Annotated in this window: 51 protein-coding genes (2 of these 51 cut by a window edge); 27 read left to right on the top strand and 24 right to left on the bottom strand. The window is 36.0% G+C overall.

What is annotated here, in order from left to right; genetic code table 11:
* Positions 1-982: the 3' portion of a DUF5686 and carboxypeptidase regulatory-like domain-containing protein gene (locus FT993_RS02805; RefSeq protein WP_147861023.1), read on the top strand. 1,493 nt of this gene lie to the left of the window's left edge; 982 of the gene's 2,475 nt are visible here — the last part of the coding sequence; its start codon lies beyond the left edge, outside the window; its stop codon occupies positions 980-982.
* Here the strand turns inward: FT993_RS02805 and FT993_RS02800 are convergent.
* Complete coding sequence (locus FT993_RS02800; RefSeq protein ID WP_147861022.1) at positions 979-1,620, bottom strand: protein-L-isoaspartate(D-aspartate) O-methyltransferase; 642 nt, start codon at positions 1,618-1,620, stop codon at positions 979-981. The genes FT993_RS02805 and FT993_RS02800 overlap by 4 nt on opposite strands.
* 242 nt (positions 1,621-1,862) lie before the next feature.
* Here FT993_RS02800 and FT993_RS02795 point away from each other — a divergent pair, with 242 nt between their 5' ends.
* Genes FT993_RS02795 through miaA form a run of 7 tightly spaced genes read left to right on the top strand, consistent with a single transcriptional unit; the run spans position 1,863 to position 8,817 of the window.
* Positions 1,863-2,831: a Gfo/Idh/MocA family protein gene (locus tag FT993_RS02795; protein ID WP_147861021.1), complete on the top strand. Its 969-nt coding sequence runs from the start codon at positions 1,863-1,865 to the stop codon at positions 2,829-2,831.
* An 11-nt stretch (positions 2,832-2,842) separates the two neighbouring features.
* On the top strand, positions 2,843-3,730 hold the full coding sequence (locus tag FT993_RS02790) for a 3-hydroxyacyl-CoA dehydrogenase family protein (RefSeq protein WP_147861020.1): 888 nt from the start codon (positions 2,843-2,845) through the stop codon (positions 3,728-3,730).
* A gap of 6 nt (positions 3,731-3,736) precedes the next feature.
* Positions 3,737-4,975, top strand: a complete 1,239-nt coding sequence (locus FT993_RS02785; RefSeq protein WP_147861019.1) for a DUF1015 domain-containing protein — start codon at positions 3,737-3,739, stop codon at positions 4,973-4,975.
* Between the two features lie 3 nt (positions 4,976-4,978).
* Entirely contained in the window at positions 4,979-5,638 is a 660-nt protein-coding gene (locus tag FT993_RS02780) for a YggS family pyridoxal phosphate-dependent enzyme (RefSeq protein ID WP_147861018.1), read from the top strand.
* A gap of 13 nt (positions 5,639-5,651) precedes the next feature.
* Positions 5,652-7,013, top strand: a complete 1,362-nt coding sequence (locus FT993_RS02775; RefSeq protein WP_147861017.1) for an exonuclease domain-containing protein — start codon at positions 5,652-5,654, stop codon at positions 7,011-7,013.
* A gap of 48 nt (positions 7,014-7,061) precedes the next feature.
* The gene (locus FT993_RS02770) at positions 7,062-7,916 is read left to right on the top strand and encodes an ion transporter (protein WP_147861016.1); all 855 of its coding nucleotides are present in this window, start codon (positions 7,062-7,064) and stop codon (positions 7,914-7,916) included.
* Positions 7,909-8,817 (top strand): tRNA (adenosine(37)-N6)-dimethylallyltransferase MiaA, encoded by a 909-nt coding sequence (gene miaA, locus FT993_RS02765; protein ID WP_147861015.1) that lies wholly within the window; start codon positions 7,909-7,911, stop codon positions 8,815-8,817. Before FT993_RS02770 ends, miaA begins: the two co-directional genes overlap by 8 nt.
* A 52-nt stretch (positions 8,818-8,869) precedes the next feature.
* Here miaA and FT993_RS02760 read toward each other — a convergent pair whose 3' ends face one another.
* The 16 genes from FT993_RS02760 to FT993_RS02685 form a co-directional block, all read right to left on the bottom strand.
* Positions 8,870-9,583, bottom strand: a complete 714-nt coding sequence (locus FT993_RS02760; protein WP_147861014.1) for a response regulator transcription factor — start codon at positions 9,581-9,583, stop codon at positions 8,870-8,872.
* A 3-nt stretch (positions 9,584-9,586) separates the two neighbouring features.
* A complete protein-coding gene (locus FT993_RS02755; protein ID WP_147861013.1) occupies positions 9,587-11,149 on the bottom strand; it encodes a sensor histidine kinase KdpD in 1,563 nt (520 codons plus the stop codon).
* 69 nt (positions 11,150-11,218) lie between these two features.
* Complete coding sequence (gene coaE / locus FT993_RS02750) at positions 11,219-11,809, bottom strand: dephospho-CoA kinase (protein ID WP_147861012.1); 591 nt, start codon at positions 11,807-11,809, stop codon at positions 11,219-11,221.
* Positions 11,806-12,762, bottom strand: a complete 957-nt coding sequence (locus FT993_RS02745) for a CdaR family protein (protein WP_147861011.1) — start codon at positions 12,760-12,762, stop codon at positions 11,806-11,808. Before FT993_RS02745 ends, coaE begins: the two co-directional genes overlap by 4 nt.
* Positions 12,759-13,763, bottom strand: coding sequence for a glycosyltransferase family 2 protein (locus FT993_RS02740; RefSeq protein ID WP_147861010.1), 1,005 nt, complete (start codon positions 13,761-13,763; stop codon positions 12,759-12,761). The genes FT993_RS02745 and FT993_RS02740 overlap by 4 nt, the downstream gene beginning before the upstream one ends.
* 100 nt (positions 13,764-13,863) lie before the next feature.
* Positions 13,864-15,939, bottom strand: a complete 2,076-nt coding sequence (locus FT993_RS02735; protein ID WP_147861009.1) for a fibronectin type III domain-containing protein — start codon at positions 15,937-15,939, stop codon at positions 13,864-13,866.
* Positions 15,940-16,127: 188 nt separating this feature from the next.
* Positions 16,128-20,576: a fibronectin type III domain-containing protein gene (locus FT993_RS02730; protein ID WP_147861008.1), complete on the bottom strand. Its 4,449-nt coding sequence runs from the start codon at positions 20,574-20,576 to the stop codon at positions 16,128-16,130.
* 160 nt (positions 20,577-20,736) lie between these two features.
* Positions 20,737-21,561 carry an enoyl-ACP reductase gene (locus tag FT993_RS02725; protein WP_147861007.1) on the bottom strand — a complete coding sequence of 275 codons (825 nt, stop codon included), beginning with the start codon at positions 21,559-21,561 and terminating at the stop codon, positions 20,737-20,739.
* 62 nt (positions 21,562-21,623) lie between these two features.
* A complete protein-coding gene (gene recN, locus FT993_RS02720) occupies positions 21,624-23,291 on the bottom strand; it encodes a DNA repair protein RecN (protein WP_147861006.1) in 1,668 nt (555 codons plus the stop codon).
* Between the two features lie 79 nt (positions 23,292-23,370).
* Positions 23,371-24,267 (bottom strand): DUF4835 family protein, encoded by an 897-nt coding sequence (locus tag FT993_RS02715; protein WP_147861005.1) that lies wholly within the window; start codon positions 24,265-24,267, stop codon positions 23,371-23,373.
* 17 nt (positions 24,268-24,284) lie between these two features.
* Complete coding sequence (coaBC, locus tag FT993_RS02710) at positions 24,285-25,490, bottom strand: bifunctional phosphopantothenoylcysteine decarboxylase/phosphopantothenate--cysteine ligase CoaBC (RefSeq protein WP_147861004.1); 1,206 nt, start codon at positions 25,488-25,490, stop codon at positions 24,285-24,287.
* A 10-nt stretch (positions 25,491-25,500) separates the two neighbouring features.
* On the bottom strand, positions 25,501-25,830 hold the full coding sequence (locus tag FT993_RS02705) for a DNA-directed RNA polymerase subunit omega (RefSeq protein ID WP_147861003.1): 330 nt from the start codon (positions 25,828-25,830) through the stop codon (positions 25,501-25,503).
* Positions 25,831-25,834: 4 nt separating this feature from the next.
* Positions 25,835-26,686: an outer membrane protein assembly factor BamD gene (locus FT993_RS02700; RefSeq protein ID WP_187240739.1), complete on the bottom strand. Its 852-nt coding sequence runs from the start codon at positions 26,684-26,686 to the stop codon at positions 25,835-25,837.
* 55 nt (positions 26,687-26,741) lie between these two features.
* Positions 26,742-27,626: a 4-hydroxy-tetrahydrodipicolinate synthase gene (dapA, locus tag FT993_RS02695; RefSeq protein WP_147861061.1), complete on the bottom strand. Its 885-nt coding sequence runs from the start codon at positions 27,624-27,626 to the stop codon at positions 26,742-26,744.
* Between the two features lie 5 nt (positions 27,627-27,631).
* The gene (locus tag FT993_RS02690; protein ID WP_147861002.1) at positions 27,632-28,126 is read right to left on the bottom strand and encodes a hypothetical protein; all 495 of its coding nucleotides are present in this window, start codon (positions 28,124-28,126) and stop codon (positions 27,632-27,634) included.
* 11 nt (positions 28,127-28,137) lie between these two features.
* Positions 28,138-30,012: a peptidase M61 gene (locus FT993_RS02685; protein ID WP_147861001.1), complete on the bottom strand. Its 1,875-nt coding sequence runs from the start codon at positions 30,010-30,012 to the stop codon at positions 28,138-28,140.
* 129 nt (positions 30,013-30,141) lie between these two features.
* On the opposite strand from FT993_RS02685, the gene FT993_RS02680 reads away from it, so the two are divergent.
* Entirely contained in the window at positions 30,142-30,903 is a 762-nt protein-coding gene (locus FT993_RS02680) for a 5'-nucleotidase C-terminal domain-containing protein (RefSeq protein ID WP_147861000.1), read from the top strand.
* Between the two features lie 3 nt (positions 30,904-30,906).
* The gene (locus tag FT993_RS02675; protein ID WP_147860999.1) at positions 30,907-31,824 is read left to right on the top strand and encodes a bifunctional UDP-sugar hydrolase/5'-nucleotidase; all 918 of its coding nucleotides are present in this window, start codon (positions 30,907-30,909) and stop codon (positions 31,822-31,824) included.
* 43 nt (positions 31,825-31,867) lie between these two features.
* Here the strand turns inward: FT993_RS02675 and ligA are convergent, their stop codons facing one another.
* The 4 genes from ligA to ruvX all read right to left on the bottom strand — a co-directional run bounded on the left by ligA (position 31,868) and on the right by ruvX (position 35,589).
* Complete coding sequence (ligA, locus tag FT993_RS02670) at positions 31,868-33,859, bottom strand: NAD-dependent DNA ligase LigA (protein ID WP_147860998.1); 1,992 nt, start codon at positions 33,857-33,859, stop codon at positions 31,868-31,870.
* Positions 33,860-34,004: 145 nt separating this feature from the next.
* A complete protein-coding gene (locus FT993_RS02665) occupies positions 34,005-34,424 on the bottom strand; it encodes a DUF5606 domain-containing protein (RefSeq protein ID WP_147860997.1) in 420 nt (139 codons plus the stop codon).
* Positions 34,425-34,483: 59 nt separating this feature from the next.
* Positions 34,484-35,074 (bottom strand): peptide deformylase, encoded by a 591-nt coding sequence (def, locus tag FT993_RS02660; RefSeq protein WP_147860996.1) that lies wholly within the window; start codon positions 35,072-35,074, stop codon positions 34,484-34,486.
* Positions 35,075-35,172: 98 nt separating this feature from the next.
* Positions 35,173-35,589: a Holliday junction resolvase RuvX gene (gene ruvX, locus FT993_RS02655; protein WP_147860995.1), complete on the bottom strand. Its 417-nt coding sequence runs from the start codon at positions 35,587-35,589 to the stop codon at positions 35,173-35,175.
* Positions 35,590-35,679: 90 nt separating this feature from the next.
* Between ruvX and FT993_RS02650 the strand changes: the two genes are divergently transcribed.
* Genes FT993_RS02650 through FT993_RS02640 form a run of 3 tightly spaced genes read left to right on the top strand, consistent with a single transcriptional unit; the run spans position 35,680 to position 38,471 of the window.
* Complete coding sequence (locus FT993_RS02650) at positions 35,680-36,495, top strand: 2,3,4,5-tetrahydropyridine-2,6-dicarboxylate N-succinyltransferase (RefSeq protein ID WP_147860994.1); 816 nt, start codon at positions 35,680-35,682, stop codon at positions 36,493-36,495.
* 1 nt (position 36,496) lies between these two features.
* A complete protein-coding gene (locus FT993_RS02645) occupies positions 36,497-37,567 on the top strand; it encodes a glycosyltransferase family 9 protein (protein WP_147860993.1) in 1,071 nt (356 codons plus the stop codon).
* A gap of 40 nt (positions 37,568-37,607) precedes the next feature.
* Positions 37,608-38,471 carry an ATP-grasp fold amidoligase family protein gene (locus tag FT993_RS02640; protein ID WP_147860992.1) on the top strand — a complete coding sequence of 288 codons (864 nt, stop codon included), beginning with the start codon at positions 37,608-37,610 and terminating at the stop codon, positions 38,469-38,471.
* On the opposite strand, the gene FT993_RS02635 is transcribed toward FT993_RS02640, so the two are convergent.
* A complete protein-coding gene (locus tag FT993_RS02635) occupies positions 38,468-39,298 on the bottom strand; it encodes a glycosyltransferase family 2 protein (RefSeq protein ID WP_147860991.1) in 831 nt (276 codons plus the stop codon). The two genes, FT993_RS02640 and FT993_RS02635, sit on opposite strands and share 4 nt — an antisense overlap.
* Before the next feature lie 210 nt (positions 39,299-39,508).
* Here FT993_RS02635 and FT993_RS02630 point away from each other — a divergent pair, with 210 nt between their 5' ends.
* Positions 39,509-40,267, top strand: coding sequence for a glycosyltransferase family 2 protein (locus FT993_RS02630; protein WP_147860990.1), 759 nt, complete (start codon positions 39,509-39,511; stop codon positions 40,265-40,267).
* Positions 40,268-40,274: 7 nt separating this feature from the next.
* Here FT993_RS02630 and FT993_RS02625 read toward each other — a convergent pair whose 3' ends face one another.
* Positions 40,275-41,033: a lipopolysaccharide kinase InaA family protein gene (locus FT993_RS02625; protein ID WP_147860989.1), complete on the bottom strand. Its 759-nt coding sequence runs from the start codon at positions 41,031-41,033 to the stop codon at positions 40,275-40,277.
* Between the two features lie 184 nt (positions 41,034-41,217).
* Between FT993_RS02625 and FT993_RS02620 the strand changes: the two genes are divergently transcribed.
* The 7 genes from FT993_RS02620 (at position 41,218) to FT993_RS02590 (ending at position 48,213) form a co-directional block, all read left to right on the top strand.
* Positions 41,218-42,264 carry a glycosyltransferase family 4 protein gene (locus FT993_RS02620; RefSeq protein ID WP_147860988.1) on the top strand — a complete coding sequence of 349 codons (1,047 nt, stop codon included), beginning with the start codon at positions 41,218-41,220 and terminating at the stop codon, positions 42,262-42,264.
* Complete coding sequence (locus FT993_RS02615; protein WP_147860987.1) at positions 42,243-43,205, top strand: glycosyltransferase family 2 protein; 963 nt, start codon at positions 42,243-42,245, stop codon at positions 43,203-43,205. The genes FT993_RS02620 and FT993_RS02615 overlap by 22 nt, the downstream gene beginning before the upstream one ends.
* Positions 43,206-43,453: 248 nt before the next feature.
* Positions 43,454-44,014 carry an L-threonylcarbamoyladenylate synthase gene (locus tag FT993_RS02610; protein WP_147860986.1) on the top strand — a complete coding sequence of 187 codons (561 nt, stop codon included), beginning with the start codon at positions 43,454-43,456 and terminating at the stop codon, positions 44,012-44,014.
* Positions 44,015-44,044: 30 nt separating this feature from the next.
* Positions 44,045-45,499, top strand: coding sequence for a CCA tRNA nucleotidyltransferase (locus FT993_RS02605; RefSeq protein WP_147860985.1), 1,455 nt, complete (start codon positions 44,045-44,047; stop codon positions 45,497-45,499).
* A gap of 14 nt (positions 45,500-45,513) precedes the next feature.
* Entirely contained in the window at positions 45,514-46,530 is a 1,017-nt protein-coding gene (locus FT993_RS02600; protein WP_147860984.1) for a COX15/CtaA family protein, read from the top strand.
* A gap of 39 nt (positions 46,531-46,569) precedes the next feature.
* Positions 46,570-47,103 (top strand): plasmid pRiA4b ORF-3 family protein, encoded by a 534-nt coding sequence (locus FT993_RS02595; RefSeq protein ID WP_147860983.1) that lies wholly within the window; start codon positions 46,570-46,572, stop codon positions 47,101-47,103.
* A gap of 51 nt (positions 47,104-47,154) precedes the next feature.
* The gene (locus FT993_RS02590) at positions 47,155-48,213 is read left to right on the top strand and encodes a nucleoid-associated protein (RefSeq protein ID WP_147860982.1); all 1,059 of its coding nucleotides are present in this window, start codon (positions 47,155-47,157) and stop codon (positions 48,211-48,213) included.
* A gap of 38 nt (positions 48,214-48,251) precedes the next feature.
* Here the strand turns inward: FT993_RS02590 and FT993_RS02585 are convergent, their stop codons facing one another.
* Positions 48,252-49,319 (bottom strand): hypothetical protein, encoded by a 1,068-nt coding sequence (locus FT993_RS02585; RefSeq protein ID WP_147860981.1) that lies wholly within the window; start codon positions 49,317-49,319, stop codon positions 48,252-48,254.
* A gap of 88 nt (positions 49,320-49,407) precedes the next feature.
* On the opposite strand from FT993_RS02585, the gene FT993_RS02580 reads away from it, so the two are divergent.
* From FT993_RS02580 to FT993_RS02555, 6 genes are all read left to right on the top strand, one after another.
* The gene (locus FT993_RS02580; RefSeq protein WP_147860980.1) at positions 49,408-50,316 is read left to right on the top strand and encodes an ABC transporter ATP-binding protein; all 909 of its coding nucleotides are present in this window, start codon (positions 49,408-49,410) and stop codon (positions 50,314-50,316) included.
* A 2-nt stretch (positions 50,317-50,318) separates the two neighbouring features.
* On the top strand, positions 50,319-51,152 hold the full coding sequence (locus tag FT993_RS02575) for an ABC transporter permease (RefSeq protein WP_147860979.1): 834 nt from the start codon (positions 50,319-50,321) through the stop codon (positions 51,150-51,152).
* Between the two features lie 13 nt (positions 51,153-51,165).
* Positions 51,166-53,244: a hypothetical protein gene (locus FT993_RS02570; protein WP_147860978.1), complete on the top strand. Its 2,079-nt coding sequence runs from the start codon at positions 51,166-51,168 to the stop codon at positions 53,242-53,244.
* 287 nt (positions 53,245-53,531) lie between these two features.
* Entirely contained in the window at positions 53,532-54,020 is a 489-nt protein-coding gene (locus tag FT993_RS02565; RefSeq protein WP_147860977.1) for a T9SS type B sorting domain-containing protein, read from the top strand.
* A 43-nt stretch (positions 54,021-54,063) separates the two neighbouring features.
* Positions 54,064-56,445, top strand: a complete 2,382-nt coding sequence (locus tag FT993_RS02560; protein ID WP_147860976.1) for a gliding motility-associated C-terminal domain-containing protein — start codon at positions 54,064-54,066, stop codon at positions 56,443-56,445.
* Between the two features lie 81 nt (positions 56,446-56,526).
* Positions 56,527-57,671, top strand: the 5' end (the start) of a protein-coding gene (locus FT993_RS02555) for a T9SS type B sorting domain-containing protein (RefSeq protein ID WP_147860975.1). 1,177 nt of this gene lie beyond the right edge of the window; the window shows 1,145 of its 2,322 coding nt (coding positions 1-1,145); it begins with the start codon at positions 56,527-56,529; its stop codon lies off the right edge, out of view.

Raw genomic sequence — 57,671 nt, 5'->3', positions numbered from 1 at the left:
TACCTACACCCAAAAGTTCAATAACTTTAGTAAGCCGTTTTTAAGTATTAGTCTTGGATCTGAAGCCAAAGAAATAAATAATAAGTCGAGTACCCCTTTACATTTATACGATTTGGCTTTAATCGGTTTCCAAAAAAATTACCTCAAGCTCTATGCAAATCAATTTGCGCGTATAAGCTATTCGAATGAATTGGCAAACGGACTCCGATTTTATTCCGCTTTAAGCTTCAACAAAAGGGATGTACTTAAAAATAGAGCTCATCATGGCTTTTTTAAATCAAGCTCACAATTTTACACGCCCAACAATCCGCTTGACGCTAGAGATCAACCAGCGTCGGATTTATTTACCCCACACCAGATGCTGCAGTACGAAGTAGGATTGCGGATTGACTTTGACCAATCTTACTACCTGTACCCCGATGGTAAGTATACGGTTAGCTCTTCTAAGTACCCTCGATTTTTCTTGTATTATAATCAAGGCTGGGCGACTGATTTGGATACTTATAATTTTTCTAAAATCAGTTTAAGAGTTAATCAAAACCTAAGCTGGCAACAAAGAGGAACTTTCTCTTATTTCGCTCGAGGCGGATTTTTTATCGGTGGAGATAAAACTAGCTTTATCGATTATCAACATTTTGATAGCACACCTACCCAACTACGCTTAAAACAAGGTTTAGACCGATTTTATTTGCTTGATTTGTATAGTCATAGCACAGCTAATACATTTGCCGAAGTGCATGTACAACATGATTTTAAGGGTTGGATTTTAGGGAAAATTCCGGGCATAAGGGCACTAAATTTAAATTTAGTCGCTACTGGAAAAGCTTTGTACACCCAAGAACATAATCCTTTTATAGAAGTTGGCTTAGGCCTAGACAATTTAGGTTGGGGTAAATACAGAATTTTACGCCTTGATTTTGTAAAGAACCTCCAATCAGGTAATCAAAATGATTTTGGTGTATTTGTGGGACTCTCGCTTTAATTTTTATCTTCTAACAGCGGTACAAATCTGAATTCACCAAACTCTTCGCGCTCAAACTCGGTTGCCGATTTTCGGGTAAAGAGCGTCATAATTTGCGGGTCATCGCCTACTGGAATGACCAACTTGCCCCCAATTTTCAACTGAGCCAATAAAGCTTTGGGAACATAGGGTGCTCCTGCCGTTACAATAGCTCGATCAAAAGGAGCATAAAGCGGTAAACCTTTATAGCCATCGCCAAAACAAAGGTATTTAGGGCGATAGCCTAATTTTTGCAAAAAAAGCTTGGTCTTTTTAAATAATTCTTGTTGGCGTTCGATGCTATAAACCCTTGCACCCAGTTCACAAAGAACCGCCGTTTGATAACCGCTTCCTGTACCAATTTCTAAGACTTGATGTCCTGCTTCTACCGCCAACAACTCCGTTTGAAAAGCTACGGTGTAAGGTTGCGAAATAGTTTGATCTGCCGCAATAGGAAAAGCCTTATCTTGGTAAGCGTGATCTTCAAAACTACTATCCATAAACAAATGACGGGGTATTTTGCCAACTGCCTCCAAAACACGTTGGTCTGCAATTCCTTTTTCTTTGAGAATTTCAACCAAATGTTGTCGCTTACCTTGATGTCTGAATGTATCTTTCAACGTGTTCAAATTTTTGCTAAAATTAGCTAATTTTTAAGGAATTTCAGCTGATTTACACAAAGAAATACACCGCATTTATACGCGTAGGCCGTAGGGTATTTATAACCAAATAACTAAAAATACGCTAAAATCGGTAAAATAGCTAATAACAATGGACGCGACTGACGAAAGAGATGAAAATCTAAAAAAAATTGATGCCACTTCTCTAAAAGAAATAGTATTTTTGTGCAAAACCACGATATATGCTAAAAATAGGAGTTATAGGCGCAGGCCATCTAGGTAAAATACATTTGCGCTTACTCAACCAATCCAAAAAATATGAGCTTGTAGGATTTTACGATAGCAATAGGGAGTATGCCCAAAAAGTAGCCGATGAATTTGGATATACCTTGTATGAAGAGATTGACGATCTTTTGCAGGATGTGGCTGTAATCGATATTGTAACCCCTACCCTTTCTCATTTTGATATTGCAAAAAAAGCAGTACTACTAAACAAGCATTTTTTTATAGAAAAACCAATTACTCATACCGTTGAAGAAGCAGATGAGTTGGTAGCATTGGCAGCAAAGCATAAGGTAAAGGGGCAGGTAGGACATGTAGAACGGTTTAATCCAGCCTTCAAAGCAGTACAAGATAAAATTGACCAACCAATGTTCATAGAAGCCCATCGATTGGCAGAATTTAATCCGCGTGGCACCGATGTTCCTGTTGTTCTTGATTTAATGATTCACGATATCGATGCTGTGTTAAGCGTAGTACCCTCTCCTGTAAAGAATATTAATGCTAGTGGTGTTTCGGTAATTAGTGAAACACCAGATATTTGCAACGCCCGTATAGAATTTGAAAACGGCTGTGTTGCCAACTTAACAGCAAGCCGTATTTCACTTAAGCAAATGCGCAAAGCCCGCTTCTTTCAAAGAGATGCTTATATCTCTGTAGATTTTCTAGAAAAGAAATGTGAGGTAGTTAGAATGAAAGATGCTCCCCAGCAACCAGGAGAATTTGATATGATTTTGCAAAATGCAGAAGGAGTTAAAAAGCAAATCTATTTTGATAATCCCGATGTAGATGAAAACAATGCTATTTTGGAAGAATTGGAAACCTTTGCTGAGGCGATTACCCAAGATCTCACTCCGAAGGTAACTTTAGAACAAGGTGCACGTGCCTTGCGCGTAGCCAAACAAATAATAAATAGTTTTTCAAAAAAATAAAAATTAGAATTATGAAGAATATTGCCGTAATAGGAGCCGGTACAATGGGTAACGGTATTGCCCATACTTTTGCTCAGTTTAATTACCAAGTACATTTAATTGATATAGCTCAAGAGAATTTAGATCGAGGAATGGCTACCATTACAAAAAATCTAGATCGTATGGTTGCTAAGGAAAAAATTAGCGAGCAAGATAAAGATCAAACTTTAGCCAATATCACCACTTTTACCGATTTAAAAGAGGGGGTACAACAAGTTGACTTAGTGGTTGAAGCTGCCACCGAAAACGAAGACTTAAAATTAAAAATATTCAAGCAATTGGATGAGTTTTGCGCTAAGGAAACTATTTTGGCATCCAATACCAGTTCAATTTCAATTACAAAAATTGCATCGGTAACTGCACGACCTGAGAAGGTAATCGGGATGCACTTTATGAACCCTGTACCCATTATGAAGTTGGTTGAAATTATTAAAGGTTATAGTACTTCGCAGGAAGTAACCCAACAAATAATGGATTTATCGGTGGCTTTAAAAAAGACACCTACAGAGGTGAATGATTATCCTGGTTTTGTAGCCAATCGTATCTTGATGCCCATGCTTAATGAAGCCATTGAAACACTTTATAATCAAGTGGGGGGCGTTAAAGAAATAGATACCGTGATGAAATTAGGTATGGCGCACCCTATGGGGCCACTACAATTAGCCGATTTTATTGGTTTAGACGTTTGTTTGAGTATTTTAGAAGTAATGTACGAAGGATTTAAAAATCCAAAATATGCTCCGTGCCCATTATTGGTGAATATGGTACAAGCTGGAAAACTAGGCGTTAAATCGGGCGAAGGGTTTTACGACTATAGCGAATCTAAAAAAGCCGAAGTTGTGGCTGCTCAATTCAAATAATTTATTATGCCAGAAGTTGTTCCTTTTCGGGCTGTGAGACCCACCCGTGACAAAGTTGGTTTAATTTCATCTAGACCTTACCATCACTATACACAGGCCGAAAGGGAAGCTCGGCTAGACAACAATCCGTTTTCATTTTTACATATTGTGAATCCGGGTTATAAATACCACAAAGAAGTTTCGGGACCAGATCGGTATGAATTGGTACGCAATCGCTATCAAGAATTTCGAGAAGACCATATTTTTATCAAAGATGAGCATCCATGTTTTTATATCTATGAACGCAAAGATGCAGATGGCCATGTTTTTACTGGTATTGTTGCCGCCACGGGACTTAATAGTTACAAAAGTAATTTGATTAAAAGGCACGAAGAAACCATAGCCTATCGCGAAGAAGATTTTAAAAAATACTTGCAAACTGTTGGTTTTAATGCAGAGCCAGTTTTATTAACGCATCCCGATAATGCAGATTTATCTGCAATCATCAATCATGCGAAAAGCATACGTCCAGAATACGAATTTACCACCACCTACAGAGACACCCATTATTTGTGGTTGATTGACGATGCTCAAGCCTGCCAACAAATCACTCAGATTTTTAAGTCTATGGATCATCTTTATATTGCCGATGGTCATCATCGCAGTGCCAGCGCATATCAACTTTGTGAAGAATTAAAAAAAGCTAATAAAGAGCATACTGGTAAAGAGCCCTATAATTTTTTTATGAGCTATATCATACCAGAGAGCAACCTTAAAATTTTAGAATTTAATCGGCTGGTAAAAGATTTAAATGGCTTAAGTAAAGAGGAATTTCTCATTCGGTTAGATAATTTTTTTAAAATAGAAAACCGCAAGAACACCTATTACAAGCCTCAAGAAAAACATTCCTTTAGCATGTACTTAGACGGTGATTTTTATAGTTTACATTTGCGAAAATTAAACTATAAGGCCGAAAATGCATTATCTCATCTCGATGCACAGGTATTGTACAAAACCGTATTAAATCCGATACTGGGCATTGGCGATGCTCGATCAGACAAACGTTTAGATTACGCTCATGGTAAAAAAGGCATGGCTTATGTTAAAGGCTTAGTAGATCGTGGAGAGTTTAGGGTAGGATTTGGTATGCTGCCAGCATCGGTTGCTGAAATGAAACAAATCGCCAATGAAGGTTTAACCATGCCCCCCAAATCAACTTACATAGAACCCAAATTACGCAGCGGCATCACCATATATGAATATTAAACTATGAGTAACATTTCAGCAAATTTAAATAAAGTTTTAAGTGAGTTACCTAAACACGTGCAACTTGTAGCTGTTTCTAAAACCAAAAGTGAGCAAGAAATTTTACAGGCCTACGAGGCTGGACAACGCATTTTTGGCGAAAATAAAATTCAAGAAATGACCGATAAGCAAGCCAATCTGCCTTCAGATATTCAATGGCATATGATTGGTCATGTGCAAACCAACAAGGTCAAATACATGGCGCCTTATGTGCAATTGATTCACGGGGTACATAAAATGAAATTGCTAAAAGAAATCAATAAAGAGGCCAAAAAAAACGAACGTGTTATCGATTGTTTACTTCAAATAAAAATTGCCGAAGAAGACACCAAATACGGAATGGATCTGGCTACGGCGGAAGAAATTCTCTCGGGTGATGTATACACCCAAATGAAAAATGTAAAAATTGTAGGTTTAATGGGTATGGCAACCTTTACGGAAGATACACAGCAAATTCATAAAGAATTCGAATATTTATCCCAAGCCTTTAATCAATTAAAATTACAACATCCCGAATTAAAAATACTCTCTATGGGAATGAGCGGAGATTATAAAATAGCACTTGAACATCAAAGTAATATGCTGCGAATAGGAAGCGCCATATTCGGTGCACGTAATTATTAAAACGCCTTATAACATGTATGCCATTGTAGACATAGAAACCACCGGAGGCAAATATAACGAAGAAGGCGTTACTGAGATTGCTATTTATAAGCATGACGGAGAACAAATCGTTGATCAATTCATCAGTTTGGTAAATCCAGAACGTCCCATCCAAGCTTTTGTAGTAGGACTTACCGGTATCAACAATGAAATGCTACGCCAGGCACCTAAATTTTATGAAGTAGCCAAAAGAATAATTGAAATTACCGAAGATTGCGTACTGGTAGCTCACAATGCAAAATTTGACTACCGCATTTTAAAACTAGAATACAAGCGTTTAGGCTATAGTTATGAACGCAACACCCTATGTAGTCTTGAATTGTCAAAAAAACTTATACCCGATTTACCCTCCTATAGCTTAGGAAAGCTAGTAAAAAGTCTAGGAATTCCTATCACCAATAGGCATAGGGCAAGTGGTGATGCTTTGGCAACTGTTAAATTGTTTGAACTGCTTTTACAAAAAGATGCTAATAAAGAAATAGTAAAAAAAGCGGTACGCAGCTTACCCAAGAATAGTTTAGATAAAAAATTAATACGATTAATCGAGGAAATGCCTGCTACTGTTGGCGTTTATTATATGCATAACACGGCTGGAGATATTATTTATGTGGGTAAAAGCAAAAATATAAGAAAACGTATAAACCAGCATTTTACCAATACGAGTCACAAGGCTAAGAAAATGCAGATTGAAGTGCAACGCATTAGCATTGAGACCACTGGTACAGAATTACTCGCTTTGATTAAAGAAAATGAAGCGATAAAAAAAATAAAGCCTAAATACAATCGCGCCCTAAAAAAAGATATATTCAATTACGCTATTGAAATCCGTGAAAACGAAATGGGTTACAAAACTATGCGAATCGCCGAGGCCAATTTGGTTGATCAGCCCCTTACTACCTTTACCAGTTTGCGACAAGCCAAGTCTTTTTTAGAACGCATGACAGAAGATTATAGTCTATGTGCCAAGTTTACTGGTTTGCATAAAACTTCGGGTAACTGTTTTAACTATACTATAAAAAAATGCAACGGGGCTTGTATTGGCGAAGAAACACCTGATAGTTACAACACCCGTGTTGCGGAACTGGAAGAAAAGTACAATTACAAAAATCAAAATATGATTATTGTAGATCGGGGTAGAAAACCCGATGAAAAAAGTATTTTATTGATTGAAGACGGTACTTATCTAGGTTATGCATTTATTACCCTCAATCATCAGTTTGAAGACATTAAACTATTGAAAAAACGCCTCACCTATGCACAAGAAAACCGGGATACTCGGCATATTATACAAAGTTATTTACGCCGTAAAAAAAATCTATTGGTAAAAAGTTTTTAATCCCTTATTTTATTAATAATTTAGACTGCTTAACCGGCTACTAGTATTTTGAAAAAAAATAAGCATACCGATATCACTTGGCGTGAAAAATTGCACGACATTATTTATGAAGCAGAGACCCCTGCAGGTAAGGCTTTTGATGTTGTTCTATTGATTTTTATTTTTTTGAGCGTAATTTTTGTGATGCTCGAAAGTGTACCTGGTCTTGAGCCATGGGTATATGAATATTTAATTTATGCCGAATGGATAATTACTATTTTATTTACCATTGAGTATATTTTGAGAATTATAAGTATTCGCCGACCTTCACGCTATATCTTCAGCTTTTATGGCATCATTGATTTTCTATCAACCATACCCTTATACCTATCGTTCTTTATTACCGGAAGCTCGGCACTCATTACCTTTAGAGCCTTAAGGCTTTTGCGCGTTTTTCGGGTACTCAAAATTTCGCGTTATATGGGGGAAGGCAATCGACTATTAGGCGCCTTGCGCAATAGCCGGGCCAAAATTTTTGTATTTTTATTTGCCGTGGTAGTCCTTTCAATCATCGCCGGTACTTTGATGTACATGATAGAGGGCGAAAAAGCCGGATTTACGAGTATTCCCGTTGGTGTTTATTGGACAATTGTAACCCTAACTACAGTAGGATTTGGAGATATTCACCCTATAACTTCGATGGGTAGATTTTTGGCATCTCTAATTATGATATTGGGTTATGGTATTATTGCGGTACCAACGGGTATAGTAAGCGCAGAATACAGTGCTAGAAGCAGAAATGACGAATCTTTTAATTCTTTATCTTGTTATAATTGTAACGAAAAAACGCATTTAGACCGGGCAAAATATTGCCATAGTTGCGGCTATTCTTTACGCAATGAAATAAGAAAAAATAATGAATAATCTAATTCATATTTTAGGGCCAACGGCTATAGGCAAAACCGCTTTGGCAATAAAAGTAGCCCAGCACTTTAATACAGAAATCATCTCGGCCGATTCCAGGCAATTTTATAAAGAAATGAATATAGGCACAGCCGTTCCGAGTCTGAGCGAATTAAAGGCTGCAAAACACCATTACATTCAGAATAAAAGCATACACCAAGAGTTCTCTGTTGGTGATTTTGAGAAAGAGGTCATTCCGTTAATAGATAAATTGTTTCAAGACAAAAACCCTTTAGTAATGGTAGGTGGTAGCGGCTTATATATAAAAGCTATCACCGATGGCTTAGATCAATTTCCCAATATTGACCCGCATATCCGTGAAAATTTAAATCAGCGTTATGCCGAAGAGGGTTTAGAAAAACTAGCTGAAGAACTAAGAGAATTGGACCCAAAGTATGCCGCAAAAGCCGACTTACAAAACAAGCAGCGTGTTATTCGAGCCTTGGAGATTTGTTTAGGCGCGCCACACAATTTTTCATTTTATAGAACTCAAAATAAGAAAGAAAGAAATTTTAAAAATATAAAAATAGGTTTAGAAGCCAATCGTGCTATTCTTTACGAGCGTATCGAAAAACGCGTAGATTTAATGCTAGAAATGGGATTGTTGAAAGAGGCTAAAAACCTATACGCACACCGTAACTTAAATGCCTTAAATACGGTAGGTTACAAGGAGCTGTTCGCCTATTTTGATGGAAAGTGTAGTTTAGATTTTGCAGTAGCCGAAATTAAAAAACATACACGAAGATTTGCCAAAAGGCAAATGACTTGGTTTAAAAAAGACCCCGAAATAAAGTGGTTTGATTATACACAAGATACCAAAACCATTATTCATTATATAGAGCAAAAAACACTTGCCAAATAGTTGCCCATTTGGCAAGTAATTTTTGGAAACTAGAAATATTTATTTTAGGGTGCTATTCTTCTTGACTTCTAATCACAAGTCTAAATCCTTCACCGTGAATATTTAAAATTTCAACGTTTTCATCCTTTTTAAGGTACTTACGCAGTTTTGCAATATAAACATCCATACTTCTAGAAGTAAAGTAATTGTCGTCTCTCCAAATTTTAGTAAGCGCTAATTCTCTAGGCATTAAATCATTTTCATGTAATGCCAATAACCTAAGTAGTTCATTTTCTTTAGGTGAAAGCTTTTGTGGCTCTTCTTCTCTAAAAGTTAAGAAACGTAATTTAGAATTTAAATGAAAATCGCCAATTTGAAATTCAAATTGTTTGCTATCGGCTACACTGTCAGTAGCTTTACGCTGCATAATAGCCTGAATTTTCATCAGTAGTACTTCGCTATCAAAAGGTTTATTTAAATAATCGTCTGCACCAACCTTATACCCTTTTAAAACATCCTCCTTCATAGCTTTTGCCGTTAAAAAGATAATGGGTACATCTTCATTTTTCTCTCTTATTTCTTTGGCTAAAGTAAAACCATCTTTATAAGGCATCATCACATCAAGAATACATAGATTAAAATCGTCTTTCTTAAATTTTTCAAAGCCTTCCATTCCGTTTTTAGCGTGTGTAACTTCATAGTCATTCATCGCTAAATAATCTTTTAGAACAATCCCAAAGTTCGGGTCATCTTCAACTAATAAAATCTTTTTGTTTTCAGTTTCCATATTTTATGATATTAAAGGTAATTTAATAATAAAAGTACTTCCCTTTCCCTTTTCACTGGTTAAAGTGACAGTACCATGATGGTCTTCTACTATTTTCTTGACATAGGCCAGACCAAGCCCGTGTCCTTTGACGTTATGAATATCGCCAGTATGCGCTCTAAAAAATTTTTCAAATACCTTTTTTTGCACAATGCGATTCATTCCTTGTCCTTGATCTCTTATTTTTAATACAATATAATTTTTTACATTTTCGGTGTACACATCGATTTTTGGTTCTTCGGTAGAATACTTAATAGCATTATCTAGGATATTTACTACAACATTGGTAAAATGTGTCTCATTGGCTAATATGGTTGATTTTAATGCACCAAAATGTGTTTGTATATATCCACCGCGATCTTCAATTATTAACTCAACGTGGGTAATCGCTTCTTCAATAATATCATGAAGCTTAAGGCGTTCTTTTTTTATGTTGAGCTCATTTTTCTCCAACTTAGAAATACGTAATACATTCTCTACTTGAGCATGCATACGCTTATTCTCCTCACGAATCATTCCTAAATAACGGTTTACCCGATCTTTATCTTGAGCAATCTTAGGATTTCTTAAAGAGTCTAATGCCAAATTTATAGTAGCAATTGGTGTCTTAAACTCGTGCGTCATATTATTTATAAAATCGGTCTTGATTTGTGAAATTTGCCTTTGCTTCACCAACTGTGAAATTGCACTGTAATATGCGATTATAATTATCAAGGTAAATACAATACTCAAAAAAGTCATTACTGCAATAGACGAAAGCACTTCCTTTTTCTTTTCGGTAAAGTTGATGTATAACCGATAACTATTATTGTTCATTTTAAACAATGGTGTACTGTAAGTGGCAGGAGAATCAAGATCAAAGTTGGCAGTTCGAACTTTTGTTGCTAGATCTTTGCTATAAATAGCGAATTCAAAGCCAGATTGAATTCGGCGCGCCGCTAACTCATTTTGAATTAATGTTTTCACCCTTTCGGTATCTACGCGTTTATGAATAGGCAAGTTGGCTGCTTTCTCTTTAATTGCCTCTACCAATAAATATTTCTCATTATCTTCTAGTCTTGATATTTTCTCAAAACGTTCCTCTGCACTAAGATTTTGATTGTCTCGAAGTTTATCATCATGTATTAGCCGCGTAATTTTTCTATTTACTAATTTTCTAAAAGCGATAGAATCTTTTTCTTCACTTAAAAAAGAAGAAGATAATTTGTAATCTTCTTGCAAGATGCTGTTGGTATAGAAAAAAGTTTCGTTGGTAAGCTCGTCTTGTTTAATCTGAAAAAGTTCGCTCAGCCTCGCAGTGGTAGGTTTTGTCGAATCGGCTACCCGTGTGTATTGAATGTAATATTTGTCTATTTCTTCACGTTCAATTCTATCGGCTACACGAAACAAGACTTGTCGCGCATTAAAAGAAAACTGCTCCTCATTTGTTTCAACCGTATTTTTAATCCAATACCCCTGAACAAAAATTATTCCGATAAGCGAAAGGCTCATGAGCAACACCAAAAAGACAAAAACTTTCTTTTTCATGTCTCCAAAAGTAAGGTTTTAACATTTACTTTTTTAATGGTTTAACCAAATGTTAACACAAGTCAGAACCTACTTACTTACTAGGCTTAGCAAGTATTTATGAATTTCTTGAACCCGAGTTTTTGTAGCCGATAAAACTTTATTTTCTATGACCAAATCGGCCAACAATTTTTTGCGCTCATCACTCCATTGTTTATTGATTCTATCAAGCACTGCTTGTCGATTGGTTTGGTCACGTTGCGTAACGCGTTTTATTCGCTCTTCGAGTGGTGCGGTAACCAAAATCGTATAATCTACTTGATCTTGCCTGTTTTGCTCGAATAAAATGGCGGCTTCATAAATGACATAATGGGCTTTTTGATTTGATATCCATTTCTTAAAATCCGCATGGACGGCAGGATGAATTATGGCATTTAATTTTTTGAGAAGTTTGGGGTCCGCAAATACAAGACTGCTCACGTAGGTAGTATTATACTTGCCATTGATGAACGCCTCTTCTCCTAGCAGCGCTATGATTTCTTTTTGTAAATGTTCATCTTGGTGTAAAAGGTCTTTTGCTTTTAAATCTGCGATATAAAGCGGAACTCCTAATTCTTGAAAAAATCTTGCTACAGTGGTTTTACCACTGCCAATACCACCGGTTAATCCTACTACCATCATTTTTTTATCACAAAATTTACTTTATTTAAACTCAGCCTTACGTGCGTGACTTGCTCTGGTTTTTGCTTTAGTTTGGCAATCATAAAATTATCGTTTTCCCCAATTTTTGCATAATCACAAATTACCTGAAAATCTTGTGTGTTAACCTGATCAAAATTACGCAAACTTACCTGATAAATTACTTCTATTTTTTTAGGAAAAATACTTAGCTCCCCTTTCTGAGGTTTATTAATAATTTCTATAGGAACCTCTACTCTACCCTCTGTAAATTTTTCGGCGAAAGCCTTGTAAGTTATAGTATCCTTGTACAATATTACTTCTTCATGTGGCTTATCTAATTGTACTGTACCTTGCGTTGTTTTATCTAAATTTTTTAAGTTAAGTTCTTGGGTATTTATATAATCAATATCTTTCAAAAGATGGCCGGGCCCACTTACTTTTACTTTTTCAGGAAAAACAACCAAAGGGTTGTAAGCTCCGTAACCTCTAGCATATTCTATTTTAATTCGTAGATTAATTGGTAATTCCCGAATGGTTTTAAGCGAAAAAGGTAGTTTTATGCTAGGGGTAAGGAATTCAACATTATCAATATCTAGTCCAAGTTCTTTAGCGATGTCTTTTTTGAAGTATCGGGTATTGTATAGCAAGTAGTTTTTTTCCTCGGGTAAATTTGAGGCATCTTGACGCAGACTAAGATTCTTAAAACCAATCCAAAACAACCTAAAACCCGTTGTTTGCACCCTAATTTCGACTGTTTTTTCTCGCTCATCAACCAATTTATCTTTAGGGAAATTTTCAAAAATAACCTTCAAGTTAAACTCTTGAGTATAGGTTTTTGAAAACTGAATAAGCAACCAAGTACAAAACGAAAATGAAGCGAAAATAGCAAAAGCTTTAAAGTTGCTTTTGTTTAATATACTATTTCTTTTATTCGAAAAACTAAATCCTTTCATGAGTTGAAAAATAAATTAGGGAAAAGTTGTTCTGGAGTTTTACTTTTGTTTTTTAAAAGAAAGCTTGCCTCTAAAAATCCTAAACCGTATCCGTAAAACTGTATAAATACTGCACATAAAACATAAGTCCCTACGCGCACACTCTTTTCAAGAAAACTCGCATGCAGAAATAAAATCAGTAAATAAAATCCCAACAACACTATTGGAACATATAGACCTGCTAGTGTCAAAATTAAACTTAATAATGATGCTGCTATAAAAAAACTAGGAAACCAAAAGGCTATATTTTTTGATTTGGGATGCCATTGGTTGAGAATAGGGCGCACCTTACCGAATTTATTCACTTGAGTATAAAATTTAGACCAACTTATTCGCCTTTTATGGTAAACAAAAGCTTCTTCAATAAAACCAATGCTAAAACCTTGTTTTTTTAAACGCAGTACTAAATCTGGGTCTTCTCCTGGATGTATGCGACCAAAGCCTCCGGTGTTTTCAAAAGCAATTTTAGATAAGCCCATATTAAAACTGCGCGGCTCATAAGCCTTTACGGATTTATTTTTACCTCGAATACCTCCAGTAGTTAACATAGAAGTCATAGTATAGTTTATGGCTTTTTGCAAAGGGGTAAAACTTGCTAGTGCGGCATCTGGACCCCCAAAACAATCAAGTGGATGAGATGCCAATTGCTTATCAACCGCTTGCAAATAATGAGTGGGCAGTATCACATCACTGTCTAAAATAATGAAATAAGACGATCTAGCTCGTGTCATGCCGTAATTTCTACTGTCTCCTGGCCCCGAGTTTTCTTTTTTAAAGTATTGTATGCTAAGTTGGTTTTTATACTTTGAAACCACATCTTCACTGCTTATGGTAGAGCCATCCTCTACAATAATAATCTCGTAACAAACTGCTTTTTTCATTGCCAGGAAGGATCGCAAGAGTTCTTCTATTTCTTGGGGACGGTTATACACCGGTATAATAAATGAATACTTTATTTCCATAAAAATCAATTTCAAGTAAAAACCCTACCAATAAAAGTTTAAAGGTAGGGTTTTTAGCGCTTATGGCTAAGTATTATTTTGAGTTATCTTATCTAAAACCTTATTGTATAACCAATTTTTTAATTTGGGTGGTTCCGTTTATTTCAATTTGAAACATATATACTCCCGTGTTTAAATGTCCTAAATTTATCTTTGCTTTTAAAGCTTGGACTGGCCTATCCAAAATAAGTTGACCTCTTAAATTATATAACTTCACCTTATCTATGGTATAAGTGGATTTCATAAAAACTATATCTTTCACAGGATTAGGATATATTTCTAAATTGACTGGTGTTTCATCTTTGGCACTTAAGACTTGTGTAGTAAAACTAGTAGGGCCAAATAAATCGCTTAAATCGTTGTTGCATACCGCAAAGACATATACATCATAAGTTGTATTGGGTTGCAAACCTTGAACACTTAAACCTTTTACACCGTCGTTGTCGAAGATTGAAATTCCATCTTGGGTTGGATCAAAGCCTTGAACACCATAAACCACTTGCCAAGCCGTGGCTGAACCGTTTTCTTGCCAATCTATAGCGGCCGAATTTTTAGTTACATTAGTTATTATAATATTTGAGGGGGCAGAACATGGACTATTGGTGGTTTGAAAGTTTACCGGTCCCATCCAAACACTTTCATCGTTTGTCCCGCAAAGCGCACGCACATATATATCATAACTAGTATTAGCTGTTAAGCCTGTAATCACTTCGTTAGGGGTGGCATCATTATCTGTAAAAAGTGATCCACTGCCCAATGTAAAACCAGCTAAACCGTATTGAATTTCCCAACTGGTAGCCGATCCATTTTCAACCCAATTAATTTGGCTTGCGTTGTCGGTAATAGCCGAAATGCTAATATTAGAAGGTGCAGGACATGAGGGCTCTGAGGTTATGCTCAGATCAAAAACCCCTTCTGGTATATCATTGGTTCCTGAATTACCTCCTATATTGATGTAATAAGTTATTCCGGCAAGACTATTGAATACGATTTGCTCTGTACTACCCACATCCGAAAAGTCGATACAGTTCAAATTAGTACAATTACCGGTATACAACCCAAGTGCGCCTGCCCAATTTCCTGATTCCTCAACATCGATTGTTATTTGATTTCCATCGCCTACAAAGGTATACCACACCCCATCATTCATTCCCGATGCACAAGCCGAAATAAAACCGTTATTATTTGTTGCTTGTGAAGCATCTTGGATGATGTTGTAAGGAAAACTATTTACCACAAAAGCTCCCGAACAAGGATCGTTTAATGGAGGACCATCAGTAGTAAACTGAAATTCATTACAGATTTGCGTTCCTATTTCATTAATTGGATTTATTCGAACATAGTAGGTAGTACTCTGAGCTAGGGTGCCCAAATTATAGGTGTTTACTCCATTTGGTAAAAGTGTTGGAACTAGCACATCACTTGCACCAGGTGCGGTACCTACGCTTAATTCATTAGAATGCGAACCTGTGGCATTATCCCATACTAAAATACCGTTATTTGATGCATTAACAGAACCATTGGCAGGCGATATCAAATTCACATCACAAGCTGGAAGACTGTTGTAATTTTGAACAGCCGAAATATTATCTAAATAAACGAAAAAGTCTCCTGACAGCCAATTGGAAGTGAACCGCAGTTGAAAATCTGCTCCGTGTGGTAATTCGTTTGCAGGTATGGTTTGGTTAATTGTTGTGCAAGAAACGCTGGTCACGTGATTGGTATCGTCGATAGTAATAACAGGATTCCAAGTTTGTCCTTGGTCGGTGGTGAATTCAACTTTTAAATTTCCCCAACCGGGAGGTGTAGCCGTATTGGGAGCGCCATTGGCTCTATAATTTACAATTTTGTAATCAAAATTAACTTGCATAGGCGTACCGCTAGAGATACCTAATACCATAGGAGAGTATAATTTACCCTGGACACTACCGGTTGAAGATGGGGTATCGTACCATAAATTATCTCTAACGCTATTTCCTGAACAGGCTCCTGTACTAGAAATAATGAAGGATCCATCATCATACCAACCGTTGGTATAATTAGAGCTTGAATCAAAATTTTGGCTCACATTAATCTGACCGAATAAGGGCGTGAGCAACCCGAAAAACAAGAAGAAGGTTAAATAAAGGTGCTTCATATTAATGGTATTTATTCAAAGTATAATTCTTCCAAATAAAACAGAACAAAAGGCAAAACTACTTATAATTTTAAATCTAGTTGGGATTTATTAAATTTTCAGATTAAAAGGTGCTTTATTCGTTAAATATACAAAAAAACCCCTTAAGGATTTCACCTTAAAGGGTTTATATAACAAATATCAGGTTTTTACTCTTTAATTATTCTAAAAGTTTTTAGACTATCATTAATTTTCACTTGCATTAAGTAAGCACCTGTTGGTAAATCACCTAAGTTAATTTCTGTGCTCAGTTGATTCGGATTCACCTCTATTACACGCTGACCAATCAAATTAAAGATTGTAGCATTTTGAATAGAATTGTTTGCTTTTAAGTTCAACACAGATTGAGTTGGGTTTGGATAATACTCAAATGCTTGGAAAACATTATCATAAACTCCCAAATTATCTGTTTTGAAGCTTACTGGACCTACTTGACTACTTGTATTTCCTGCGCATAACGCGGTAACATAAACATCATAATTCGTGTCTTTTGTTAATCCCGTTATGGTTTCACCTAAAGTGCCATCATTATCTAAGACAATTGTACCTGTACCTGGAGTGAAACCGCTAGTACCGTATTCAATTTCCCAAGTAGTCGCACTGCCATTTTCTGTCCAAGTGACATCAGCCGTAGTATTAGTAATATTAGCTACGCTTATGTTTGAAGGATCTACGCAAGGAGCTGCTAAAGTAGTGAAGTTTACTGGTCCTACCCAAGCGCTCTCATTGCCTACACTACAAATAGCACGTACATATACATCATAAGACGTACTTGCAGTTAATCCTGTTAAAGTTTCACCTAAAGTACCGTCGTTATCACTTACAAAGGTTCCACTACCTTGAGTGAATCCGGCTGCACCGTACTCGATCTCCCATTCGGTTTCTGTACCACCTGCTGTCCAAGAAACATCGGCAGTAGTGTCGCTCAAATTGCTTACCATTAGCGCAGAAGGATCTACACACGGAGGTGCTGTAACATTTATGGCAATATCATCTATAGCGATATCACTTTCAAAATCAATACCGCGAATAGCTCTAAACCTCACTTTGATGGCTCCTGAATAAGCTGATAAATCTACGGTTTTAAGTGCCCAAGGGTCTGTCTCTGCAGTTTGCTGCTGACCTATTATTGAATCTACTCCATTTACCCAAGCAGTTCCATCAAAAACATCAATATAAAGATCTCCCATATCGGCACCATACATAAAGTAATAGAATTCTAAACTGGCTATGTTATTTCCTATGTCTACTAAAGGCGTAATTAGCTCGGTTACATCTCCTGGGGTCCCACCTGTTGCCTCTGTATAGAAATAATTACTTCCACTGAAAGCTCCTGCAGGGCCCGTGTCTGAAGATGGAGTACTATCTAATCCATCAATATTCCAATCCCAAGAACTTGTGCTAGTCGTTTGCCAGCATAAATCACCATTAAAACTAGTGGTAGGGGTAAATGCTTCAACATCATCTAACCAAGGAGCGGTAACCGCAGTACAATTAGTGGTAAAATTTAATGGACCTATCCAAACACTGGTACCGTCTGTACCACAATCAGCCTGAACATAGAAATCATAAGCGGTATCATCCATTAGGTTGGTAGCCGAGTAGTTAGTAGAAACACTCGTTCCGGTTGGAACACCTGTTGGTGTAGTACCAGCCGTAACTATCTCTACATTATAACCACTAGCTGTTCCTGCTGGCTGTGACCAACTTAAATCAGCCATAGAATCGGTAACATAGTTTAATACAATATCAACAGGTTCTATACAAGGTGGATTAACTTCAATTGTAATATCATCTAAATAATAACTGTCAGAAGTTCCATTTTGCCCATGTTTAAAGGCTAAATATGAATCGGTTCCTGCAGGTATATAAACAGTGTAAACATTATAATTACCATCAGGATCTGTAACTGTTTGTATTGGAGTAAAGGTGGTTGCATCAGACACATCAGACATTGTTCCTACAATTAAATCTTGTCCTAAGGATGAATCCATACCAAATACTACACGGTTATTACCTGTACCTAAGCCCGTGATTTCTGGACTTACTAAAATATAGTCTCCTGTTGTGTCGCTAGAATTAAATATACGGAAAGAATGCGGTGCAGAGTTGTCACTGACTGTACTCACATATCCATAACCTGCTCCTGATGCAATAAAAGACCAACAGTCTGCATTAGTAGGGTTAGAAGATGAACCTACAGAGGCCGCGTCAAAATTCTCTACTACTGGAAGCGTAAACGCATCACAGGCTGTAGTGAAAGTAAATGGGCCTACCCAACTACTATTTCCGTCTGTACCACAATTGGCTTGCACGTAATAATCATAAGTAGTATTTGATGCAAGGTTAGTCGCCGTATACGGATTTGAAACTGCAGTTGCCGTTGGTGTTCCTGTTGGTGTTGTACCAGTAGTAACTATTTCTACATTCCAAGCTGTTTCGGTTCCTCCAGCGACCCAAGAAAGATCTGCTGTATTATTCGTAATGTTACTAGCATCTAAAGTTGAAGGATATAAACAAGCTGGCGCTTCTTCAACACTCACATCATCTAAGGCTAAATCGCCATAGTAATCGAGCGTTGAGCCTCCAGATTCTGCACGGAAACGTAAAGTAACCAAGTTACCTACTACCGCAGAACCTAATCCAATGATTTGCTCTTCCCAAGCAGCACTGCCGGTATTAATTAAACCGATTTGATTCCAATTGGTACCGTCAAATGCTTCTACATATAATTCATTTACGGGACTATAATCTGTAGTACATAAAAAAGTGTAGAATTTTAATGCTGGAACCGTCAAACCACTTACATCTATCACAGGCATTTCTAATACCACTTCAGTATCTGTTGAAGAGAAGTCAATAGAAGCATAGCTACCACTAGCACCTGAATGATCTGTTGGAGTGGCTGAACATCCAGTAGTATTCCACGTAAAACTAGAATCAAAATACCATCCGTCTCCTGCAATTGCGCTTTGGCTCCAACAAGCTGGTATACTTGTCGATGCAAATGACTCTGTATAAGGAGCCATTAAAGCTGCGCATAGAGTGGTGAAATTTTGTGGTCCTACCCAAGTACTCAAAGCTCCTGAGCCGCAATCTGCTTGCACGTATACATCATAACCTGTATTTGGCGTCAAGTTGGTAGCGGTATAAGGGTTGGTAACACCTATAGCGGTTGGCGTTCCTGTAGGCGCAGTACCTGCCGGTACAATTTCTATATTCCAAGCGGTTTCACTACCACCAGCAGTCCAAGAAAGCTCTGCTGAATTAGCCGTAATATTAGCAACACTAAAAGCAGTAGGTGCTAAACAGTTAGGTGTCACAACCACTTCTACATTATCTATATGAAAATCATAATCGGCTGTATCATTGATCGTACCTTCACTTGCCCAGAAAGCAAATTGAACCACACCGGTATAGGCCGCCAAATCAATATATTCTTTTATTCCTGCGTTAGGTGCAGTATTGTTGGCATCGTAAGTCTTTAGGTTCGTCCAAGTAGCTCCATTATCTGTAGTTATTAGAACTTGAACCTCATCATCGGTAGTGGCCATTCCTCCATCTTCATTTAGCCCTGAGTTAGCAAAGTCAGTTTCGGCAACATCATAAGTTAAAGAGTAACCGCCCGTAGGACCTAAATCAATTAATGGAGAGATTAACCACTCTTCTTTATTATCTGAGAAAAGATTTATCTGAGCTGCGGTTGAAGCGGCTAAATCATTCCTAAATTCATCAGATAGCCAAGAGCTTGAACCCAAGCCACTAGGACCGGTTGTAGGGTCTCCAGAACCTGCTACTGCCCAACAGTTTGGCGCAAAGGAAGTTCCGTTAAAATCTTCTAAATAAGGTACACTAGCAGTCACACAAGATGTGCTAAATGCAAACGGACCTTCCCAAGTACTTGTATCTGAACCACAAACCGCTTGAACATAAAATTCATAATCGGTACCAGAATTTAAGTTGGTCGCCGCATACGGATTGCTTACTCCTGTTGCGGTAGGTGTACCAGTGGGTGTTGTACCTGCGGTAACCAGCTCAATATTCCAGGCAGTTTCGCTACCAACGGCTGTCCAAGTTAGATCTGCCGAATTAGTTGTAATGTTATTTGCTGCTAAAGCAGTTGGTGCTACACAAGATTGAACAGTAAAACTGGTAACATCAAAATCTAGATCATTAGGTGTTCCCCATTGCCCCACAGCAATATATACGGTAGAATTAGCGGCAACTGCTGCTGTTACCGTATTACTAACATTGCCTGAGCTAGTTGTAGCTCTATCCAATTCACCCGAAAGGGTTGTGCCGGTGCAAGTATCATAAATGGTTACACCATTCCAAGCATTACGTGTAAATATGGTCATAGTAATTTGCTCTGCCGTGGCCCCTGCGGTATATTCAAATAGGTAGACATCATCATTTAAATAGTTATTAGTGGGCGTCGAGCCGGTAACCCAAGCTTCTGGGCCTCCCGTACCGGGAGTTGTAATGTTAGATGCGGTATAGCCAGCTGAAATGACCACACCAGATCCACATCCGAATTGTGCATAGCCATGCCAACTAAACAAGATAGTTAGTAAAGCTAAAAAGGTAATTTTTTTCATAAAAGTTATAATTTTGATTAAACCAAGTCTAAATATACTTACAATTTTGATAAAGAAACAACGAAATTCAATTAATTCTTAGACGAACCGATTAAGTGAAAAATTATAGGATAAAAAAACCGCCTCAATGGGCGGTTCTTTATTTGAAATAACTAAATTTTTATTTTTCTAAGCCCTTTTCAAAAGCTTCCATCACTTCTTGGCTTACACCCATATTTGAAAAACCTCCATCATGAAATAAGTTCTGTAGTGTAACCTTTCGGGTAAGGTCTGAAAACAAGGTTAAAGTATAATCTGCACACTCCTCTGCAGTCGCATTTCCTAACGGCGACATTTTATCCGCGTAAGCGATAAAACCGTCAAATCCTTTTACCCCTTGTCCCGCAGTAGTAGGTGTTGGTGATTGCGAAATGGTGTTAACGCGTACCTTAGCATTTACCCCGAAAAAATAACCAAAACTTCTTGCGATAGATTCTAAGTAGGCCTTGTTGTCTGCCATGTCATTATAATCTGGGAATACTCGTTGTGCTGCCATATAAGTAAGGGCTACAATACTTCCCCACTCATTCATAGCCTCTTTTTTATATAGTACCTGCATTGTTTTATGAAATGAAACCGCAGATACATCCCAGCCTTTGGTGGTAAAATCATAGTTCATATCTGTATAATGCTTTCCTTTTCTTACGTTTACAGACATCCCTATTGAGTGCAATACAAAATCTAGCTTACCTCCTAAAATCTCGGTGGCTTTTTCAACTAGGTTTTCTAAATCTTCAACCTTGGTGGCGTCGGCAGGAATAATTTCGGCACCTGTTTTTGCCGCTAAATCTTTAATTTTTCCCATACGCATTGCTATGGGTGCGTTGGTTAAGACAAATTTACCGCCTTCTTCAAAAACTCGTTCTGCGGTTTTCCAGGCTATAGAGTTTTCATCTAAAGCGCCAAAAATAATTCCTCTTTTTCCTTTAAGTAAGTTATAAGCCATGTTTGTTTATTTTATTGCTGTAAATATATTAAATCTTGTGTCAAATTAGTTATTCGTTTTTCTTATTGTTGGGCAGCATCTACGAGTAAGGCTTCTGCATGCGCCATAGCCGATTTAGACTCCCGATTTCCGCCAAGCATTTCGGCCAATTCTTCAATGCGCTCTGGATGCTTCAAATGCTTTATTAAAGTTTGGGTTTTTCCTGCTTGTGTTTCTTTTTGCACTTTTAAATGGTTACTCCCTTTGGCGGCCACTTGAGGTAGATGGGTAATGGCCACAACTTGCAGCTTTTGACTCATCTGGCGCATAACCTCTCCCATTTTTTTTGCAATATCTCCAGATATTCCGGTATCTATTTCATCAAAAATAAGGGTTGGTAATTGTTTGTATTTTGCTAATATACTTTTTACCGCCAAGGTAATCCGCGAAAGCTCACCCCCAGAAGCTGCCTTACTTATTTCATTTAATGACATACCTGCATTGGCACTAAACAACCATTGCATTTGGTCTTGACCCCAAGTATTAAAATCATCGGTAAGCTTAAGTTGAATCTCTAGCCTTGTGTCTGGCATACCTAAATTGGCCAAGGTATTTTTTACTGCTTGAATAAATGTAGGTATTACCTTGAGTCGGTTTTTATAGAGTTTTTGGGCTTTTTCTGCACATTTTTTTTGCTGTTGCTCAATCGCAAGTTTTAATTTTGCTACAGCTTCTTGTGCATTGGTGGTAAGTTGTACTTTATCCTCGAGTTCTCGCTGAATTTGCAATAAGTCATCTAAACTATCGGTTTGGTGCTTGCGTTGCAGGGCATATATTTTATCCAATTGATCGTTCACTAAAGCCAACGCCTCTGGGTTATGCTCAATGCGCTCTTGCTGATCTTCAACTTCACTACTTAAATCTTCTAGCTCGACCAAACAGCTTGTTAAACGCTCGTGCAATTCTGCGTATTTAGATCCAAAACCATTGAGTGCCCCTAATTTTTGTTTTATTTGCCTTAAAAGCGCCAACACTCCCGTATCTTCTTGACTGAATTGATGACTAGCAAAGCCTAAATTTTCTTGCAGCATCTCTATATTGCTTAGTGCGTTCTGCTGTTCTTCTAGCTCAACTTGAATTTGGGGGGTTATTTTTGCTTCCTGTAGCTCTTCTAACAAGAATAAATTGTAGTCATAGGTTTTTTGGGCTTCGGCTTGTTTTTCTTTTAATTGTGTATATTCTATTTGCCGATTTTTTAGTTCAGCTAAAGCTGATTTATATTCGATTAGGGTAGAATGGTTATCGGCTATAGCATCTAAGATAGCATATTGATAATTGGCATTGCCAATGGCCAAAGTTTGGTGCTGCGAATGTATATCTATTAATTGTTCTCCTAAACCAGCTAATTGCTGCAAACGCACTGGAGTGTCATTGATAAAGGCTCTAGATTTACCCGATGGTAATATCTCTCTGCGTATAATGGTTTGCGGCTCATAGTCAAGCTCTTCTGATTCAAAAAAAGAATTTAAGCCATAGTTTTGGATATTGAATATACCTTCTATTACGCACTTCTTTGTTGCATCGCGCATAGAAGACAAATCGGCCCGTTTACCGATTAACAAAGCCAAAGCACCAAGGATAATAGATTTTCCTGCGCCCGTCTCTCCTGTAATAATATTAAAGTGCTGGTCTAATGTTAATTGAACATCTTCAATTAATGCAAAATTCTTAATGGTAATACTGCTTAGCAAATTGAATTGGCTTTAAGATTTTATCGCAATGTAAAGATAAAAGAGTTTAATTAATGCTACCAATTTTAGGCAATAGAAATTATAATTTTAATTGCGCCCATTTTTTGTTATACAAAGGGGCAATTTTCTTAAGATTATCTATTAAATTGTTCATCGGCACACTAGGGCCACCGCTATAAATAGCGGTAATCTCATCGGCTTTAGCATCAAAAAACATACGTATGGGGGCCGAGTTGGGCCTTGTTCCACTCACTTGACGCAAGAGCTGTATGGCTTCTGCCACTTTTGTTTTACCTTTTTCTGCATCTTGATACATACTATCTAAGCCTTCTATATGGTAAACATAAAATGCCTTACGGTAATCTTGAAAAGCATTAGACAGCAAGTCATCGTTAAGTCTGTATTTAGACATAGCGCCATCTCCTGGAGACCAACCGGTAGTTCTTCCTTGTTGAGCTATGTTTACAACTTGCTTGGCTTGTTGGTGATATTCATCTCCGGCATTTAATTTAAATGTGTCGGCATCTAATCCAATTATGGTAAAAGCAAAGAAATTGAGATTTGCCGTTAAATTGCCCGAATAATTATTGGGCTCAAACCTTAACGGATCAAATTCTGTATATTGAAAATTAAAATCATCATCTTTATAATTCAACACCGGAGTAGTAAAGGTACTACCATAAACTGGTCTTGAAGATTGCACTTGAATAGTCGCCCTAAATTGATCGGCTTCAAACTCCTTTACCGTTATAAATATAGCACAATTTATACGTTTATCTTTCTTAAGATTTAGATTAGTAAATTGCGTTTTATTCATATAATCTTCTATCGAAGATTGTAAGGTTTTAAAGATGCTTAATTGCGTCTTACCTGTTTGCTCTGCATTTAAAGTAACACTGCAATTTAATTCTTGAGCTTGTAAGCTCCCACTAATCCCTATGATGAGAAATAAAAAAAAACGCTTTAAAAAAGCCATAATATAAAAGTTAGATGCTAGTTATTTAAACGTGATTGAATATAATTAAGTATATCTTTAGCCACCAAATCTTTGGTCTTTAACTCATAATCTAAAACTTGCTGGGGGTCAATAATCCTAATTTTATTGGTGGGTTGCTTAAACCCTGCACCCTTGTCGTTTAAGGAGTTTAATACAATTGCGTCTAAGTGCTTACGTTGTAATTTACCACGAGCATTTTTCAATTCATTTTCTGTTTCAAGTGCAAATCCCATAAGGAATTGTTGGCTTTTTGCTTCGCCCATTGCTTTTAAAATATCTTCTGTCTTTTCTAGCCTAATCTCTAGAAATTGATCTGATTTTTTAATTTTTTGATCGGCTTTTTGCACGGGTCTATAATCTGATACTGCTGCTGCAGCTATCGCTATGTCTACCTCATTATAATGCTCAAAAACTGCATCATACATTTCTTTGGTGCTTGTCACTTTGATGAGCGTAACATTGGGGGAGTCAATTTTTTGATTGGTAGGGCCGCTAACCATTACCACTTGTGCGCCAAGCTTGGCCGCCTCTTTAGCTAGAGCGAAACCCATTTTTCCGCTAGAATGGTTACCAATAAAGCGAACCGGATCTAATGCCTCATAAGTAGGCCCTGCGGTAATCAACACTTTTTTTTCTGACCACGGCTTTTGCTTTCGCTGATAGTTAAGAATATAATTAATAATATCCTGCGGCTCTGCCATTCTGCCTTCCCCACTTAGACCACTCGCTAATTCTCCTGTACCTACAGGAATTATTAAATTCCCGAAAGCGCTTAATTTATCTAAAGCATTTTGAGTACCCGGGTGTTTGTACATATCCAAATCCATTGCAGGAGCAATAAACACGGGACATTTTGCAGAGAGATAAGTAGCTAATAAAAAATTATCGGATTGGGCATGGGCCATTTTGGCCAAAGTATTAGCCGTAGCCGGTGCCACCAGCATAAAATCGGCCCAAAGTCCTAAGTCTACATGGTTATTCCATACCTCATCTTCCTCATCGGTAAAAGAGGTAATCACATCATGCTTTGAAAGCGTTGACAAGGTTAATGGTGTAACAAATTCTTTTGCTTTTGGCGTCATTATCACCTTAACCGATGCGCCTTCTTTTATGAGCAAACGAACCAAAAAGGGTATTTTGTATGCGGCGATTCCTGCCGTAATACCTAATACCACTTTTTGGTTCTGTAAAAAGCCTGCCATATCTTATCGATTAGGCTTGTTGATCTTCTTTGGTATTTCTAAAGTAAATCTTATCTTCTAACCATTCTTCAATTGCTAAAGAGTGTGGTTTAGGTAAACGCTCATAAAATTTAGAAACCTCTATTTGCTCTTTGTTCTCGAAGATTTCATCTAAACTATCGTTATACGTAGCAAACTCATCTAATTTTTCAATCAATTCCTTTTTTATCTCCGAATTGATTTGTGTAGCACGCTTGGCCACAATTGAAATAGCCTCATAAATGTTATCTGTAGGAGCATCTACTAGATTCTTATCAATAGTAGTAGTACTTACTGGCGCTTTAGAATTTTTAATATCCATAGGTTTATCCTAAATTATTTTCTGAATTGTTATTTAATCTCTCTTTTATTTCTTTAGCAATGGCATTTGCTTGCTCGACAAAATCCCCTTGAGGGAAGTATTTCAAGTAATCTTCATAATAAGTTTGTGCCGTAATTAAACGCTCTTCTACCAACTGGGCGTAACTGTTGATTGCTAAAATGTAGGCAGCATCTAATTTATAAAAATAAGCTTCATCTCTAAATTTAGAACCCGGATTATTTTCTATAAAATTATCAAAGGCTTCCATAGCCGCTTTATAGTCTTCGCGGTGATGATAAGATTTAGCAATTTCGTAAGCTTTTTTCTCTAGTTTTTCACGTAAAGCTGCATATTTCTCATTAGCATCTCCAATATGCTCTCCATCGGGAAATTTACTAATGTATTCTTGAAATTTATTCATCGCCTTTAAGGTTTCGGTCTGGTCAAGCGAATACCTTGGCGATTCGTTATAATAACTCAATGCACTTTTGTAAAAAGCCTCCTCGTATTTTTGACTATTAGGATAGGACTTAGTAAAACGCTCAAATTGATATGCCGAGTCAAAGTAAGCACCTAAAATATAATAGCTATTGGCGTGCACAAAAGATATGTGTTCTCCCTGGGGTTTACCTCTATATTGAGGCAATACCTGTTCAATAAGTCGTAAGGCTTTTTTATGTTTTGATTTTTTATTTTCAGCAAGTCCTTCTTCATAAAGTTGCATCGCCACTTCATACTTTTGTTTTACCTCATCGCTCTTTAACGCCTTTTGGTACTCACTACAAGAAGTAAGGCCAGTCATCAAACTTACTAGTAAAAATAAATAGTAAATGTTATGTTTTAAAATTTGTTGCATCCTGCAAAAGTACTGTTTTTTAGAATAGTAAAAAAATAATTGTTTCATTTCAGCTTTAAGCATTGGCTAGGCTATCCATAAATTCGTGAATGCGATATTTTAAATTAGCCGAAGCTTCAACCAGAGGTAGCCTTACCACCGCCGTAGATAAGCCTAATTTTTGAAACACAACCTTAATCCCTGCAGGATTTCCTTCTTCAAAAATCATATCTATAGCTGGAGCTAATTTATAATGCAATTCATAGGCTTCATCGACCTTACGATCAAGACCCAAGGCTACCATTCGTGAGAAATCTTCGGGAAAACCTTCACCAATAACCGAAATAACTCCCGCACCTCCCGCTAGAACCATAGGCAGTGTTATCATATCATCGCCCGAGATTACTAAAAAATCTTTAGGACAATTATCTATAAGTTGCATTGCTTGCACTAGATCACCTGCTGCTTCTTTAATTCCGATTATATTTTCAAAATCAGAAGCCAGTCGTGCTACCGTGTGCGGCAACATATTACTGGCGGTTCTACCCGGAACGTTATATAGTATTATGGGCATTTTAGTAGCTTGTGCAACTTGTTTGAAATGCTGATAAATACCTTCTTGGGTAGGCTTATTATAAAAAGGAGAAACCGATAACAAGGCATCAAAACCTGTAAGATTATCATTCTGCAATTGATCTACCACTTGTTGGGTATTGTTACCTCCTACACCTAAGACCAAGGGTAGTTCTCCGTTATTTTCATCGATTACAATTTGCTTGACCCGTTCTTTTTCTTCTAAGGTTAAGGTTGCGCTTTCTGCCGTAGTACCTAAAACCACCAAGTAGTCAATTCCATTTTCTATTTGGTATCTTACAATTTTGCGCAGGGCGATTTCATCTACTTCGCTTTCGGGTGTAAATGGTGTTACCAAAGCCACTCCTGTACCTACAAATTTTTGCATCATTGTTATTTTATAATTTTTAAATATTTAACTAACTCCTGTGTAAACAACTCGTGTTCATCTAATGAAACCAAAACTTCTAAATCATTCAATCGCTTTTCATCTAACTGAAAGCCAATCCGTAAAGTGGTTTTCACTCGACTACTGACAAACAATAACTCTTGCCTATCTTGATTAAAGTAATTGATTAATAAATCATATTTCTTTTCTAAAAACGGTTGTGCCGCAGATTGCGTCTTAAGCTTACCTAAGAAAGAAAACGATTTTCTGGTAAAAACACCCACATTTTCGGTTTTGATTTGTTCTGCGAATGACAAACAATTTATAGCGTCGTTGTTAAGCTTAAACTGTTTGACCAAGCTTTGCCTCAAACCTGCAATATTTACTTGATCTTTTTCATACAAAATCCCAATGTTATTTATAGCCGGTGGTTTTTGTACCCTTTTTTGAGCCAAGTTTTTATTGACCTCTTTTTGGATTGCTCTCTGTTTTAAACTCAATTATTCTTGTCTTATTGACCGTAAAGCCAAGCATTTCTTAATTCAACACGTGGATCTTCTAATGGTAGATCCATGTTTTTTAACTCTTTTTTAATCAAAACAGGTGTTATTACTTTAGTTTTTAAGTTAAGTAACGCCCCATCGCGCTCCACCTGCATTTCAATTTTATCGCCCTCCTTCCAGTTTCGACTAGTTAATATGAGATTCATAATATTATCTAGATTAAAATTTTGTCTATTTATAGATTTGATGATATCACCGCCTTGCAAGCCTGCATTTTTCAGGAAAGAGTTTAATGCAATACCTTCACGTACAAATATCTCTTTACTATCTGGTTTTGCATCTATAAACGGATCTGCTTGGTTTAAGAAAAAATCGGTTTTAATAGTATCTACCGATTGCTCTACCCCTACTTTGGCTAGAAATTTTTTGTAAGGTATAGCTGTATTTCCCGCTACATAAGTCGTTAAAAAGTCTCCTATTTCTGGATAGGTTAATTCTGTGATAACCTGAAACAAATTATCATCATCAAAAGGCTTATTTTTCCCATACTTATCGCTCAATGATTTCATTAAATGTAAAACACCCATTTTGCCATCGCTTAATTCACGCAAACGTATGTCTAAGCTCATCCCAATTAAGGCTCCTTTTAAGTATACATTATAATAGTTAGAAGCGTGTGGCTCTTCAAGTATATGCTTACTCATATGCGTAAAAGCCACCTGATCATCATAATTAGCTGCTGCATCAATTTTATCGGCAATTCTTTGATAAAAAGTAGGCTCGTTAATTAATTTCTGATCAATTTGAAAAAGATTGGCAAAATATTCGGTCACCCCTTCATACATCCACAAGTGCTGTGACATTTTAGGCTTAGCGTAATCAAAATAATGCACTTCTTTAGAGTGGATATTTAGGGGAGTTATGATATGAAAGAATTCATGTGCCACTACATCGGTCATACTTTTGTTCAAAAAATCTAATGGGATAGCCTCTGGCATTACTACCATGGTAGAAGTATGATGTTCTAGCGCTCCAAAACCTTGTGCAACTGTTTTCTCAAGATCAGACAAATAGAGAAGTATCACGTATTCGCCAGTATTGTCAATTTCACCTAAAAAGTTTTTTTGTGCCTTTAAAATTTTCTCAAGATTAGGTCTAAGGTCTTGTGCGTCATATTTTTTATTAGGTGAATAAACGTAAAGACGTACTTGCATTCCTCCTTCCAGATTAAATTCAGCTGCGCTAACATCGGTATACATAATAGGATTATCCATCACTTCAAAATATCGTGAAGCTTGATAAATGTCTTTCATTTGCATTTCGCCAACTACCTGACTAGAAAGCTTTTTAAGTGAAGTACCCCCGTTCAAATGTGCATCGCGTAAAATTGAAATCGTATAAGGAGTTTCTTTCAAATCGGTAAAGTACCCCACAAATCCGTGTAAGTTTAGCACGAAGTTTTCGTCATCAGCAATATTCGTTCCCGATGGAGAAAACACTCCTAGTTCATCCTCGGCATCATAAGTGTCATCTACAGTATAAGCTATATAATCTAGTTGCCGCGCGTTTTGAATTTCATAAGAATTCATTCCTATCGGTTTAACCGGAAGTAAATTTCCTTTATAATCATAAGCTTTAAATCCAGATAATAATCGGCCGTAATTATCTACAGAATAGGTACCTGGCACCGTTTGCGGTATATGATAACTAACGCTGTTTTGATTAAAAGCTTGGGGATCTATTTTTACTTCAACACGGTCGTTTTCAACATTAACCAAATCTATATGAACCTCTGTAAAAAAAGGCTGGTCTTTAGTGTTTTTTTGAACCCCGCACGACCAAATAAAAAAAGAAAGGCTTAAAAGAAAGATTATATTTTTCATAGTAATTGTATTCATATTATATAGACCAACTATTTTGGTAGTTGTTACATAGCGCTCAAAAATAATTATTTTTGTGACGAAAAAAACAAATAAGGCCAGCTTATATTTACCTTTGTAAAAAATCATTTTATGCATTACTTAAAACCAGGTCTTGTCTTACTAGCAGGACTATGCCTAGTGAGTTGTAAAGAAAAAACTTCTTTGGCAGTAAGTCATATAAAGGCTAAACAAATTGCGGTCGCAGCCGATATAGAAGAAGACCCTAAAATTACCGCCTTTATCAAACCTTATAAAGAGCATATTGACAAAGAAATGAACAGCGTTTTGTCTTTTACGCCAAAAACTTTATCTAAAAAGGATGGCCAATTGAATACAGCTATAGGAAATATGGAAGCCGATGCAGTTTTAGAGATGGCCAACCCTATATTTCAAGAAAGGGAACAAAAATCGATTGATGCAGTTCTTTTAAACCACGGCGGAATTCGTTCTATCATCAGTAAAGGCAATATTACCACTAAAACTGCTTTCAATATAATGCCCTTTGAGAACGAGTTGGTAATTATAGGGATCAAGGGTAAGCACCTGCATGCTATGTTTGATTACTTAGCTCAAAATAAAACCGCACACCCCTTAGCGGGAATGCAACTCATTTTAAATAAAAACGGATCTATAAAAAGTAAAAAGATTCAAGGTAAAAATTTAGAAGATGATCGCTTATATTATATAGCCACCAACGATTATTTAATGGAAGGCGGTGATCGCATGGATTTCTTTAAAAAGAAAGAAACGGCCACTTATATCAACTATAAGTTGAGAAATCTTTTCTTAGATTACTTTAAAAAACACGACACCATTAACCCGCATCGCGACCAGCGTTTTACACAAGAATAAATCATGAAAAGAAGAACATTTATACAAAAAACAGCTGCGGCAGGGGTTTTTACAAGTATCGCAGGTGCAGGCGTATTAGGCTCTGGATTAAAACCTTCTTTTAAGAAGCATATCACCATCTTGCATACCAATGATGTGCATAGCCATATAGAACCCTTTAGCCCACAAAACGCTAGAAATCCAAATGCTGGTGGAGTTGCTAAACGCTATACTTTAATTCAAAAAATTAGAAAAGAAAATCCTAATGTACTTTTATTAGATGCGGGCGATATGTTTCAAGGCACGCCTTATTTTAATTTTTATGGAGGAGAGCTTGAGTTTAAGCTTATGAGCAAAATGGGTTATGATGCTGCTACATTAGGAAATCACGACTTTGACAATGGTCTAGACGGTCTGTTGGCGCAAATACCAAATGCTAAATTTAGTTTTATAAATAGTAATTATGATTTCACCAATACTATTTTAGATGGCGGATACATAAAACCTTATGAAATTTTTATTAAAGACGGAGTTAAAATCGGGGTTTTTGGTGTAGGTATTGAATTGGAAGGATTAGTAAATAAAAAAATGTATAGAGAAACTCAATACAATGATCCTGTTATGGTTGCTCAAGACCTTAGTCACCAATTAAAAAATGAAGAGCAATGTGATTTAGTTATTTGCCTTTCGCATTTAGGTTACCGATATAAATCGGGTAAGATTGATGACTTAAAGCTTGCCAAACGAACCAAAGATATTGATTTGATTATTGGTGGGCATAGTCATACCTTTTTAGATAAACCTACTGTGGTTCGTAATGCCAAAAATAAAAATGTGCTTGTAAATCAAGTAGGTTGGGCAGGAATCAATTTAGGCAGAATAGATTTTTATTTAGACGACCAAAAAAAAATCAGTAGCGAAGGGGCAAGTATACTGGTTTAAATTATACCGCCAGCGCTTTGTTTAGCACTGGCGATTTATAAAATCAGATCATATTTAAAAAAGTTGATTCATCAATAATTTGAGTGTTCAGTTTTTCGGCTTTAGCCAATTTACTAGGTCCCATATTTTCACCAGCCACTAAGAAATCTGTATTTCCCGAGATTGAACCTGATACCTTTCCTCCATTTTCTTCGATTAACTTCTTAAGTTCGTTTCTCGAAACCTGTGTAAAAACGCCAGATATGACAAAGTTTTTACCCGATAAAACCGAAGAAGTTGGTGACAAGTCATTTTCTTCAATTGCCAACTGTAAACCATAGTCTTTTAAGCGTTTAATAAGTTCGCGATTTTGCTCGATTGCAAAAAAATCGGTTACACTTTCGGCTATTCGAATTCCTATTTCATTTACCGCCTGTAACTCCTCAAGGCTTGCTTTTTGCAAAGCATCTATATTAGGAAAAGCTTTGCATAGGGTTTTGGCAACTGTCTCCCCTACATACCGTATTCCCAATGCGAATAACACCCTAGGATAGGGAACTGTTTTTGATTTTTCAATACCTTTAATCAAATTTTCGGCAGATTTGTCTGCCATTCGCTCTAAAGGAAGTACCTGTTTTTTTTGAAGGGTGTATAAATCGGCATAATTTTTAATTAAACCTTCCCGAACCAAAAGTGCTACCGTTTCTCCGCCTAAACCTTCGATATCCATGGCTTTACGAGAAATAAAATGCTGGATTCGACCCACGATTTGAGGTGGACATCCTGCTGCATTCACACAATAATGCAGGGCCTCTCCCTCTTCTCTTTTTAAAACAGTGTCGCATTCAGGACAATTCGTAATATATTTTGTTGGTTTAGAATCCGTTTCTCTTTTAGAGAAATTAACCCCTACTATTTTCGGTATTATTTCTCCACCTTTTTCTACATAAACATAATCTTGTTCGCGAACATCTAATTTCTCAATTTGATCGGCATTATGTAAACTAGCACGCTTGACCACGGTTCCGGCCAATTGTACAGGCTCTAAATTTGCAACTGGTGTAATGGCTCCCGTACGACCAACTTGATAAGAAATTTGATTTAATTTAGTTTCAACTTGTTCTGCCTTAAATTTATAGGCTATGGCCCACCGCGGTGCTTTGGCTGTAAAGCCCAATTCATCTTGATGTTGCAAATTATTTACCTTGATTACTACCCCATCTGTTTCATAGGGTAAATCATGTCGATGCTCATCCCAGTAATTTATAAAATTTAAAACCTCATCGATACTATTCAATTGTTCTGCTTCCTCTGGCACCTTAAAACCCCATTCTCTCGCTCTTTTTAAAGATTCAAATTGAGTAGAAAGGCTCAGGTTTTGACCCACTATAGCATAAGCCAAACAGTCTAAAGGCCTTTTCGCCACTTCGGCGCTATCTTGCAGTTTTAGACTACCCGATGCTGTATTACGCGGATTAGCATATGGTTCTTCACCTACAGCAACACGTTCTGCATTCAACTTAGCAAAGCCTTCATACGGAAGCACAATTTCGGCACGAACATCAAATCGAGCCGGAAAATCGCCTTGTAATTGCAAAGGAACCGATCGAATGGTTTTTACATTTGCTGTAACCTCATCTCCCTGTTCTCCATCACCGCGGGTCACCGCTCGCAGCAACTGTCCGTTTTGATAGGTTAGGTTTATCGATGCGCCATCATACTTGAGTTCGCAGGTAAAACTAATTTCTCCTGGAATAATTTTTTTAACTCGCTTCTCCCAGTCTAGTAATTCTTCTTTGGAGTAAGAATTAGCCAGCGAATACATACGAGAATCATGCTTAACGGTTTTAAAATTTTTGGTAACTTGCCCTCCTACGCGTTGGGTTGGCGAGTTGTCAAGAGCCCATTCTGGGTATTTTCGTTCGAGAGCTTCTAGCTCTTTAAGCTTCATATCAAAGTCATAATCGCTAATGCTCGGTTTATCTAAAACGTAATATTGATAATTGTGTTGGTGCAACTCTTTTGTGAGTTGTTTTATTTTTTCTTTTGGTTCCATAAAGACTTATTACTCTCTAAAAGCGAATTTAATAAATATACAGCAGTAAACTAGTTTTGTTCTTAATAGTAAATGCTATTTATAAAATAAAAAAGTCTTTAGCTGCAGCTAAAGACTTTAATTTTACAAGGCTATTCAGCATCTATTATTCTGATACGGCCTCTTCTTCTTTGTCAGTATTAAAATCGGTTTTACCGGCTTTTATTAAAATATTGTACCATTGAATTACCTTTTTAATATCACTTGAATAAACACGATCTTCGTCAAATTCTGGTAAAATTTCTTGAAAGTAAGCCTCTAGTTTCGCTTTTGATTCTTTATGGCTAACACTGCTTTCTTTATGATCTTCTTTTTCGGCAATTTTTTGAAAAACTTCGGCTAATGGCACTTCTTCGGTATAGGTATAAATAGCAATTTCACTCAACATACTTACATTGTGGCGTACGCTTACAGAAAGTTTTTTTCCCGTATCTAAAGACTCCGCTACGAAGCCACCTCGTGTTTGCGCTTTTAATTCATATAAACCGGGTTTTCCCGAAATAGACAGCACTTTATCTAAACTCATATTCTATTTTTAGTTAATTAAAAAAACAAATATCTAATCTCTACCTTTATTTCACAAGTTTAACGAGCAATTTTTTGTTTTGGAAAGCGCATACGGTAGTCTACTTTAATTTTTCCTTTACTGATGTTTGCAAGTTTACCCTTTATCAATCTCTTTTTCAAACTAGACAATTTATCGGTAAACAAAATTCCTTCTATATGATCGTATTCGTGTTGAATTACTCGTGCAGCTAATCCTGAAAAAGTATCTTGATGTTTCACCCAGTTTTCATCGTAATAAGAGATGGTAATCTCTGGTTTTCTAAACACATCTTCACGCACATCTGGTATGCTTAAGCAGCCTTCATTAAAAGCCCATTCATCTCCTGTTTCAGATTCAATTTGAGCATTGATAAAAACTTTTTTTAAATCGCGTAATTGATCTCTATCTTCTTTGCTTAAATCTTCATCTTCTGCAAAGGGGGTAGGATCAATCACAAATAAACGAATAGGCAAACCAACTTGAGGTGCAGCCAGCCCCACACCATAAGCGTTATACATGGTTTCCCACATATTATCTATAAGCTCTTTTAACTTAGGATAATCTTCTTTAATAACTTTAGCTTTTTTCTTTAATACGGGATCTCCGTAGGCTACGATTGGTAAAATCATAAATTCTGTATTTCTTGAGAGTGCAAAGGTAAGTAAAGCACCTTAAACTTTGTAGCAATTTGTTATAATCCCGGTTTGAAAATAATAAAAGCTACGAACTAATTACTTTTTGAATACAAATAATTTTGTAAAATAATGGTTGCACTAATCTCATCTATAAGCGCCTTGTTTCTTCTTTTTTTCTTTTTCATCCCCCCTTGAATCATACTTTGAACAGCCATTTTGCTTGTAAATCGCTCATCTTCTCGATGCACCTTGAGCGTTGGACATTCTTTTTGCAGCACTTTTAAAAAAGCCTGTATAGGTGCCTCGCTCTGGCTAGGAGAGCCATCTCTTTGCTTAGGTTCACCCACCACCAGCAACTCCACCTTTTCTTTAGCAATATAATCTTTAATAAAAGTTAATAAGTGTTTAGTTTCTACAGTGGTGAGACCAGAAGCAATGAGTTGCATCTCGTCGGTTACGGCAACTCCAGTTCTTTTGGTACCAAAATCAATGGCTAAAATTCGAGGCATAAAAGGTTTGATTTTTTGCAAATTTAATACTTCTTTAAAAATAGATTTCTATTTTGGCCAGATACTGTATATTTACACCAAATTATTTTTATGGAAAGGCTACAAAAAAGCATTGAAGAGGCTTGGAACGATAGAAGTTTATTACAAAATACCGATACGGTACAAGCTATACGAAAAGTAATACAATTAATAGATGAAGGTTCTTTGCGTTGCGCAGAACCTACTACAGCTGGCTGGCAGGTGAATGAATGGGTAAAAAAGGCTGTTGTACTTTATTTCCCGATTCAAAAAATGGAAACCATGGAAGCTGGTATATTTGAATACCACGATAAAATGCCACTAAAAACGGGCTACAAGGAAAAAGGAATTCGTGTTGTGCCTAATGCTGTAGCAAGGCATGGCGCTTATATATCTAAAGGCGTTATTATGATGCCTAGTTATGTTAATATAGGTGCTTATGTAGACGAAGGCACGATGGTAGACACTTGGGCAACGGTAGGCAGCTGTGCGCAAATAGGTAAAAATGTTCATTTATCTGGAGGAGTTGGAATTGGTGGTGTTCTAGAACCCTTGCAAGCCGCGCCTGTAATTATTGAAGACAATGCTTTTTTAGGATCTAGAAGTATTGTTGTAGAGGGAGTACGCGTAGAGCAAGAAGCCGTTCTAGGTGCAAATGTGGTTTTAACAGCATCGACCAAAATTATAGATGTTACGGGCGACACACCAAAGGAAATGAAGGGAATTGTACCCGCTCGCTCTGTAGTCATACCCGGTAGTTATACCAAGACGTTTCCTGCGGGGGAATTTCAAGTTCCTTGTGCTTTGATTATTGGAAAGAGAAAAGAAAGCACCAATAAGAAAACCTCGCTAAACGACGCATTACGAACGTATGACGTAGCCGTATAGTATGAAAATTTTAATAATTCAGCAGAAGATGATTGGAGACGTATTAACCTCGTCTATTTTATTCGAAGCGATTAGGAAACAAAATCCTTCTGCTGAGTTACATTACCTTATCTATTCGCACACCTTACCGGTAGTATTAAACAATCCGTACATCGATAAAATAATCGAATTTACCCCTCAAGTTGAAAAAAGTAAAAGAAAATTTTACAGCTTTTTAAAAAACATTCGTAAAGAAAATTACGACGTAGTAATTGACGTTTACAGTAAAAACGCGAGCGCCCTAATCAGCTTCTTTTCACGAGCCAAAATTAGAATCGGCAAATCAAAGTCATACCTCAATTGGGCCTACACACACCCTATTGACTCTCAAAAAAATAGAAACAAAGGGATTCCTCTAGCCCAAGAAAACCGATTAAGAATGCTGGAACCTTTATTCAAAGATATTGATTTTGATGTGGACCCTAAGATTTACTTGAATGAAGAAGAAAGAAATCAGTTAAAAGAACAACTAGCCAAGAAAAATATCAGTTTAGATAATAAATTTCCTGTAATGGTAAATATCCTGGGTAGTTCTCCCGATAAAACTTACCCCCTGCCCTATTTGGCTCAGCTTTTAAATACGCTTAAAGCGGAATTTAATGAAATTACTTTCTTGTTTAATTATATTCCACATCAAAGCAAATTTGTAGATGAATTAAAATCACATTGCAACGCTCAAACCTTAAATGCGATAAAAGATTTTTATGCTCCTAGTTTAAGAGAGTTTATTGTTCTTACCTCTTTTTGTAAGGCTATGATTGGTAATGAAGGTGGCGCAATTCACATGGCCAAAGCAGTAAACATACCTAGTTTTGCTATCTTCTCTCCTTGGATTAGGAAAGAAACTTGGGGTAACAATGATTCAGATAAAAAACACATGAACGTTCATTTAAAGGATTTTAAGCCCGAATTGTTTAAGGAAAAAAATAGAAAGTTTTTAAAGAAAAACCAGCAAGAATATTATTCAAAATTCGAACCCTACTTATTGGAAAAAAAATTAGTTCAATTTATTCAAAAATCGATCAAAGTTTAATATGGGAGCAAAAAAATTACTCTATGGTATTTTAAAAAAAATGAAATTTCTCCCTCCCGAGATCTATATGCCCATTTACTATGAATACTACTTGGGTAAGAAATTAGATTTGAAAAATCCTGTGGAGTTTAATCAAAAAATACAGTGGCTGAAAACCTATTACCACCCAGATATCCTTACCAAATTGGTTGATAAGTATGCGGTAAGAGAATATGTAAAAGAAAAAGTGGGCGAACAATACTTGAATGATTTAATCGCAGTTTATGACAAAGCCTCCAAAGTCAATTTTGACGAGTTACCTAATAAATTTGTAATTAAAGGCGTGCACGGCTTTCACTTTAACCTCATCGTTAAAGACAAAACAAAGCTGAACCGAAATAAAGCAAGGTTTTTAATGAATAAATGGATGCATAAAAACCAATACTATCGTGGCGGACTTGAATGGGCTTATAAAAATGTTCCTCCCAGGTTAATTGCAGAAAAGTACTTAGAAGAAATGGACAAAGATGTAATCTTAGATTATAAATTCTTTTGTTTCAACGGAGAGCCTAAATTTGTTCAAATAGACTTTGAACGCGGGGTAAACGATCAACGTGCTTTTTATGACTTAGATTGGAAAAAATTAGACTTGCATAAAAAGTCAGTTAAAATTTATGAAGGTGAGTTGGAAAAACCGAATAATTTTGAAGAAATGATTCAGGTGGCGAGAACATTAGCAGATAAATTTCCTTTTGTAAGGGTGGATCTATATTCTATTAAAAACAAAACTATTTTTGGAGAAATGACATTTTATCCTGCCGATGGAAGAAGTGACTTTTACCCTGCTCATTACAATAAAATTTTAGGAGATATGATAAAACTACCAATATTACCTAAAAACAAGAAAGAAATAAAAGAGGTTTAATTGGTTTTCTTTTGAATACCAAAAGCTGTCCACTTTGACTTTTTATTTTTAGTAGCCGCTCTGATGGCAAGATTTTTATTTATAGACTCGGGTGTTTTATAACCGCGCGGATGATCAAGATGCACACAAATGGCAGAATAACGAATTTGTTTAGATTTTATGCCGTAATTAAATAGGCGCTCGCCAAGCTCACGATCTTGTCCTCCGTATTGCATGCGTTCATCAAAACCATTTACCGCCAATATATCTGCTTTCCAACCGCTGGCATTATGACCATTCCAACTGGCATTGGTTGGTGTAATAAAATTTAGAATTGCAATTAGCTTATTGTTAGCACGCAACTTAGTGTTTTTAAAAGATGCTTTAAGTCCGCGAGCTTTTAACCATGCCACATCAAAACAACGTTGTTTAAAAATATCTTCTTTAGTTATTAACTCAGATATAGTCAAGGGCAACATAAAATAACCGCCAGATAAAAAATATCCTTTTTCCCTGTACGCTAAGTGCTGGCTTACGAAATCTTGTCTTGGAATGCAGTCACCATCAGACATTAAAATGTAATCGCTGTCACAAGCCAGAATCGCTTTGTTTAAAATTTTAGATTTTTGAAATCCTTCATCTTCTTGCCAAATATGTTTAATCTTGAAAGGCAAATTGGGTTGCAATTGCTTGATCAAGTCAAATGTTGGTTGTTTAGAGCCGTCATCGGCTAACACTAATTCAAAATTATCAAAATTTTGACAAGCATAACCCCAAAGCACTTTTTCAAGCCACTTTTCAGAATTATAAGTACTTATAATAACCGATATTTGAGGTTTTGAGAACACGTATGCTAACTAAATCTTTTATAAACGAGTCAAAAATAAACATTTCACTTAGAAAATTACAGTGATTTATAAAAAACCCTAAAAAAACGCAACCTTTTTTTATTTGCTACATCTAGAAGTAGAACCGGTAGAATATTTTTTTGCTAAATGCTACCTTAGGCTTTAAATAAATTCTATTTTTGCCCCTTAGTATAAAAGTCAGTTTCTTTTTTGGAAAAATTAACAGCCATAATACCTACTGGAAATGAACTTCACAATATTGAAGAAGTCATTCAATCGGTTCATTTTGCCGATGAAATTTTGGTGGTTGACAGTTTTAGCACGGATGGGACCTACGAAAAAGCAAAAAATTTAGCTAGCCGTGTTATCCGAAGAGAATATAAATACTCTGCTTCACAGAAGAATTGGGCTATCCCTCAAGCAGAACACCAGTGGATACTATTGGTTGACGCAGATGAACGTGTAACCCCGCAATTAGAGAAAGAAATAAAGGCAATTCTCGCTACCCCACCACAAGACGGTACGGTTGGCTATTGGATTGGTAGGAAAAATCACTTTATGGGTGAACCCGTAAACCATAGTGGTTGGAGAAATGATAAGGTTATTCGCCTATTTAAACGAGATTTTTGCCAATACGAGGACAAAAAAGTTCACGCCGAAATTATAGCTAATGGCAAATTAGGAAAACTAAAAAATAAATTTTATCACAACACCTATATTTCATTAGACCAATACTTAGAGAAGATGAATAGGTATGCTTGGTGGCAGGCAAAAGATTATGATAAAACTACAGGCAAACTTACCGTCTACCATTTTGTCATTAAGCCCTTATGGAGTTTTTTTAAACATTATTTTTTGCAATGCGGTTTTAGAGATGGTGTAGTAGGATTTATCATTGCCTACATAAAAAGTTATACCGTAGTAATGCGTTACGCCAAAGTATGGTTATTACGCAAAAACCGAAGGTGATCCTCGGTTACTTCCAAAACTTAATTTTCTTTTTTAATCTTTTTTTTCGCTTAAACTTTTCTTGAAATTCTTGTGTTGCTGACCACATCTTTTCAAAAACCACATCAAAAGGTACTTGCATACATTTCGCATATTCGTCACTCATTATCTCTACCATTTTTTTATGTGTGGTCAACCTTGCAAAATTTTTAATGCGTTCGTCAAGGTTCAAAGATTTAAATAGCATCCTGTTAAGATCTACCAAATAAAAATTAGGTTCACCATTTTCAAGTTTAATCAGGGTGTTACCCGGCGAATGATCGAGAAATAGTATATTATTCTCGTGTAGCTCAAAAGTAAATCTGGTAAAAGCTCTTAAAATTTTCTCATAATTAGGAATAGTAAAATCTTTTGTGAAATCTCGATAAGTATAGTCTGCCTCAATATGCTCACATACATAATAACTTTTACCAAAACAAAGCAAGCTTTTGGCTTCTAAATAAGCTAATGGCTGAGGTGTCCCAAGGCCGTTTTTTTGCAGATGTTGTGCATATTCAAAAGACCGTTGTGCCTTACTTTTTCTAAAAAATCGGTAAACTACCTTGTTTACTAGATTCGGAATTTTGAAGGCCTTTACGTTAACAGTAATTCCATACTCGGTCTCAAAACACTTAATTTTATTTCGATCTTGATTACCTAACTCAGTACCCTTTAAATCAAAATTCTCTATACAAGAGTAAATAATTTCTTCGGGTAAAGGCAAAGATGGTGCAAAATAAGCTTTCATTTATTTAACTTTGAATGTAAAAAAGATTTATGATTTAAAAGGTAACGCTAAAAAAATCTAACTTTATCTAGACAAACAATTCTGAGTGTAAAATAATAAAATTCAAGTAAGCTTTTCGCTTAAATTCATATAAATAATTATCATACTAATTTAAAATAGTAAGTTTGCAACATAGTTTTTCTTTATGAACACCAAAACCATTTATGTTTTACATAAAAACGGAGCTGACAATCACTATATTGGCTTAAAACAACTTCTTCAAGAAAATGATATAGAAATTAAATTCAGAGAATTTTCTATTATGGGGAAGTTATTTAAAAGCTTGATAAAAGGCAAGCCTAAGCTTTTTAAAAAACAAATTATAAACCTAATCTTTGTCGCAAAATTACTGGTTAGCAAAAATAAAAAAATAGTCCTAGGCATTGCGCCTTTTGATGATAAATTAAGTCGATTATTACCTTTGCTCAAAAAACATAACGTTTATTACCATACTTCTTGGACCTGCTGGGATAAAACTTTTAATCCCAAGCAACCCAAAAACAAAAAAACATATCATGCGTGGAGCTGGTTTTTAAAACATAAAACGAAACATATTTTTTGTGTAACCCAAACAGCTAAAAACAGTTTATTAGCTAATTACCAAATAAAACCTGAGAAGATAAGCGTTGTTTACCACGCGGTAAACGAGGCTTTCTTTACGGATTTTAAAACCGAAAAAAAACAAAATTCTTTTGTTTATGTGGGGCGTCTGGTACAGGAGAAAGGAATAGTAGAGGTTTTAGATTTTTTTAAAAAAAATACTGCTGTACAATTAACTATAATAGGACGTGGAAAGTTAGAGAGCCTGGTTAGAGAAGCTGCTGAATCTACGGAAAATATATCTTATGTAGGAAGCGTAAGCGATAAAGCTAAACTGGCGCAAATTTTAAGCAATCAAAAATATCTTATATTAAATTCTAAAAAAACGAATAAATGGGAGGAACTTTTTGGTATGGTTATTATTGAAGCCATGGCGCAGGGTCTAATCCCAATAAGCAGTAATCATTCGGGCCCATCAGAAATCATCAAAAAAGAAATTGGTTTCGTCTATCCCGAAGGGAAATTAGAATCTACGTTGTTGAGTGTGATCAAAGAAAACCCAAATTCTAAAAAATCAGCTTTAGCTAAAAAAGAAGCTCATTTATTTAATTTACAAAACATCTCAAAAAAATGGAAACCAATCTTAGCATAGAGCCAATTGATGTTAGTTGTATTATTATAAATTACAACACTACTACTTTCACCATAGATTGCGTAAAATCCATTTTAAATACAGAGCAATCTTCGCTTAATTATGAAATCATTATAGTTGATAATGCGTCCTCTTTAGCGGAATACAAACTGCTAAAAAAAGAAGTAGCTTCTATAAATAATGATAAAATAAAGCTATTTCGAAGTAAGAAAAATACTGGTTTTGGAGGTGGAAATATGCTTGGGGTTCAAATGGCTTCTCCCTGCCAATATTACGCTTTTATAAATAACGACACCTTGCACCTTTCTAAAGACACCTTGCAAGAATTAAAGGCTTTTATGGATGAAAATCCGAGTATTGGTATTTGTTCGCCCCAAATGCTAGATCAAAATAAAAATTTTAGAGTTACAATAGATCACTTTTCATCATTAGGAAGAGAAATTTTAAGACGACCTTTATTGGAAGCACTTTTCCCAAAACGTTATTTGAACCGAAAGATTTTTTACGACAAACCTACCCGTGTAGATTATGTTCAAGGATCTTATATGTTTACTCGCGCACAAGAATTTAACGCCATTGGTGGATTTGATGACAACATGTTTCTTTACTACGAAGAATCTGATATCTCACTTCGGCTATTAAAACAGCAAAAATTAAGCACATTCCTGTACCCTGCCTTATCTTATATTCATTACAAAAATGCAAGTACCAAAAAAGGGATTCTTATAAAAATAGAACAAAAAATTTCTTTATTATATTACACGCGTAAGCATCACGGATATTGGCAACATAAAATTTTACTCCTTTATTACATCCTTCGGTATTTCTTCACTAGTATAGTAAAAACAAGGTATTGGAAGCTTTTCTTAATCCTCTTACAAGGCGCACCTTTATCTAAATCTTTAAAACAAAAGCAAAAAATTATAAACTTCGAACAATAAAAACTCAAGGTTAAGAGATTGCTGTGTAACTTTTAACTGGCTAATTTACCTTTTGCAAAGCAGAAGTTAATTTATTGGATACTGAGTAAATTTTAGAAATCAATTCGGGTAAACAGCGTTTTAAAACCAGGCTTAAAATACTTTAAAAAAAAGCTTAAAAACACTAGGCTATTAATGTGTTTTAAACGTTTGTCGCAAAATAAATAGTAACTTTGCCAAAAGGGTTTTTGACTACTTAATATAAAAATATGATTGAAGAAATTAACAAGGTTTTAGGGGTTTTAAAAAAGGGCGGAATTATATTATATCCCACCGATACAGTTTGGGGAATAGGTTGTGATGCCACCAATGCAGACGCAATAGATAAAATTTATGCCCTGAAACGCAGGCAAGAAAGCAAAGCTTTAATCTGCTTAGTTTCAGATTTTAAAATGTTAAATCAATATGTAGAGGAGGTACCAGAAGTGGCTTATGATATTTTAAAATATGCTGCTAAACCTACAACCATCATTTACGATCAACCCATACGTGTAGCTGAAAACATGGTGGCCGAAGATAATACTTTAGGTATTAGAGTTTGCAAGGAGGCATTTTGTAATAAATTGATTCGAAAACTAAAAAGACCTTTAGTTTCCACCTCGGCAAACCTGAGTGGTCAACCCAGTCCAAAATCTTTTCAGCAAATAAGTCCAGAAATTTTAGAGGGAGTCGACTATGTCGTAAATTTGCACCAACATAAAAAAAACAGTTCGCCTTCGGCTATTATTAAATTAAGCCAAGACGGAAAAGTGAAAATAATTAGAAAATAATTAGAAAATAATGCATTATTTTCCCAACCTATGAATGCAAAACTAGATACCGTGACGCAATACCCCGAAGCACTTACTCACCCTATATTTTCCTACATCCAAGAGGCAGCAGAACGCTTGAAAGTAGAAACATTTGCTATTGGCGGATTTGTTAGAGATTTCTTTTTAGAACGCCAAGAAGCTAAAGATATAGATATTGTTTGTGTGGGAAGTGGTATAGATTTAGCACTAGAAGTCTCAAAGCTATTGCCTCATAATCCAAAAGTACAGGTTTTTAAAAATTATGGTACCGCCATGTTGCGTGCTTACGATTTAGAAATTGAATTTGTAGGAGCCCGTAAAGAATCTTATGCTCAAGACAGCAGAAACCCATCGGTTTCAAAGGGCAGTTTAGAAGACGACCAAAATAGACGTGATTTTACAATTAATGCTTTGGCATTGCAATTAAATAAAAATAATTTTGGAGCGCTTTTAGATCCATTCAATGGTATAGAAGACTTAAAGAAAAAAATAATACGTACGCCTTTAAATCCAGATATTACCTATAGCGATGACCCGTTGCGTATGCTAAGAGCCATACGTTTTGCTACGCAGTTAAATTTCAAGATTGAAGATTCTTCTTTAGAAGCTATAACTAAAAATCACACTCGTATAAAAATTATAAGCAAAGAAAGAATTGTTGATGAACTGCATAAAATTTTGAGCGCAGAAAAACCTTCAATAGGTTTTACATTATTGCACCAAACTAAATTACTACAACTCATACTCCCAGAATTAACCGATTTACAGGGAATAGATGAAAAAGAAGGGCAGACTCATAAAGACAATTTTTGGCATACCCTTGAGGTGGTAGATAATATTGCCCCGCACACCCAAAATATTTGGCTACGCTGGTCGGCTTTACTTCACGATATCGGCAAAGCCCCAACCAAGAAATTTCATAAAAGAAACGGTTGGACATTTCACGGTCACGAATTTGTAGGAGCAAAAATGGTTTTTCAATTGTTCAAAAGGTTAAAAATGCCTTTAAACGACAAAATGAAATACGTACAAAAACTTGTTCTTATGTCTTCGCGGCCAATAGCTATTGTTGACCAAGCGGTAACCGACTCTGCAGTGAGAAGACTGGTATTTGATGCAGGTGAAGACTTAGAAGATTTAATGACCTTGTGCGAAGCAGATATCACCACCAAAAACCCAAAACGGTTTAAAAAGTACCACAACAATTTCAAAATTGTTCGACAAAAAATCATAGAAGTTGAAGAACGCGATCACGTTCGCAATTTTCAACCGCCAATATCTGGTGAAGAAATCATGCAAACATTTGATTTAAAGCCTTCCCGTGAAATCGGAATTATAAAAGGCGCTATAAAAGAAGCTATTCTTGATGGAGAAATACCCAACGAGTATGAAGCTGCTCGAGATTTCATGATAAAAAAGGGCGAAAAGTTGGGTTTAAAAAGAGTATCAAATCAAAACGAATAATCGGTTATTTAAAAATGAAAAAAAAAGATAATAAAAGAATAGTTTACTGGCTTTTAACCGGGTGCTTATTATTATTTATAATGGTTATGGTAGGCGGAATTACACGTCTTACCGATTCGGGACTATCTATGTCTAATTACAAATTGATTGGAGGCACAATTCCACCAATCACCGATGCAGAATGGCAAGAAGCATTTGAATTTTACAAGCAATTCCCAGAATACAAAGCCTACAATACCCATTTTGAATTAGCCGATTTTAAGGCCATTTATTTTTGGGAATGGTTTCATCGAGTTTTAGGCAGGCTAATAGGTTTAGTGTTCATTATCCCCTTTCTTTATTTTCTTATTACTAAACAACTCAGTAAAAAAACCATTCAAAAATGCTTAGGCTTATTGGCACTAGGTGCATTTCAAGGCTTTTTAGGCTGGTATATGGTAAAAAGCGGTTTGGTAGATCAACCCGATGTAAGTCATTTTAGACTGGCCGCACATTTAACTACTGCTTTTATAACCTTTGCTTTAACCCTTTGGGTTGCTTTAGACTTAATTTATCCGCAAAGAAGAAAGCCGAATAAACCCATCAAAAAATGGCTGATTATAGGATTCGTCATTTTACTCATTCAAATTATTTATGGTGGTTTTGTGGCTGGATTAAAAGCTGGACTGCTGCACAACCATTGGCCAATGATGAATGAGGGCCAATTTATGCACCATACCGTTTATCTTTTGGAGCCTTTCTATAAGAACCTTATTGAAAACCCAAGTGGAATACAATTTATACACAGAACGCTGGCCTATGCATTGGTGTTAGTTATTCTATTAATTTGGTATAAAACCAGAAAAATGAATTTAGAAGCACAACAAAATATAGCCATTAACACCTTACTTGTGTTGGTTGTTTTTCAATTTATTTTAGGGGTGCTTACCATAATTTATAAGGTGCCACTGGTCTTAGGCTTAGCTCACCAGTTGGGAGCCTTCTTACTTATTTCAGGTATGACATTCGCCTTACATAGATTTAGTAAATAAATAAAAAAGCCTATCTTTGCAAGCCAAAAAATTCACCCTATGGTATATAAATTTAGAATAGTTCTTGACACGTTTGATGATGTATTTAGAGATTTAGAAATAAAAGCCTCCGATAACCTGGAAGATTTACACAATACTATTGTGCAAGCCTTTGGCTTTGATGGCAGCGAGATGGCAAGCTTTTATTTAAGCGATGAAGACTGGACGCAGGGGGAAGAAATTGTGCTATTTGATATGAGCGAAGGCACAAATGAAGTGCGAATGATGAATGAAACGCGACTAGATAGCATCTTATCTCAAAAGCAAACCAAACTCATTTATGTATACGACTTTTTTAGTATGTGGACTTTCTATGTTGAGTTAGCCGATATCACCCAAGAAGACGAAGAGATAGATTATCCTAATTTATTATTTGCGCAAGGGCAACTACCAGACAGCCCACCAGAGAAGCAATTTGAAGCTGACCCAGATCCTAACCAAAAAGAAGAAGACGCTGATTTATTCGATGAATTTGATGACTTTGATAATCTAGACAACTTAGATGATATTGACTATAACCAGTATTGGAATTAACGTTAATTTTTTTTCGCTAAAGCGGAAAACCACTAAACTAAAATATAGTAAATGATAAATTTATATAGCGCTCAAATCGAAAGTCTATCGATACACCGAGTAGGAAATAAAAGCAGAAACGAAAATCTATTTCTTTCACAAAACCCTTTTCAGCTCAACGATGAACTCAATGCGTTGTTAAAAGAATATTTTCTTAAATCTTTTAGAGAAAAAGAAGAGACTTATTATCAATTTACCCATGATGTAGATTTAGAATATCACGATTTATTTAAAGCGGTTAGTCAAATATTTGACAATCCTAGCAAAGCGCACGAGCAATCACAAAAAATAGCCCAGTTATTGTTTAATGAAGGTAAACATCCGCACATTAAAAGTGGTGAGTTATACGTAGTTCATTTTGAAAATTTGATGCTGGACCATGAAAAACTTGATGGCGTAGGTATTTTTAAATCTGAGTTGAAACATGATTTTTTACAATTTGATGAAAATCAAGGAAACTTAGAAGCTATTTTACAACAGGGGGTTAATTTGAATAAATTAGATAAAGGCGCCTTAATTTTTAATAAAAACAAAGAAGAAGGCTATAAAATTTTAAGTATAGATTCAAATAGGTATGATACAAAGTATTGGTTAGAGCAATTTTTACTGGTAGATGTATTTGCAGATGAAAACTTTAATACCAAAAGCTATCTAAAGTTTTGTCAAGATTTTGCTAAGGATGTAGTTTTACCAGCCGAAGACAAACAACAAGAAGTTTTGTTTATGAATCGAGCGGTAAATCATTTTGCAAAAAATGAAAACTTTAAAGAAGACCAGTTTTTAAACGAGGTGCTTGAAAACCCAGAGTTGATACCTGAATTTCAACATTATAAAACAGAAAAAGCACCTAAATATAAAATCGAAGATTTAACCGAATTTCCTGTTTCAAATACAGCTGTAAGTGCGGCTAGAAAGAAAATAAAAAGTGTAATTAATCTAGACACTAATGTACAAATTAAGCTAGATTTTATAAACCCAGAAAGCGCCGAGAAGTTTATTGAAAAAGGCTGGGACGAAGAACGGCAGATGTATTACTACTTAGTTTATTTTAACAAAGAGGATAAAAAATAAGAACACAAAAAAACCAACTTTTCAGTTGGTTTTTTTATTCAAAATTCTTCGAATTCTTTACTGCTTATATCTTGGTAGTTTCTTTTTACAAAGTTAAGAGCTGTTTTTAAAATGTGCCCCATAGATTTGGCCCTTTTAAAACTAATATCGTTTGAAAAATTCATCAACTCTCTTCTTAGCTGTTTTACATTTTCTCGTGTAGAAATTTCATCGGCAATCATACAACGTATCAATTGTTTGTACCTTTTTTGCGTAATTATTAATCTTTTAGCCACTTGGCTACGTTCTTCTTTTTGATACTGCTCTATAGATGATTCTTGTAAATAATCTGCTACGAGCTTTACCATGGCATAATTTTCTTTAAAGAATTGTGGCCGATAAACCTTTAATTTGCCTTCAAAACATTGCTGATCAAAATCTATGGCTCGAATTTGATAAGCCACATGATCAAAATCATGGGTAGGAATTACTACATAGTTATAAGAACGCATATCGCCCAAAAGTCTTATGGTACAGCGCTCATTAAATTTTACAAATTGTTTGGCTATGTACGTTTTATCACGATCATCGCAGGTAGGAAGCATATCATTAATGAAAACATCTCCTGGTATTCCGCTTATATGCTCTTCGATTAAAGTATCTCTATACACTAGGAAACCAATACGATGCGGAGATAACAAGTGTTCAAACTCTAAACCATATATTCGCGAAGCATCTGCTTTCTTCACGTAAAAGTAGGTAACACTATCGTTTAAAATATTACGCACCTTAACTCTAAAAGGTTTTGAATTACCAAAGGTGCAATAATCAATGGCGTCTATATTTAGAAATTTAAAAGAATCATCACTACCATCAGAATATAAGATGGTATAAATCCGCTTTAAGCTGGTATCAATATCACTACGCTCGTGGTCTGGGTAATAACAGCGTACCCAAAGGGTGTCTTCGTCTTTCTCATCATACACCACTATACTTCCCGAAAAGCGCAACAAATCTTCATAAAACACAGGAATCTTTGTACTTCTATTATATTTTACCAAATAGGCCTTTAGCCTTTCATTAATAGGAAATGCTGGTTTTCTTTTAGACATTAAACGATCTGACATGCTTATTTTTTTATCAAAAATACTAATCTTCGCAGTATAAATACGGTAACATTTATGTAAGTTTATCGTTTTATAAAAAAACAAAATATTGAATACAATACTTACTCTTGAGAATATAACCAAAAATTATGGTAAAATTACAGCGGTAAATCAGCTTTCTTTTACCATTGAAAAAGGCCACGTTTACGGAATCTTAGGACCTAACGGAAGCGGTAAATCAACCACTTTGGGTATTGTGCTCAATGTAGTAAACGCTACTAGTGGTTCGTTTAAATGGTTTAATGGTGAAGAAAGCACACATCAGGCGCTTAAAAAGGTAGGTGCGATTATCGAAAGGCCCAATTTTTATCCGTACATGACCGCATACCAAAACCTCGCTTTGGTTTGTAAAATAAAAAATGTATCCACATCGGCTATAAATGATAAATTAAAATTGGTAGGCTTACTCGATCGAAAAAACACAAAATTTAGTGCCTTTTCTTTAGGGATGAAACAAAGGCTGGCCATTGCTTCTGCACTTCTCAACGACCCCGAAATTTTGATTCTAGATGAACCTACTAATGGTTTAGACCCACAAGGAATTCATCAAATTAGAGAAATCATTAAGACCATCGCAAAAATGGGCACTACCATACTTTTAGCTTCTCACCTTTTAGATGAAGTAGAAAAGGTATGCGACCACGTGGTAATTTTACGAAAAGGGCAAAAACTATATGCCGGCCCTGTACACGAACTCACAGCCAATCACGGTTATGTAGAGCTTAATGCTAAAAACACCCAGCAACTAATGGAGGTTCTAGAAGCCAACAAACTATTTGAGCGTGTAAGTAAACAAGATGAAGATGAATTTATTACCGCCTTTTTATCTGAGCCCGCTAAAGCTGAAGAAATAAATGAGCTATTAATTAAAAAGGGCATCATACTTTCTCACCTCGTTAAACGAAAAGAAAGCCTCGAACAACAGTTTTTACAACTTACCAGTCAAAAAAACACCTAAGCATGAAAAGACTTTTACAAATTGAATTTCAAAAATTAAAACACAGCCGTTCTGCACGTGTTTTAAGTATAATATATTTCGCTTTATTTACACTCATTGCTCTATTTGCATCGATCCGCTTTAAGTTTGGAGGTATAGATTTTCAGCTGGCCGACCAAGGAATTTTCAACTTCCCTTACATTTGGCATTTCAACACTTATTTTGCTGCTTTTTTAAAGATTTTTCTAGCCATTGTTATTGTATCAATGATGTCTAATGAGTACAGCAACCGCACCCTCAAACAAAACCTTATTGACGGTTTAAGCAAAAAGGAATTTATCCTTTCTAAATTCTATACCGTAGTAGTTTTTTCATTAGTTTCTACCCTATTTATTTTTATTGTATCGCTTATTCTTGGAATTATATTTTCAGATTACGACGAGTTGAGCATCATTTTTTCTGATCTCGAGTACCTCTTAGCTTATTTTATAAAGTTGATTGGTTTCTTTAGCTTCTGCATGTTTTTAGGTATTTTTGTAAAGAAATCGGCTTTTGCCTTAGGTTTTCTTTTTGTTTGGTGGATTTTTGAAAATCTACTTTACGGTCTTATTCGTTGGGAGATAGGAAATGAAGAAGTAGCAAGAAATATTACCCAATTTTTCCCTCTAGAATCTATAAGCAATCTGGTTAAACAGCCCATTTCTAAATTAAATGTTATACAAAGTACCGCTAACCAATTGAACACTGATCTTCAATTTGATTCGAATGTTTACCTTTATCAGATTCTAATCGTTTTAGTTTGGATTCTCATTTTTGTATGGGGAAGCTATGCTTTATTAAAACGCCGAGACCTTTAAAAATACAGACTTAATGAATTTTCGCCTTGCACTAGTTGTATCAATTCTACTTATTTTTAACAACTTAAATATACAAGCCCAAGGGCAAGCTAACAATTGGTATTTTGGATACAACGCAGGTATAAACTTTGATAATGGCACTCCTACAGCCATAACCAATGGTCAAATTAATACCTCTGAAGGCTGCTCTAGTATTTCAGACGCTTCGGGAAATCTTCTGTTTTACTCAGACGGTAGAACAGTTTGGAACCGAAACCACCAAATTATGGGCAATGCCGATTATTATGGTAATTCTGGGCTTCATGGCGATCCTAGTAGTACAAGCAGTGCACTTATTGTACCTCATCCAGGAGATAAAGATTTGTATTTTATTTTCACGGTTGATGAACCACACCACCAAAATGCTTTCGCTTACCCCAATCAAGGTCCGGCCAATAGCAACGGGATTCCACAAGCCAATTACAGCGACACTAACACTGCTGTACCCGTAGCCGATGATGGTTTCAACAATGGCTTTAACTACTCCGTCGTCGATATGACGCTAAACAACGGATTAGGAGATGTAGTAACTGGTCAAAAAAATATACATTTAATAACCTATGATCAAAATGATCCTGAAGAATTAAAATATAAATGTTCTGAGAAGATTACGGCGGTTAAAGGGGCAGATTGTAGCAGTATTTGGGTGATTACACATTTTGTTAATAGCTTTTATGCCTTTAAAATAGATCAAAATGGAATAAACACCACCCCAGTAATCTCAACTATAGGTCCTAATATACCATTAAACGCCTACAGAAGAGCCGCATTGGGTTATATTAAAGCCTCTCCCGATGGTTTAAAAATTTTAACTGCGCATCATACCAAAACCTTTGATCCAACTAGTGGTGATGATTTGCCAAATGGCGGGGTATATTTATCAGATTTTAATCCTACCACTGGTCAAGTTACAAGTAGTACTGCCCTAGTTGAAAACGTAAACCCATACGGCGTAGAGTTTAGTGCAAATTCGACAAAAGCTTATGCCACCGCTAATGATAATCTGGCAAATAAGATTTTTCAATGGGATTTAACTGCGTCCAATATGGCCGCCAGTATAAATGAAATTCTCATCACAACCTCAGAGCAAGCCACTGCCCTACAATTAGGTCCAGATGGTAGAATTTATAAACCCGTTATTGGCGAACCGAAATTGGCAGTAATAAAAAACCCGAATGCCGATTTCAATTCAATTGAATATACCGAAAGTACTTTTGAAGGTGCTGTTCCGTTAGCTCAAAAAAATGCGGTTTTTGGGTTACCTCCTTTTATTCAGTCATTTTTTGTAGACCGCATCAACATTATCAATCAAGATGATGATGAATTAATTACCAATATCAGTTTGTGCGAGTCCGAAAATTATCAATTGGCTTATCTCAATTTACCCAACGCGAGCTACACTTGGTCTAAAAACGATTCTCCCCTTCCTAATGTTACTGGCAACAGCTTATTGGTTACCCCAGATTTGTCTTTAGGATTTCCACAAACCCAAGAATATATTTTAGAAATTACCTTTAACGACGGGAAATGTCCCTTGATAGGAACTGCCAATATCACGTTTGAAGCTTTACCCGATATTCAAGATTACACTTATTTTCAATGTACTCGAACCAACCAACAGCCAGTATTTAATCTAGTCGAAATCCGCGAAAAGCTAAGCGCCGATTTTCCCGATTCTAATTTGGTTTTTGAATTTTACGAATGGGATAAAGACAATAACAAAAATCTAATTTCTAACCCACAAAACTATACCCCCGCTAACCTACCTACACAGCTTGAAGTTCAATTAATCAACACCCAAACCAGTTGCAAAAATCAAGCTACGCTAACGCTTGATACTAGTAATTACAATCTTATACCTATTCAACAAATAGTTTGCAATATAGATCAAAAAATAAGCAAGGAGTTCAGTTCGATAATAGAAGCTACCAACATTAGCTTTAATAATCCTAAATTTTATCGCACAGAAGATGAAGCGGTTAAAAAATTAATCCTTACACAGAAGATACGGTTGAAATTGTTAAGGAAAACCTACCCTTTAGTATTTATTTAACCGACGATGGGATTGGTTGCCCTGACATTTATCAAATTAATTTTGAATTCAATAATAGTTTTAGTTTAGGTGCAGATGAAGAAATTTTTTACTGTTTAGAAAACAGTCCCAACCCTATTAACTTATCGGTAAGCGTCGATGCTCCATCAGATAAAAAATTCACCTACTTATGGGAGCCCTCTGGCGAAACCACTCCTAGTATTAATACTGCAGAACTTACCACTCACACTGTACGGGTAACCGACGAAGATGGGTGTACCCAGAGTAAGAAATTTACTTTAATTCCTGTGGGAAAAGCAAAATTTACGACCAAAGAAACGCACTTCTCTTTAGATAGTAGTATTCAAGTAATTTTAGACCCAGAAAACTTGGGCAGCTATCAATACGCGATAGAAAGTCCTGAAGGTCCATACCAAGATACTCCTTTTTTCGACAATTTGGTTCCAGGAGTATATACCGTTTATGTCAAAAGCGAACAAGGCTGCGGAATAACTTCTAAGAAAGTAAGCATTTTGGGCTTAATGCGTTTTTTTACGCCCAATGCCGATGGTATTAACGACAAATGGAGAATCCTAGGTAAATACGAAGATAACTTGCGCGGCACCGAGGTATTAATTTTTGATAGATTTGGAAAAATGCTCTATCAATTTAATGCAGAACGCCCAGGCTGGGATGGCAATTATAACGGAAAGCCTATGCCATCTAATGACTATTGGTATATAATCAGACTAAAGAACAATATAGAAATAAAAGGACATTTCACTTTAAAACGCTAGTCTATCTACATTTTTAACTATTTTTATATAAAAGTAGTTTATTATGAAGTTTTTTATATTCGCTCTAGCTTTTATTTTAAGTGGTTTTCACGGATTTGCACAAACACCTATAACCAAATTCCAACAATTCAACGGGCAATATGATTATCTCGCTATAGGAAATACACTTAATGTTGTCGAAAATGAAAATTCTACCAATTGTACCATTTTAACTTCCTCTTCGGCAAATCTTAATCTAGCCGCCAATCAAAATATTATTGCCGCTTATTTATACTGGGCCGGATCAGGGCCCGGTGATTTTAATGTAAGTTTAAACAACCAAAGCCTAAATGCTGATCGTACCTTTAATTATAACATCAATAATCTTGATTTTTTTGCTGCCTTTAAAGATGTGACTACCCAAGTTCAAAATACAGGAACAGGAAGTTACACATTATCTAATTTAGATTTAACCAATTTTATCAATAATGGTCATTGTAATATCGGCATGAATTTTGGAGGTTGGAGTATTATTATTGTTTATGAAGACCTTAGTTTACCTCTAAATCAAGTTGATGTCTTCGATGGTTTTGTTACCCTTGCCGCTACCGGCACCCCTTTGAGTATTCAACTAAACAATCTAAACGTCATAGACAATCAAGGAGCAAAAATTGGTTTTCTTACTTGGGAAGGTGATTCGGCACTAGCTGTAAACGAAACCTTAAAACTGAATGGCAACACACTCTCCAATAGTCTTAATCCCTCTAACAATGCCTTTAATGGCACCAACTCTTTTACCGGTTCTACCAACCTTTACAATATGGATCTAGATGTGTACGATGTTCAAAATTACATCAACATAGGAGATACAATGGCAAGTATAGAGCTTAACTCTTCTGCCGATATTGTTTTTGTAAGTAATATTGTTACCGTATTCAATAGCACCCTACCCGATCCTACACCTAGCTTTCTTGATGTAACCGCGGTTTGTAACACCAAATCCATCGATTTAAGCTATAGAATTGCCAATACCAACGGTACAGATGTATTACCCGCAAATACTTCGGTTAAATTTTTTGCGAATAATACTTTTCTTAAAGAAGAGTTTACACCGAGTCCCATTGCCGTTGGCGCATTTCAAGATTTCACTACTCAACTGAATATACCCAATAGTATTCCGCAAGATTTTAATTTAAAAATTGAAGTCAATTTAGATGCTAATAAACAGGTCATAATTCCAGAATTAAATAAAAATGATAACACCGCAGAACAACCTACTAGTTTGATAAACTTATTTATTGCTCAGCCTCCAAAAGATTTAAAAGTATGCCAAGAACAATTCACCACACCAAAGGCTATTTTTGACTTTTCAACCAACCTCGCTTTGGTAAAGGGCGATCAAACGCAGGTAAAAGTCTCATTCTTTACGGATTTTATTCAAGCGCAAAACAATCAAAATCCTATAACTGATATTACTGCTTTTGAAAACACGAACAATCCGCAAGAAATTTATATAAGGTTAACCAGCCTACAAGACCCAAATTGCTATATAATTACTTCATTTACCATACAAGTTTACACCTTACCACAATGGAATCAACCGGCTGATATCGTTGTTTGTAATAACACCACTCAAGAAGAAGTTGGTATAGTTGATTTAACACAACTTGAATCTGAAATTCTATCCAATCCTTCAGCATACAGATTTTTATATTTCACAAGTTTAGATGAGGCAATATCAAATACCAACCCCATTCCCAACCCTAAAGCTTTTATAAATAATCAAAACCCAATGCTTATTTATATCAGGATTCAACACCCTGATTTTGAAGATTGTTTTGTGATTTTAGATACTATATTAGGCATAAAGCCCATAGCCATTGAAAATTCAGTACCGGTTACGCGCTGCGATTTAGGGTATAACCAAAATATATTTGATTTATACGATTTAGCACTGAAATTAGATCTAAAAGATAATGAAGAAATATTTGATTTTTATACCTCATTATCGTTCGCACAAGCGCAGGAAAATCCAATTAAAAATCCGTATACGTATCAGAATACCCAAAATCCGCAGGAAATTTATTTGCGTACAACTTTTGACGATCCCAACGAATGCCATAAAATATACCGCCTATTGATTGGCACCAAGCATTGCCCCCCCTGGATTCCTGAAGGTTTTTCTCCGAATGATGATGGAATTAATGATGTTTTTAGAATCAAAGGACTCTATACTGTATTTGAACGCTTTGATTTAAAGATTTTTTCGCGCTACGGAAATTTGGTTTATCAAGGAAATAATCAAACCCCCAATTGGGACGGTACTAGCAATGTTGGCTTAAACAATGTAGGGAAACAGTTGCCAACAGGCACTTATTTCTATGTGCTTAATTTAAATGACCCCGACTTTAAACCCATTAAAGGCTGGGTGTACTTGAACCGATAATTTAATTGATTTTTAACCCGTTTATAGATTAACAAAAGACTATTTAGTTGTATTTTTGTTCCCCATTTTTAAACTGGTATTTTGAAATTTTTTCAATTTTTATTAATTCTTATTTTTTACCCGGTTTTTGGACAGAACATTAGTGTTCAAACCAATTTTACGCCACAAGAACTTATAGAAGACATTTTAATGGATAGCGGTTGCATTAGCAATGTTAATGTAACCAACGCTGTTAGCGGTAATTTTAGTGGTGGCGATTTGAGCTACGGGTATTTTACTAATAACAATTCCTCTTTTCCTTTTGCTAATGGCGTGGTAATGTCTACGGGAAGACTTTCTAATGTCCCAGGACCAAATACTTCCTTAAGCGATGATGATGCGCCCAACTGGGTTGGAGACAATGATTTAGAACAAGTGCTGAATGTTCAAGGAACCGTAAACGCCAGCATCATTGAATTTGATTTTACGCCCAATGCTAATCAAATTCAGTTTAATTATATATTCGCGTCTGAAGAATACCAAGAAAATGACCCCAACACCTGCCGATATTCAGATGTCTTTGCTTTTTTAATTAAACCTCAAGGCGGAACTTATTCTAATATTGCTGTAGTACCAGGAACCAATACTCCAGTACAAGTAACTACGGTTCACCCCGCTATTCCTGGAGGTTGCGAAGCAGAAAATGAAGCCTATTTTGATCGCTTTAACCCAACTAATGCTGCTATAAATTTTAATGGTCAGACCAAAACATTGACCGCTACGGCAGATGTTATTCCTAATACCAGTTACCATATCAAATTGATTATTGCCGATGAAAAAAATTATCGCTATGATTCTGCCGTATTTTTAGAAGGAGGTAGTTTTAATATTGGTGCCAATTTGGGTGAGGATTTAGTGGGCGAAAACGGCTTATGTCCAGGAGAGGTTTACAGCCTTAGCTCCCAAAATACTGCTAATACTCCGCAAACTTATAGTTGGTATGCGGTACAAGAAAACGCTCCAGATATTCTATTAGCCAGCGGTCCCAATGAAGCAAACTACTCAATAAATCAAGCAGGCAGATATAAATTGGTTTTAGATTATGGAAACGCTTGCATTGCCGAAGATGAAATTGAGGTGGAGTATATTGACTTTAAAGAAATTAACAACCAGACGCTGCTTGCTTGTGATACGGACGATGATGGTTTAAGTATTTTTAATTTGGAGTCTAGTATTGGTGTCATAAC

It is taken from the genome of Mesonia sp. HuA40, from assembly GCF_008017835.1.
Taxonomy (GTDB): domain Bacteria; phylum Bacteroidota; class Bacteroidia; order Flavobacteriales; family Flavobacteriaceae; genus Mesonia.
Note: the sequence above shows the minus strand (reverse complement) of the source record. Positions and strands in the feature narration are given on the sequence as shown.

Coding starts and splice junctions, on each gene's coding strand:
- FT993_RS02795 (WP_147861021.1), top strand. CDS start 1,863: ATGCTAAAAATAGGAGTTATAGGCGCAGGCCATCTAGGTAAAATACAT.
- FT993_RS02790 (WP_147861020.1), top strand. CDS start 2,843: ATGAAGAATATTGCCGTAATAGGAGCCGGTACAATGGGTAACGGTATT.
- FT993_RS02785 (WP_147861019.1), top strand. CDS start 3,737: ATGCCAGAAGTTGTTCCTTTTCGGGCTGTGAGACCCACCCGTGACAAA.
- FT993_RS02780 (WP_147861018.1), top strand. CDS start 4,979: ATGAGTAACATTTCAGCAAATTTAAATAAAGTTTTAAGTGAGTTACCT.
- FT993_RS02775 (WP_147861017.1), top strand. CDS start 5,652: ATGTATGCCATTGTAGACATAGAAACCACCGGAGGCAAATATAACGAA.
- miaA (WP_147861015.1), top strand. CDS start 7,909: ATGAATAATCTAATTCATATTTTAGGGCCAACGGCTATAGGCAAAACC.
- FT993_RS02760 (WP_147861014.1), bottom strand. CDS start 9,583: ATGGAAACTGAAAACAAAAAGATTTTATTAGTTGAAGATGACCCGAAC.
- FT993_RS02755 (WP_147861013.1), bottom strand. CDS start 11,149: ATGAAAAAGAAAGTTTTTGTCTTTTTGGTGTTGCTCATGAGCCTTTCG.
- coaE (WP_147861012.1), bottom strand. CDS start 11,809: ATGATGGTAGTAGGATTAACCGGTGGTATTGGCAGTGGTAAAACCACT.
- FT993_RS02745 (WP_147861011.1), bottom strand. CDS start 12,762: ATGAAAGGATTTAGTTTTTCGAATAAAAGAAATAGTATATTAAACAAA.
- FT993_RS02740 (WP_147861010.1), bottom strand. CDS start 13,763: ATGGAAATAAAGTATTCATTTATTATACCGGTGTATAACCGTCCCCAA.
- FT993_RS02735 (WP_147861009.1), bottom strand. CDS start 15,939: ATGAAGCACCTTTATTTAACCTTCTTCTTGTTTTTCGGGTTGCTCACG.
- FT993_RS02730 (WP_147861008.1), bottom strand. CDS start 20,576: ATGAAAAAAATTACCTTTTTAGCTTTACTAACTATCTTGTTTAGTTGG.
- FT993_RS02725 (WP_147861007.1), bottom strand. CDS start 21,561: ATGGCTTATAACTTACTTAAAGGAAAAAGAGGAATTATTTTTGGCGCT.
- FT993_RS02715 (WP_147861005.1), bottom strand. CDS start 24,267: ATGGCTTTTTTAAAGCGTTTTTTTTTATTTCTCATCATAGGGATTAGT.
- coaBC (WP_147861004.1), bottom strand. CDS start 25,490: ATGGCAGGCTTTTTACAGAACCAAAAAGTGGTATTAGGTATTACGGCA.
- FT993_RS02705 (WP_147861003.1), bottom strand. CDS start 25,830: ATGGATATTAAAAATTCTAAAGCGCCAGTAAGTACTACTACTATTGAT.
- FT993_RS02700 (WP_187240739.1), bottom strand. CDS start 26,686: ATGCAACAAATTTTAAAACATAACATTTACTATTTATTTTTACTAGTA.
- dapA (WP_147861061.1), bottom strand. CDS start 27,626: ATGCAAAAATTTGTAGGTACAGGAGTGGCTTTGGTAACACCATTTACA.
- FT993_RS02685 (WP_147861001.1), bottom strand. CDS start 30,012: ATGAAAAATATAATCTTTCTTTTAAGCCTTTCTTTTTTTATTTGGTCG.
- FT993_RS02680 (WP_147861000.1), top strand. CDS start 30,142: ATGCATTACTTAAAACCAGGTCTTGTCTTACTAGCAGGACTATGCCTA.
- FT993_RS02675 (WP_147860999.1), top strand. CDS start 30,907: ATGAAAAGAAGAACATTTATACAAAAAACAGCTGCGGCAGGGGTTTTT.
- ligA (WP_147860998.1), bottom strand. CDS start 33,859: ATGGAACCAAAAGAAAAAATAAAACAACTCACAAAAGAGTTGCACCAA.
- FT993_RS02665 (WP_147860997.1), bottom strand. CDS start 34,424: ATGAGTTTAGATAAAGTGCTGTCTATTTCGGGAAAACCCGGTTTATAT.
- def (WP_147860996.1), bottom strand. CDS start 35,074: ATGATTTTACCAATCGTAGCCTACGGAGATCCCGTATTAAAGAAAAAA.
- ruvX (WP_147860995.1), bottom strand. CDS start 35,589: ATGCCTCGAATTTTAGCCATTGATTTTGGTACCAAAAGAACTGGAGTT.
- FT993_RS02650 (WP_147860994.1), top strand. CDS start 35,680: ATGGAAAGGCTACAAAAAAGCATTGAAGAGGCTTGGAACGATAGAAGT.
- FT993_RS02645 (WP_147860993.1), top strand. CDS start 36,497: ATGAAAATTTTAATAATTCAGCAGAAGATGATTGGAGACGTATTAACC.
- FT993_RS02640 (WP_147860992.1), top strand. CDS start 37,608: ATGAAATTTCTCCCTCCCGAGATCTATATGCCCATTTACTATGAATAC.
- FT993_RS02625 (WP_147860989.1), bottom strand. CDS start 41,033: ATGAAAGCTTATTTTGCACCATCTTTGCCTTTACCCGAAGAAATTATT.
- FT993_RS02620 (WP_147860988.1), top strand. CDS start 41,218: ATGAACACCAAAACCATTTATGTTTTACATAAAAACGGAGCTGACAAT.
- FT993_RS02615 (WP_147860987.1), top strand. CDS start 42,243: ATGGAAACCAATCTTAGCATAGAGCCAATTGATGTTAGTTGTATTATT.
- FT993_RS02610 (WP_147860986.1), top strand. CDS start 43,454: ATGATTGAAGAAATTAACAAGGTTTTAGGGGTTTTAAAAAAGGGCGGA.
- FT993_RS02605 (WP_147860985.1), top strand. CDS start 44,045: ATGAATGCAAAACTAGATACCGTGACGCAATACCCCGAAGCACTTACT.
- FT993_RS02600 (WP_147860984.1), top strand. CDS start 45,514: ATGAAAAAAAAAGATAATAAAAGAATAGTTTACTGGCTTTTAACCGGG.
- FT993_RS02595 (WP_147860983.1), top strand. CDS start 46,570: ATGGTATATAAATTTAGAATAGTTCTTGACACGTTTGATGATGTATTT.
- FT993_RS02590 (WP_147860982.1), top strand. CDS start 47,155: ATGATAAATTTATATAGCGCTCAAATCGAAAGTCTATCGATACACCGA.
- FT993_RS02585 (WP_147860981.1), bottom strand. CDS start 49,319: ATGTCAGATCGTTTAATGTCTAAAAGAAAACCAGCATTTCCTATTAAT.
- FT993_RS02575 (WP_147860979.1), top strand. CDS start 50,319: ATGAAAAGACTTTTACAAATTGAATTTCAAAAATTAAAACACAGCCGT.
- FT993_RS02570 (WP_147860978.1), top strand. CDS start 51,166: ATGAATTTTCGCCTTGCACTAGTTGTATCAATTCTACTTATTTTTAAC.
- FT993_RS02560 (WP_147860976.1), top strand. CDS start 54,064: ATGAAGTTTTTTATATTCGCTCTAGCTTTTATTTTAAGTGGTTTTCAC.